The organism is Flavobacterium sp. (assembly GCF_049240005.1).
Lineage (GTDB): Bacteria > Bacteroidota > Bacteroidia > Flavobacteriales > Flavobacteriaceae > Flavobacterium.
Genome location: NZ_JBMLTK010000096.1, coordinates 1 through 45,873, shown reverse-complemented (window position 1 = coordinate 45,873; position 45,873 = coordinate 1). Strand labels below are relative to the sequence as shown.

At 39.9% G+C, this 45,873-nt stretch carries 33 protein-coding genes and 2 tRNA genes; 23 read left to right on the top strand and 12 right to left on the bottom strand.

Translation table 11 applies throughout. The features are described 5' to 3' along the window. From ACOVQQ_RS10090 to ACOVQQ_RS10080, 3 genes are all read left to right on the top strand, one after another. On the top strand, positions 1-652 hold a 652-nt coding region (locus tag ACOVQQ_RS10090; RefSeq protein WP_421818090.1), incomplete at its 5' end, for a hypothetical protein. 127 nt (positions 653-779) lie between these two features. After that, a complete protein-coding gene (locus ACOVQQ_RS10085) occupies positions 780-9,065 on the top strand; it encodes a PKD domain-containing protein (protein WP_421818089.1) in 8,286 nt (2,761 codons plus the stop codon). Beyond that, positions 9,035-10,798, top strand: a complete 1,764-nt coding sequence (locus ACOVQQ_RS10080) for a T9SS type A sorting domain-containing protein (protein WP_421818088.1) — start codon at positions 9,035-9,037, stop codon at positions 10,796-10,798. Before ACOVQQ_RS10085 ends, ACOVQQ_RS10080 begins: the two co-directional genes overlap by 31 nt. A gap of 635 nt (positions 10,799-11,433) precedes the next feature. Here the strand turns inward: ACOVQQ_RS10080 and ACOVQQ_RS10075 are convergent. Both ACOVQQ_RS10075 and gcvP read right to left on the bottom strand, forming a co-directional pair. Next, entirely contained in the window at positions 11,434-12,492 is a 1,059-nt protein-coding gene (locus tag ACOVQQ_RS10075; RefSeq protein WP_421818087.1) for a 3-oxoacyl-ACP synthase III family protein, read from the bottom strand. A gap of 130 nt (positions 12,493-12,622) precedes the next feature. After that, a complete protein-coding gene (gene gcvP / locus ACOVQQ_RS10070) occupies positions 12,623-15,469 on the bottom strand; it encodes an aminomethyl-transferring glycine dehydrogenase (RefSeq protein WP_421818086.1) in 2,847 nt (948 codons plus the stop codon). Positions 15,470-15,561: 92 nt separating this feature from the next. On the opposite strand from gcvP, the gene ACOVQQ_RS10065 reads away from it, so the two are divergent. After that, positions 15,562-16,332 (top strand): hypothetical protein, encoded by a 771-nt coding sequence (locus ACOVQQ_RS10065; protein WP_421818085.1) that lies wholly within the window; start codon positions 15,562-15,564, stop codon positions 16,330-16,332. Positions 16,333-16,456: 124 nt separating this feature from the next. Here the strand turns inward: ACOVQQ_RS10065 and ACOVQQ_RS10060 are convergent, their stop codons facing one another. From ACOVQQ_RS10060 to ACOVQQ_RS10030, 7 genes are all read right to left on the bottom strand, one after another. Next, positions 16,457-17,335: a cation diffusion facilitator family transporter gene (locus ACOVQQ_RS10060; RefSeq protein WP_421818084.1), complete on the bottom strand. Its 879-nt coding sequence runs from the start codon at positions 17,333-17,335 to the stop codon at positions 16,457-16,459. Positions 17,336-17,342: 7 nt separating this feature from the next. Beyond that, the gene (locus ACOVQQ_RS10055) at positions 17,343-19,373 is read right to left on the bottom strand and encodes a M3 family metallopeptidase (protein WP_421818092.1); all 2,031 of its coding nucleotides are present in this window, start codon (positions 19,371-19,373) and stop codon (positions 17,343-17,345) included. Positions 19,374-19,540: 167 nt separating this feature from the next. Further along, on the bottom strand, positions 19,541-20,026 hold the full coding sequence (gene purE / locus ACOVQQ_RS10050; protein ID WP_421818083.1) for a 5-(carboxyamino)imidazole ribonucleotide mutase: 486 nt from the start codon (positions 20,024-20,026) through the stop codon (positions 19,541-19,543). Further along, positions 20,023-20,832 (bottom strand): TlpA family protein disulfide reductase, encoded by an 810-nt coding sequence (locus ACOVQQ_RS10045; protein ID WP_421818082.1) that lies wholly within the window; start codon positions 20,830-20,832, stop codon positions 20,023-20,025. Before ACOVQQ_RS10045 ends, purE begins: the two co-directional genes overlap by 4 nt. Further along, on the bottom strand, positions 20,829-21,986 hold the full coding sequence (locus ACOVQQ_RS10040; protein WP_421818081.1) for a 5-(carboxyamino)imidazole ribonucleotide synthase: 1,158 nt from the start codon (positions 21,984-21,986) through the stop codon (positions 20,829-20,831). The genes ACOVQQ_RS10045 and ACOVQQ_RS10040 overlap by 4 nt, the downstream gene beginning before the upstream one ends. Positions 21,987-22,224: 238 nt before the next feature. Further along, positions 22,225-22,767 (bottom strand): Omp28-related outer membrane protein, encoded by a 543-nt coding sequence (locus tag ACOVQQ_RS10035; protein WP_421818091.1) that lies wholly within the window; start codon positions 22,765-22,767, stop codon positions 22,225-22,227. Beyond that, entirely contained in the window at positions 22,742-23,647 is a 906-nt protein-coding gene (locus ACOVQQ_RS10030; protein ID WP_421818080.1) for a TlpA family protein disulfide reductase, read from the bottom strand. The genes ACOVQQ_RS10035 and ACOVQQ_RS10030 overlap by 26 nt, the downstream gene beginning before the upstream one ends. Before the next feature lie 190 nt (positions 23,648-23,837). Between ACOVQQ_RS10030 and hpt the strand changes: the two genes are divergently transcribed. The 4 genes from hpt to obgE are packed head-to-tail and all read left to right on the top strand — an operon-like array spanning position 23,838 to position 27,338. Beyond that, a complete protein-coding gene (gene hpt, locus ACOVQQ_RS10025) occupies positions 23,838-24,395 on the top strand; it encodes a hypoxanthine phosphoribosyltransferase (RefSeq protein ID WP_421818079.1) in 558 nt (185 codons plus the stop codon). Between the two features lie 60 nt (positions 24,396-24,455). Then, a complete protein-coding gene (locus tag ACOVQQ_RS10020; protein ID WP_421818078.1) occupies positions 24,456-25,028 on the top strand; it encodes an adenylate kinase in 573 nt (190 codons plus the stop codon). Positions 25,029-25,056: 28 nt separating this feature from the next. Further along, positions 25,057-26,334: a hemolysin family protein gene (locus ACOVQQ_RS10015; RefSeq protein WP_094487309.1), complete on the top strand. Its 1,278-nt coding sequence runs from the start codon at positions 25,057-25,059 to the stop codon at positions 26,332-26,334. Between the two features lie 2 nt (positions 26,335-26,336). Beyond that, on the top strand, positions 26,337-27,338 hold the full coding sequence (gene obgE / locus ACOVQQ_RS10010) for a GTPase ObgE (protein ID WP_421818077.1): 1,002 nt from the start codon (positions 26,337-26,339) through the stop codon (positions 27,336-27,338). Positions 27,339-27,382: 44 nt separating this feature from the next. On the opposite strand, the gene ACOVQQ_RS10005 is transcribed toward obgE, so the two are convergent. Both ACOVQQ_RS10005 and ACOVQQ_RS10000 read right to left on the bottom strand, forming a co-directional pair. Next, entirely contained in the window at positions 27,383-27,769 is a 387-nt protein-coding gene (locus ACOVQQ_RS10005) for a hypothetical protein (protein ID WP_421818076.1), read from the bottom strand. A 62-nt stretch (positions 27,770-27,831) separates the two neighbouring features. Continuing rightward, positions 27,832-28,212: a hypothetical protein gene (locus ACOVQQ_RS10000; RefSeq protein ID WP_421818075.1), complete on the bottom strand. Its 381-nt coding sequence runs from the start codon at positions 28,210-28,212 to the stop codon at positions 27,832-27,834. 384 nt (positions 28,213-28,596) lie between these two features. Between ACOVQQ_RS10000 and ACOVQQ_RS09995 the strand changes: the two genes are divergently transcribed. From ACOVQQ_RS09995 to ACOVQQ_RS09985, 3 genes are all read left to right on the top strand, one after another. Then, positions 28,597-30,741 carry a S46 family peptidase gene (locus ACOVQQ_RS09995; protein ID WP_421818074.1) on the top strand — a complete coding sequence of 715 codons (2,145 nt, stop codon included), beginning with the start codon at positions 28,597-28,599 and terminating at the stop codon, positions 30,739-30,741. Positions 30,742-30,961: 220 nt separating this feature from the next. After that, positions 30,962-32,929, top strand: coding sequence for a putative porin (locus tag ACOVQQ_RS09990; RefSeq protein ID WP_421818073.1), 1,968 nt, complete (start codon positions 30,962-30,964; stop codon positions 32,927-32,929). 5 nt (positions 32,930-32,934) lie between these two features. Continuing rightward, a complete protein-coding gene (locus ACOVQQ_RS09985; protein ID WP_421818072.1) occupies positions 32,935-34,296 on the top strand; it encodes a pyridoxal-phosphate dependent enzyme in 1,362 nt (453 codons plus the stop codon). Between the two features lie 3 nt (positions 34,297-34,299). Here ACOVQQ_RS09985 and ACOVQQ_RS09980 read toward each other — a convergent pair whose 3' ends face one another. Next, on the bottom strand, positions 34,300-35,178 hold the full coding sequence (locus ACOVQQ_RS09980; RefSeq protein ID WP_421818071.1) for a glycosyltransferase family 9 protein: 879 nt from the start codon (positions 35,176-35,178) through the stop codon (positions 34,300-34,302). Between the two features lie 241 nt (positions 35,179-35,419). Here ACOVQQ_RS09980 and ACOVQQ_RS09975 point away from each other — a divergent pair, with 241 nt between their 5' ends. The 12 genes from ACOVQQ_RS09975 to ACOVQQ_RS09920 all read left to right on the top strand — a co-directional run. Then, positions 35,420-36,703 carry a DUF2851 family protein gene (locus ACOVQQ_RS09975; RefSeq protein ID WP_421818070.1) on the top strand — a complete coding sequence of 428 codons (1,284 nt, stop codon included), beginning with the start codon at positions 35,420-35,422 and terminating at the stop codon, positions 36,701-36,703. A gap of 12 nt (positions 36,704-36,715) precedes the next feature. After that, positions 36,716-36,943: a PspC family transcriptional regulator gene (locus tag ACOVQQ_RS09970; protein ID WP_094487301.1), complete on the top strand. Its 228-nt coding sequence runs from the start codon at positions 36,716-36,718 to the stop codon at positions 36,941-36,943. A gap of 5 nt (positions 36,944-36,948) precedes the next feature. Continuing rightward, on the top strand, positions 36,949-37,788 hold the full coding sequence (locus ACOVQQ_RS09965; protein ID WP_421818069.1) for a ComEA family DNA-binding protein: 840 nt from the start codon (positions 36,949-36,951) through the stop codon (positions 37,786-37,788). Positions 37,789-37,805: 17 nt separating this feature from the next. Further along, the gene (locus tag ACOVQQ_RS09960; protein WP_421818068.1) at positions 37,806-38,978 is read left to right on the top strand and encodes an acyl-CoA dehydrogenase family protein; all 1,173 of its coding nucleotides are present in this window, start codon (positions 37,806-37,808) and stop codon (positions 38,976-38,978) included. 121 nt (positions 38,979-39,099) lie between these two features. Continuing rightward, the gene (locus tag ACOVQQ_RS09955) at positions 39,100-39,726 is read left to right on the top strand and encodes a hypothetical protein (protein ID WP_421818067.1); all 627 of its coding nucleotides are present in this window, start codon (positions 39,100-39,102) and stop codon (positions 39,724-39,726) included. A 708-nt stretch (positions 39,727-40,434) separates the two neighbouring features. After that, entirely contained in the window at positions 40,435-40,629 is a 195-nt protein-coding gene (gene rpsU / locus ACOVQQ_RS09950; RefSeq protein WP_094487297.1) for a 30S ribosomal protein S21, read from the top strand. 160 nt (positions 40,630-40,789) lie between these two features. Next, a complete protein-coding gene (locus ACOVQQ_RS09945; protein ID WP_421818066.1) occupies positions 40,790-42,655 on the top strand; it encodes a histidine kinase dimerization/phosphoacceptor domain -containing protein in 1,866 nt (621 codons plus the stop codon). A 518-nt stretch (positions 42,656-43,173) separates the two neighbouring features. Next, positions 43,174-44,061, top strand: coding sequence for a tyrosine-type recombinase/integrase (locus ACOVQQ_RS09940; protein ID WP_421818065.1), 888 nt, complete (start codon positions 43,174-43,176; stop codon positions 44,059-44,061). A gap of 24 nt (positions 44,062-44,085) precedes the next feature. Beyond that, positions 44,086-44,388, top strand: a complete 303-nt coding sequence (hpf, locus tag ACOVQQ_RS09935; protein ID WP_298144198.1) for a ribosome hibernation-promoting factor, HPF/YfiA family — start codon at positions 44,086-44,088, stop codon at positions 44,386-44,388. 163 nt (positions 44,389-44,551) lie between these two features. Further along, a tRNA-Tyr gene (locus ACOVQQ_RS09930) sits at positions 44,552-44,633 on the top strand. 417 nt (positions 44,634-45,050) lie between these two features. Continuing rightward, positions 45,051-45,122, top strand: a tRNA-Thr gene (locus ACOVQQ_RS09925). Between the two features lie 48 nt (positions 45,123-45,170). After that, positions 45,171-45,873: GTP-binding protein (locus tag ACOVQQ_RS09920; protein WP_421818064.1), on the top strand; the 703-nt coding region annotated here is incomplete at its 3' end.

The window sequence follows — 45,873 nt, the reverse complement described above, 5'->3', positions numbered from 1 at the left end:
AACTAGTCGTGAAGCATGGGTAAAATTTAATAATGATAGAATCACAAGTCAAACACCATTACGAAGTGCTCTTTCGGCTCCTGTAAGTATTAGTGTAGTTTTTAAAGAGGTGCAAAGCAGTTCAAATGTTCCTATTGGAATTTTAGGGAATTATGATTTAATCATTTCAGAGTTAAATTCAATACTAATTTCACCAACAATTAATTCTGGAATACAGCTTTGTACGGCCACTCATAGGCCGAACGGAAGTCAAATCACGTATCCTATGGTTACTAGCATTAGTGATAATGAGCTAAATCCTGAGTCTGTTGTTGACTGGAATTCATATGTGACTGTAAGCAACGGGGCAAACAGCATTAATTTGTTTCCCTCAAATAACTTTTTAAATATTTATATAGTCGACAATATTGTTGGCGGGGAGACTGCTTTTTCAACGGGTCCTGCGTCAGCTGGTAGATTTCATGATGGTATTTACATTGAGAGGAATATGTTGTTAAGCGGACCTGATTTTTCGAAAAACGTCAAAAGACTTGCGCATGAAGTTTGTCATTATCTCGGATTGATTCCAATTTTTGGCTATTGCCCGTCATATTACATTTCAGATCTTGATCAGCCAAATTTGCAGAATTTGTGTTCATGTAAAAAACGATGATTGTTTATTGGACGGAGATGGAGTATGCGATACAGACCCACAAATTTATCTACCAAATGATATTTGTGTACCTTCAACTGTAAATTCTTGTTCTCCCAATGATAGTGCTGATTCAAATAACAATTTGATGGATCTTACTGTTGATTTTTCTTGCCAAAACCTTCTTACTGCTGGGCAAATTTCTAGATTACATTTTTTCTTAGATCCAGAAATTGGTGTTCGGCGTCAATTGTTAGATAACCCGTCTTGTGTAGATTGCGGTGTGTTTTACGTTCAGCAGTTTCAAGTCACGCCAATTCTCGATAATAAAATATATCAAGTCTCTACAGGAGTAATACCTTCGGTAAGTATCCAAGTACAGTCCGCTCTGGGAGCGAGTGCGAGTTATAACGCTGTACTTATTTGGTTAGAAGGGCAACAAACAATATCTCTTCTATATTCTAGTAGCTCATCTTTTGTTCAGCTTCCTGCAAATTTAAACGTTGGAAACTATAGATTACAAATTACGGCAACTAATCAATCAAATGCGGAATGTACACGTTTAATGGAATATAGCTTCCAAGTTATACCACCTATAGAGCCGTGCGTTTTAAATAGTCCACTTGACAACACTAATTGGGGTTCAGTTGAACGCGTATCATATTCGAATGGATGGACATATGATGAAAATTTGCAGCTGCTAGCGGGTGCGAATAGAACAGTCTTGGCAAATAATCAAATTTCATCTGATTTTAATGTAATACCTCTTGGTAATTCATTAAATGATGTTAATTTTTCTCAAGTAACCAATGCCCCAACTACCGGATCTGCAATAATCAGAGTAGGAGCGATTCCAAATAGTCAAGTTTCGCTTTCTCCAGGAAGAGCGAATTACGTTAAGATTAAATTTAACCCGACTGCTGCAAATTGTAGATTTAAGATTAATTTTCTTGGAGCTGTCGAAAACACGTTTACTCAGCAAGGAATCAAGACTATTCCATACTACTCCTACAATTTAAAAACTTCTACTTCCAAAAGTGCAGGATTTGGCTATTTCTCTCAGTATAAATTCAATTCTCCTTTAACTGTAAATTCCACTGTTCCTAAAATAATTGGTCTGGGTGAGTTTGGGAATGTTAATCAAGCAAATATTGGATACGATCCAAGCAATTATTATGGAGTTAATGACATGCTCAGTTGTCGTTTGAATAGTAGTGTTTCTGATTTTCAGGGAACCGGTAGTTTAAAATTTATGAACTCATGGCGAAGCACAATCATAGATTTTTCGGAGTTTATTGATTATCAGGATAATGATCCGTCAAATATCAATTTAAACACAGAAATAACACTAACTTTTTTTGCGCACTCTAATGACGCTACAAATGCAAGTGCTGCTGCTTATTTCTACTTCAATATTGAATGCATAGGCGGAGGATTACCTACTCCAGTTGATTTTGATATACCCAATATACAATTAGATTGTGGTGCTAGGAGAAAGGAAATTCTTTTCAAGAGACCTGACAATAAACTTTTTCCTACCACGATAGAGTCTACCAATATCACGTCAGAAACAGCTCCTGTAACGAAAAGCTTTTTATCGCTGAGTATTCAGCAAATCACACCTATTTCACAAACGATACCTTTACAAATTTTCGAGTTAACCGACGACAGTGAAAATCTCTTTAGAATTAATCCAGAATTTGTAACTACATCGCAGCCATTATCTGGAATTGGAAACTATATAGCTACATTTAAAACATTAAGAAAGATTATAGAAAGACCTTTTACAGTAAATTTTGTTCCTTTAGATAATTGGCAGCCTACCTGTGAGAACCCAAGTAACTTGCAGAATATTCGAATTCTAAATTGTAAAAGTTCTTTAGACTCGTCGGATAATGTTACTGTTCCATTATCATGTACAAATAGTCAAAGTCAATTTTGGCGCTATCATCCTGAATTTACTACAACTTCCGAGCCACACTGCACTGGTAAAGATTTAATATTTACAAATCCCTTTCCAATCACAACTGTTGCTACAGTATTCAGAAGACGATCTACTTTCACAAATCCATATTGTGGTACAAAAGAATATGTTACGGAACCCGACGTAATATACTACACACCAACTGCTAAAAAAATAAATTTTGAAGGCGTTACAAGTACAGATTTATGTGCCTTTGGTACCATAAATGTAAAGATTGCTAAATTAGAACTTGATTTAACAGCGATCCCAACAGATTTAATTCCGGCGTCAAACAACAATGCAGTCTTAACTTTGAAGCTCTATAAGTTGGTTGGAAACCAAAAGCTTTATATTGGGAACTCCAGCACCATATCATCCATAAGTAGTTTATTATTGGGTGAAAATATACTATTTTCAAGTCCAAATGTCTTACCAAATGGTTCTATCATTTTCGACAACTTGGGAGGCAATTCTCTACATCAGGTAGGTCTGGAGATCACAAAAAATCTATATGGTTGTAATCAGGTTGAAGATATTTTTCCGTTTACCACTATTACCGTTGATCCCTCTGCTATTGCGGGAGAAATTCAAAAAAGCGGTAATTGTCCTCCGCTTAACATAATATCTATAAATGATGGAGTTACATATCCCGGCTATAAATGGCAATACAAAAATTCCATAAACTCGCAGTATGTTGATATTCCAAATGCTCCTAATACCGCAAACTTGGACGATCCTGTTTCTTACTTCACTACCTTTCCCGTGTTCATTCGCCGAGTTAGCACCTATTTTGGCGAATGTTCACAAGATTTAGCTACTGATCCTGTCGAGATAAATAGTTTCAATCCAGTCGAGCCAAGCTTTAACTTGCCAGAAACAATATGCCAAGGACAGTCCGTTCCAATTTTGCCTCCAAAATCCTTAAACGGTATTTTTGGAACTTGGAATCCAGCTGCCATAAATCCAAATCAACTTGGTATACAAAATTTTGTTTTTACTCCAAATGAAAATCAATGCTCCACTCCAGTTAATTATTCTGTCGTAATTGACTATTTTACAAATTTAACTCTCAACGTTAGAACAACACTTTGCAGTAGCGCTTTACCTTACAGACTTCGAGATATCTCTAACGAGGGTTATCAAGGGACATGGTCGTTTAATGGAAATCCCGTAACGCATGTGCTCGAAGCGGGTGTGTATACATTTACCCCTTTATATTCACAATACCTTCCTTGTGTTCCACCAGTGAGTTTACAAATTACAGTTATTGATGTTGAGGAGCCTGTCTTTCCAGACTTTCCCAGTACTTTTTGTCAAGATGAAGTCTTTTATTTACCCGAAAGTCTAAATGGTGTAGCTGGTAGCTGGTCTGAAAATCCGGTATATACATCTTTCCCAGGTAGTCACATAATCTATTTTACTCCGGAAGCTACGCCCGATTGCGGAACCTCCACCAAGACAATCACGGTTTTAGCTCCCTATAAAATCCCAACTTTTTCCTTTCCGACAAATCTTTGTGAAGGAGCACCACCTCCTAGTTTACCATTAATTTCAAATAATAATATTTCAGGAACTTGGAATCCTCCAATAATAAATAATTCGATTTCGGGTAACTATACATTTACGCCTATATTAGGCCAATGTGGAGTGCCAATTAACGTTTCAATCACAATTGGAGCGAGTTGTGATCTTCAGCTGCAGTACAGCTCTACAGTTCGCTGCGAAGATGGAATAGGAAGAGATGAAAAAGATACTGATTTCAGTAATCTTCAATCAACAGAATGTATTGTTAGTTGCCAAGGTAGTTCTCAGTTCTATTTACTGTTTGGAAACACAAGTCAAATAGCAAACATACAATGGAATATTATTGGAGGTCAAGTAGTAAGCACCACACCAGTTGGAGTAACAGTGCAATGGAGTTCTGTATCATCAAATGGTAATATAGGAGGTGTAGTTACATTTTTGGATGGAAGTACAACAACCATAGATATTTGTGTTGAATTAATCGAAGTGCCCGAGGTTCTCGCAACGATTCAAGGGATTGTACCAGCCCCAAATCTAAGAGCATGTATTCAAACGCCAGTTAATTTTCAAAATCTTACAAGTATTGGCGGAGGAAATGGAACTGCCTACTATCTATGGGATTTTGGAGATGGAAATACATCTACGCTTTTTGAGCCACAACATGCCTATCAGGCAGAAGGTGATTATCGTGTTACTCTTCGAGTTTATAATGGTTGCGCTTGCTCATCTTCTTACAGTTTTAATATCCGAGTTAGTGGTGAACAACTAGTGATCTCCTGTGAAACAATAAGTTGTCCGGGGCAAATCGCCATTTACAGCATTCCAAATGATTATTATCATTGTAATAATATCATTTGGACAGTTCAAGGCGGAACACTATTGTCGACTTTTGATAACGGTACTAAAGCCAGAATTAAATGGGGAACAACTAGCGCTGATGGATTTGGTTATGTAACTGTGAATACAAACAGTTGCTTATGTAGAGTACCAACGACTATAAAAGTACCGTTGCTAACAAATAGTTTTCCTATCGAAGGTCCAACCACTTTATGTCCAGAGCAACAGCAGATGTTTAAATTGCCACAATGGCCTGCTACTGAGTTTACTTGGACTGTTATTGGCGCAACGGGCGATGTTTCTTTAAATTTTACACGACAGCGTAACGAAATCTTAGTAACTGCCGATCCAAATGTAACATTCACGTTACGATGCGTTTATAAAAATACACTTTTTGACTGTGGAGGTTCAACATCTTTATCAATTAATAGTAACGATGAGTACACGCTTCAAGGCAACTTAAAGGTTTGTGTAAACACGCCTCTTGATCTGGTGGTGCTTAATTCCAGTGGAAATGCTGAAAGTATTCAATGGGAAATTACAGGACCGCAACAATTTTTAGCAACAGGTTCTTCCTCTGCTATAACCAGTACATTGACAATGCCAGGAATTTACAAATGGAGGCCAAATTTCCCTGGATGTAATGTAGCAGAAGTAGATATTACTGTTATGGATAAGCCAATTACACCAGTTTTAATTAATGGAAATTTAGACTCCGTCTGTCCAAATAATAATGAAATTTATTCAGTTACTGTGCCAACTGGAAATCAAGTTGAATGGGAGGTTGTTAATGGAGAAATATTAGGAGATTCGAGAGCATCATCAATAAAAGTGGTATGGGATGAAGCTGTTTTATCTAGCCAAGGTCTCATAAAAGTACGGATTATGAAAGGCGATTGTACTGGAGAGTTTTTTGAGCAAATTATCACTCCGCTATCAATTGAAAGTGTAATAACAGGGCCGGAACTAACGTACTCAAATGCAGACACTAATTTTGAAGTTGATTTTATAGGGTACGATAGCATTACCTGGAGTATTGAAAATTCGTTACTTGGAAGTTTAATTTCTTCCCAAAATCAATCAACAGCTACAATTTCTTGGAATGTAGTTGCAGCGCCTACTACTACGGTAGTCAAAGCACTAATAAAAAAATGTGGTATTGAGAAAACCATTGAAAAAGAAATCACGATTATTCCAACGCCACAGCCAACCATTATCGCGCCGTCTAATGCTTGTGCAAATGAAACAGTTAATTTTGCCATAAGTTTACCAGAAGGTTTTACTGCTGATACGGTTGTTTGGACATTCCCAAACGGAGCAACAGCCACAGGTAACTCGGTTAATTACACATTTGAAAATAATCCGCAGCAACCTACTGTTCTTTCTACAAGCGTTCAAGTACACTGTACAAGTCCAGCTAATTTGTACCTAACTCAAATGCACGAAACAACAGTATACCCGATTCCAAACGCTACAGTTAGCACAAACTTTGTAGCCGACTGTAATCCAATTCTTGAAACAGACATACTTACCGTAACTATAGAACAAGGATTTGCGCAGACGTATGCCGTGAAATGGTTTAAAGTAACACCAACCGGTAATCAAGAGTTAAATTATACCTCAGCAACTCTATCAATAATTGATGTTGGTTTTGGTGGTTATTATGCAGAGGTTACCAATAATTACGGTTGCACCTTTAAAACGAACAAAGTAACAATTAGCCCAAATTGTAATCCCGGACCTGAGTGCGCACTTGAATTAGATTTTTCTACAACGGTATCATGCAGCACAGTTACTGCCATACCTGCTGATATTCCAAATATCCAAGAAATATATTGGAGTTTAAATAAACCTGGTGGCACGCAAGTTGAAAGCAGTATTGTACAGTTTGTGCAAACTGATTTACCCGTTGGGGCATACGGTTTAACCATGCGTGTAATAGCACAATTAAGCGATGGTTCGACTTGTAGCGATAAAATAGACAAGAGCTTTGAAATTCCTTTTAAACCCTTTATGCGCCACGAAATCACCTGTATGCCAAACGGCCAATTTCAGGTAAAGCTGTTAGACTCTTCCGTAAAATTAGAAACCGTTACTTTAAACAACATCCAGTTTAAAATAAATAACGGCGCATGGCAAACAGCAACCCTAAATGCAACAACCAACACTTACGAGTTACTGCAAACGTTGGCGCCCGGTAACTATACTATCGCCATGCGTGCCAGTACTAACGGTGTTAATTGGTGTGAAGCTGCGCCGCGAGAAATCCAATTATCCGTGCCTGCAACACCCCTTTTTACCGTAAATGGTACCGCTTGCCAAAAACAAGCAGTTGGTTTTACGGTTACCAACCCCGACCAAAACCTAACCTATACTTGGGATTTTGGGGACGATTCAAGCAGCAACATCATTAACGCATCAAGGAGTTATGAAAATGCAGTTATCTACGATGTAGTACTAACAGCTACCAACGCCCTTGGTTGCAGCAGCAGTTATATGCAACAGGTTTCGGTCGTGGCAGTGAAGCTTCAAGGTACAATTGCAGCAAATCCGGAAAATAGTTGTGAAGGTGCTAATGTATCACTTGTTTACACACCTGATCCTGGGCAAGATATGCCGTCGGCTTTTAACTGGTTTAAAGATAGTTTAAACAATCCTATAGGTACTACCACAATTAATACTTTTACTGCAAACAGCAGCGGCTATTATTTTGTACATGTTCAATCTGCTGCGGGCTGTGAAGTGTTCGACAACACAGGAGGTAATGTAAACCAAACCCCTCAACCCAGTATTCCTCAAATTGATGGCGAGCTTACCGTTTGCGCAGGGGATGATGTTGTTTTAAGTTCGCCGATCAAACCCAATATGCAATTCTTTTGGAAATGGAATGGCGAAAGTGTTTACCCCGACGACAACAACAGTATTACTATTTCGAACGCTGCTGATGGGGATGTAGTTGAATTAACAACCGTTTTAAATAATTTACAGTGCGAGAGTCCTACGCAAACTGTAACCTTGCATGTTATAGATCGCCCAGCTGAGCCTGTTGTTGAGCTAGTTGCTTTTGAATGCGAACCTTACATGGCTACCTTACAAATAGTAAATCCTGCTTCAGGCGTGCAGTACCTTTGGTCTGACGGGTCCAGTGGTTTGTCACGAATATTCGATCATCCCGGTCCCATTAGCGTTACAGCAATAAAAAATGGGTGTAGCAGTACATGGGAAGGCGACCTACCGGTAGATGGCGAGTCGCTGATGTGGATTGTTCCAACTGGGTGCTATCAATATTGCGATAAGCCAGAAGGCTATTTAATTGGTCCGTATGGCGAATACGAGTTTGCAAGTTGGCAGCAATTTGAACAACCTATCGCGGTTAATACTAGTAGTGTTGTTGCAAATTTACCCCTACCAGTAGAACCAGTTCTTGGAATACGGCTTGAAATCCAGCAACAAGGTTGCACTTATCAGTCTTCCACATTTTCAGCTATTGTAAACAACTGCAATGATTGTCCATTTAAAATCAAAACGATTACTATACTACAACAACAACAAGTTGAGAAGAACTGTAATTGGATTCTTGAGTTGATAATTACAAACGACGAAACATACATGCAATATGCAACACTCAACGAAGTTTCAGGTCTTTTTTCTTTTTTGCCTGTTTCAATTGCAATACCACCAGGTATCAGTCAACACATTATCCAAGTATTAGGCGACGAACAGTTGGCAAATTCGTCTTATAATTTTACGCTGGAAGGTATTGTCGGAGATCGTCCTTGCGCGTCAGAGTTTTCGATAGAACTTCCCAGTTGTGCAGAAAAGCGCCCGGCATCAGATACAGACATTCAAGCAACTGATAATTTTACTATCTTAGCTCTGCCTAAACCATTTACCGATGTTTTAAGTGTTTGGTACAATTTACCTAACAATACTGGTGAAAAGATTTTACAGATTACCGATTTAAGAGGCCGAATTATAGCTACATCGATTTTAAATGAAGCAAAAGGTAAAGCTGATATGAATTTAGATCACTTGGAGGCCGGGATATATTTATTAACTACTTTAATCAACAACCAACTATGGCACGTTCAAAAAATAGTAAAACACTAAGCGTTGTTATGTGTGGTCTGCTGATGAGCTGTTTGGGTTTACAAGCACAGTCGTGGCAATGGACCAAGCGCGGAGGCGGGACTAATGACGTTGACGTAAACCTTCCTTCTTTTCGCTCCGAAGAAGTATTTTCGATAGTTAGTGATTCGGAAAAAAATATATACGTGTTGAGTTCTCTCGGTCGGATTTCACCGCAAATTGAGGGTGTTTCGATAACTACCTATAATGATGTTACCTCGTCAAACGATTTGGTTTTAGCCAGCTTTAGTTGCAGTGGGGAGTTGCGTTGGACCAAAGTGTTTGGTGGCAGCGGTCGGGAACGTCTTGGCGAATTAGCGATTGACGCCTCGGGTAATGTTTATGTTGCAGGTAGTTTTAATAGTTGCGACCCGATAAATCAAAAGCCTGCACGTATTGGAACAGACTATATTTTTGATCAAACCCAATCGTCTTGCAGTCCGCATTTTATTGCTAAGTTTTCAAGTGATGGTGATTTTTTGTGGATTAGACGCCCGCAGGAAAACCGTAATGCGCAGATTAGTTTAGGTCAAAATGCTACTCAAGGTGGTTTAGAAATTGATTCTCAAGGAAATTTATATTGGTTTATGATTTGTGGGTCAGGTGTGAGCTATGCGGATGGCGCTTTTGTAAACAATTCTGATTCTTGGGCTTTTGTGGTATTCAAATATGATACTGAGGGTAATTTTTTAAGTGCTACCCCTTTAGAAGGCGTAGTGCACACTGTTGGCGGAGGTAGTTTTTACCGCAATCCGTACAACGGCTATTTTTACATTACAGGTAACGATAACGCAAATAGTTCGCCAATAATCTATGGCGGCGAGGTAATGAGCCATACTTCGTTTATTGCATGCTTTAACGAGCAGGGTCAGTTTCAGTGGATGCGTCAAGACACCGCTACCCCCCCCCCAGGTAATATGATTAACTTTTATGGTTTAGAATTTGACAGTGAAAACAATATTTATACGGGTGGAAGGTTTGTAGGCGGCAATTTGACCTCATTTTTAGGAGTTACCAATACGGGGGTTGGCGTTGGTTTTATTATGAAGCTAAATCCCACGGCCGATCAAGTTATTTGGTACAGTTTGAGCAACAGAAATACCGAAGGTTATGGCGCCTTAACCAGCACGCCAACCGAAGTGGTTTGGGGCGGTTACAGCTTTCAGAATATTACCTGGAGTGGCCTATCGCAAACAATTGGTCCTCCTGGTAATGGTACTCGCCCTACCGTTGTTACATTTAACAAGTCCACAGGTGCGGCTACGTCTATTATCCACATGCCTGCCGTGGTCGGTTCAACGGGCTTGGTTACCAAAATTGCGTTTGATGCTTCAGGCGATATGCTGGTGGGTGGGCGATTTACAGGTACACTAACTCCAACGGCTACAGTATCGGTTCCCGGTTATGGTGGTAATAGCGATTTTTTTCTGGCAAAATGGGCCACGGAAGTTTGTAGTCCGTTAGAGACAGAAAGTTTTGATCGCTCTGAATTGTTTGAAATAGGCTCTAATCCAGTTACCGATGTATTGTTGCTTCGAACTACGCAAAACCTTGGCTACGAGCTTCGAAACATTCACGGTAGTGTAGTGCAAAGCGGTAGTTTAGCAGCAGGTTCGCACCAATTAAATTGCAGTTCTTTAGCTTCTGGCATATATCTACTAAAAGCCACCAACGAGCAAGGTCAGACCTCAATTCGAAAAGTAGTTGTAGAGTAGTTGGGGGTGATGAATTCACCACTTTACGTATCGTTTTGGGGAAGCTAGAGGCTAGTCCCGATAGCCATCGGGATAGACTTTGCGACGTTTACCACTTAACGTATCGTTTTTGTATTAAGATTGGAGTATTAAGACTTTGATAAATTCACCACTTCACGTATCGGATTGCCACCCGAACCCGCGTATCGTCGGTGCCTGAGCTTGTCGAAGGCAGCTTTTCGAGGGGCGGTGCAATTTTTGGGTAACGACACGTTCTGTGGTTTCTTCAACGGCGCAATACTCCGCAAAATTCTGTGCGTTTCGGTGTGTTCTGCGAGCTAAAAAAGCTGCTTGTAGAGCTTGTCGAAAGCAACATCGTGTACTTTGTGGAACATTGTGCTGTTTTTTAGAGGTTAGTCCCGATTGCTATCAGGATAGAGACGAGTTCCGATAGCCATCGGGATAGACTTTGCGACGTTTACCACTTAACGTATCGTTTTTGTATTAAGATTGGAGTATTAAGTATTAAGACTTCGATGAATTCACCATTTGAAGTGTCGTTTTTCCACCCGAACCCGCATATCGTTGGTGCCTGAGCTTGTCGAAGGCCAATCTTTCAATCCTGTAATCTTTCAATCTTTCAATCTTGAAATCTCTCAATACCTATACAACATACAATTCACGTTCATGCCTGCTCCAACAGAGGCGAACATGATAATATCGCCTGGGACTAAAGCGTGATTTTCGATTTTTTCCTGTACCAGTAAATCAAATAAAGTAGGAATGGTTGCTACACTGCTGTTGCCCAATTTGTGGATGCTCATCGGCATGATATTCGGCGGTGGCGTTTGTCCGTGTAGCTTGTAAAAACGTTGGATAATTGCTTCATCCATCTTTTCATTTGCTTGATGAATGAGTATTTTCTTGATGTCGGTTACTTTGTACGGACTCGCATCAATACAGTCTTTCATCGCCTGCGGAACCTTACTCAAAGCAAATTCATAGATTTTTCTTCCGTACATCTTAATGTACCGAATATCGCGATGCGCCTGTTTTTCGTTCGACGGACCAAAAAATAAATAACCCGCTTCCTCTAACGCATAGGTTGCCGAAGCCATGCCTAAAATAGCCGAATCTCCTTCGTGCGCGCCAATAACCGTGGCACCAGCACCATCGGAATAAATCATCGAATCGCGATCAAACGGATCGACCACGCGCGACAAGGTTTCCGTTCCAATAACCAAACAGCGTTTTGCTAATCCAGCCTTGATAAACGCGTAAGCTTGAATAACGCCTTCTAACCAACCCGGGCAACCAAACAAGATGTCGTATGCCACACATTTCGGATTCTTGATCTGTAATTCTTGCTTTACTCGCGAAGCCAAACTTGGTAATATATCCGATTGAATAGCTCCGTAGCGCACGTCGCCAAAGTTGTGTGCCAAAATTATGTAGTCGAGTGTTTCAGGGTCGATACCCGATTTTGCTAAAGCGCGCTGAGCCGCAATAGTACCCATTTGCGAGGCAGTAACCTCTTTATCGGCATATCGGCGCTCTTCTATACCTGTAATTTCTTTGAATTTTCGAACAACTACTTCGGGAGTAGCCGGTAGTGGAGTGCCATCTTCGTTGAGAAATTGCGTGTTTGCAAAATCTTCATTGCGCAAGATGTTCTCCGGAATAAATGATCCGCTTCCTAGTATTGCTATATTCATGGTTGAAAAAAAGGGAATTCAGCTAAATTAACGCTAAAATTCCCTTTTGGTATAATTTATTTGATGATTTACAGAAATCTCAGAATTCTTAATGAATCGTTAAGAAAATGTAAATTTTTCCGCTGTTTTTTTATTCCATATACGCTTCGATCGGGGCGCACGAACAAACTAAATTTCTGTCGCCATACGCATCATCCACGCGTCGAACCGATGGCCAAAACTTGTTTTCCACCACATAAGGCAATGGGAAAGCAGCAGTTTCTCGGCTATACGGAAACGACCACGTATCGCTGGTAAGCATTGGTAAGGTATGCGGTGCGTTTTTCAACGGATTGTTTGGTTCCTCTGCACTTGCAGAAGTAATCTCCGCACGAATCGCAATCATGGCATCGCAAAAACGATCCAATTCAGCTTGATCTTCACTTTCCGTAGGTTCGATCATCAAGGTTCCAGCAACAGGAAATGATACCGTTGGCGCATGGAAACCATAGTCCATTAATCGTTTTGCAATATCAGTAACTTCGATTCCGTTTGCTTTGAAGGCACGGCAATCTAAAATCATTTCGTGAGCTGCACGTCCGCGTTCACCAGTGTATAAAATCGGATAGTGCGCTTCCAAACGAGCCTTCATGTAATTTGCATTCAAGATGGCAATTTTCGTAGCTTCGGTAAGTCCTTCCGAACCTAGCATACAAATGTATCCGTAAGAAATCAGACATACCAAAGCCGATCCCCAAGGAGCTGCACTAATGGCGGTAATTGCCTGAGAACCTCCGGTTTCAATAACCGGATTGCTCGGTAAAAACGGAACTAGATGCGCAGCTACGCAAATAGGGCCAACGCCTGGTCCGCCACCGCCGTGCGGAATCGCAAAGGTTTTATGTAAATTCAGGTGACAAACGTCGGCACCAATAGTAGCCGGATTCGTTAATCCAACTTGTGCATTCATGTTGGCGCCATCCATATAAACCTGTCCGCCGTTCTCGTGAATAATTCCGGTAATTTCGCGAATGGCACTTTCGTAAACGCCGTGTGTCGACGGGTAAGTAACCATCAAACAGCTTAATTCATCTTTATACTGCGTTGCTTTTTCGCGCAAATCGGCTACATCGATGTTTCCGTTGTCCATCGTTTTAGTAACCACAATTTTCATTCCTGCCATCGCCGCCGAAGCAGGGTTGGTTCCGTGTGCCGAAGCGGGAATCAAACATACATTTCTGTGGAAATCGCCTCGCGAGTGGTGATAAGCACGAATGACCATTAAACCGGCATATTCGCCTTGCGCACCCGAGTTGGGTTGCAAAGTAGTTCCTGCAAATCCGGTCACTACATTCAATTGCTCTTCCAAACGCTTGAGCATGGTCTGATATCCTTGCGCTTGTTCTACCGGAGCAAACGGGTGAATGTTGTTCCATTTCGCCATCGAAAGCGGCAACATTTCTGCAGCAGCATTCAATTTCATGGTACATGATCCCAAGGAAATCATCGAATGATTCAAAGCCAAATCTTTGCGCTCTAATTTTTTGATGTAACGCATTAAGGCACTTTCCGAATGGTAGCTGTTAAATACGTCGTAGGTCAAAAATTTCGATGTTCGTGCTAGCGACTGTGGTAGCGCGCTTTCAGAATCTAATGATGAAACTTCAAAAGCTTCTTTGCCAACTGCTTCTGCGAAGATGGAAATAATTTTATTGATCGATTTTATGGAAGTCGTTTCGTTTACCGAAATACCAATCGTTTGCGCATCGATGTACAAGAAATTACATTTCTTCGACTCGGCTATCGGGCGAACAACGTCTGCAGCGGCTTTTACAACAATGGTATCGAAATACGCATCGTTTGTTTGGTAAACGCCCAGTTTATTCAAGGCATTTACGATGGTTACGGCCGATTGATGTACGCGATTAGCAATAAAAGCCAATCCTTTCGGTCCGTGATAAACCGCATACATACCCGCCATTACAGCCAACAATACCTGAGCTGTACAAATGTTACTTGTGGCTTTGTCGCGTTTAATGTGTTGCTCGCGGGTTTGCAAAGCCATACGCAAGGCGCGGTTGCCGTTGGCGTCTTGGGTTACTCCAATAATTCTGCCCGGCATGCTACGCTTGTATTCTTCTTTAGTGGCAAAGTACGCCGCGTGCGGACCGCCATAGCCCAACGGAATTCCGAAACGCTGTGTAGTTCCGAAAACAACATCAGCACCCCATTCTCCTGGAGGTGTAAGCACTACTAACGATAAAATATCAGCAGCCACAGCTACTTTAATGTCTTTTTCTTTGGCTTTCTTACAAAAATCGGCGTAGTCGAAAATTTGTCCGTGTTTACCCGGATATTGTAAAATCGCGGCATAAAATTCGTCCGAAAAATCAAAAGTTTCGTGATTTCCAACCACAATTTCAACACCAATAGGCGTGGCACGTGTTTGTAAAACCGATAAAGTTTGCGGCAAAATTTCTTCGCTCACAAACAATTTACACACGTTATTTTTCTTTTGCTCGCGACTCCGAACATCGAACAACAACGCCATCGCTTCTGCACCAGCGGTTGCTTCATCTAGCAACGATGCGTTCGCAATTTCCATACCCGATAATTCTATGGCAACCGTCTGAAAATTCAAAATCGCCTCCAATCGGCCTTGTGCAATTTCTGCCTGATAAGGCGTGTAAGCCGTGTACCAACCCGGATTTTCAAAAATATTGCGCTGAATAACCGCCGGAACTACGCACTGGTGGTATCCCAAACCAAGGTACGATTCGAAAATTTTATTCTGTTTTCCCAGTTCGGTTATGTGATCTAAATACTCAAATTCGCTCATCGCTGGCGGCAAATTCAAGGGTGTTTTTAGTAGAATATCACTTGGCACAGTTTCGTAAATCAACTGATCTACACTTTCAACACCAATTGTTTCCAACATTTGCGAAACCTCTTCCTCACGAGGTCCGATATGACGTAAAGCAAATTGAGAAGTATTCATTTAGGGATTCATTTTATAGCTGCAAAAATACTATTTTACACCTGAATTTATTGCGCATTCTAACATGCTATTAAGTATTGTTATCAACTAATTTGATAATTTATAAACAGCTTGAAGCGCAGGCCAGCAACCGCATGCAAAAATCGATCAGTTCACAACTCATCAGCTTAAACAGCCTTACTGCGCTGGCTTTTGCCGCCAATTTTCTTATCACACAAATACATTTTCAGTTAAGTCCGCAAATTCTTGCGCTTAGTTGTCTCACTATCTGTGTGATACCCGCTTATCAGTTCATTAAAACGCAAACGGTAAACGTGCTAATAGCCGCTGTTTCCGGAATGGCTATTTGTCTTTTCTTGTGCACCGCAGCAAACGCTTCTTCAACTATTGCACTCTTTATGGCAATCGTGTTTTCGGTAACGTACAACCGAAACGCAAATTTCGGATGGCGAAATAATCCGTTTTCAAAAGTGGGGATTGTAGCGCTGGTCTGGACGCTTACAACTGTACTTATTCCACTTTTATTGGCGAACACAACCGTCGATTTACCGTATCTAATTTTGCGTTTCAGCTTGTTTTGCCTGCAAATTTTATTGTTCGAAATAGCCGATTTGCCCACCGATATCCGCAATACACGCAGTATTCCGCAACTGTTCGCAGCTCGATTTTTAAAATTAATCCTTGCTGTTTGCGCGCCAATACTAGCCTATCTTCTCGAAGATGGTGTATTCGCCATCCTATTAACGGCGTATCTGCTCTTCGTTATTATTCGAACAAAGCCCGGAAATCGCTGCTTTGCCGATGTTTTCGTTGAAGCCGTTCCGCTGTTTTATCTAATCTTAAAATGGATTGCGTTATTTTAATTTGGGCGTGCCGGCGCAAACGGTAGTTCTTTGATTAAAAGTCTTTTAGCGCCGTCGGGCTATACACTGCAAGTTTGTTTGCGGCTTAAACGCCACCGCAAACAAAGCTTTTCGTTTCTATCCCTCACGCGGGCAACGTTACCGAATCCGGTTCGATATGAACGAGCACTTCTGCAATCTCCGGAATCTCTCGCAGCAAATGATCTTCCAAATCATGTCCAATTTTATGACTTTCTATTACGGTGAGTTCTCCCTTAACCATCGCATGTAAATCGATGTAATATCGGGCACCGCTCTTGCGAATGTGCAGCTTTTCTGTTGCTATAATTCCTGCAACCTTTACCGATTCAACACGAATGCGTTCCGATAAGTCTTCGTGTATCTGCTCGTCCATCATTTCGCCCAACGCAGGTCGAAATATGTGCCAAGCGTTGTAAAAAATAACAAAAGAGGCGAGAAGTGCCGCCCAATCATCGGCCGACTCGTAGCCTTTTCCAAAAAAAAGCGCAATCGAAATGCCAATAAATGCCGCAACCGAAGTTAACGCATCGCTTCGATGATGCCAGGCTTCTGCCTTGAGCGCCGTATTATTCGATTTCTTGGCCCGATTCATCACAATTCGAAACAAAATTTCTTTCCAAATAATCAAAACTCCCAAGACAAGTAGCGTAAATGGTGCCGGTGTTTTGTGCGGGGTAATTATGTGTACGATACTTTTATAAACAATCAGCGATGCCGAACAAATTAAAAAAGCAACGACAATAAATGTAACCAGCGGTTCTAACCGACCGTGCCCGTACGGATGATTTTTGTCGGCAGGCTTGTGGCTGTATATAAATCCGAAATACAAGACAAACGACGCAAAAAAGTCGGCCGCCGATTCGGTTGCATCAGCCAAAAGTGCGTAACTATCGCCGTAAACGCCCGCTAAAAATTTAATTATTGCCAACACGCCGTTCGACAATAACGAAATCAATACAACACGAATTACAGCTTTACTCATTGTCGTGTTAGTTTAAAAGACCGGCACGTTCTAACAGCGCTTCAACGCGAGGTTCTCTTCCAGCAAAAGCTTTGTACAACTCCATCGGATGCACGGTGCCGCCTTTCGATAAGATTTCGTTTTTAAAGCGCTCGCCAATTGTGCGATTTAAAATGCCGTGTTCTTTAAAAATTCCAAAGGCATCGGCATCTAAAACTTCGGCCCATTTGTAGCTGTAATAACCCGACGAATAGCCGCCATTAAATATATGACTGAACGAAACACTCATACAGTTTTCGGCCACATCGGGGTAAAGAGCCGTTTTTTCAAATACCGCAAGTTCAAATGGCTTTACAGCTTCAACCGTGCCGCGGCTGTCGTGATGATACGCCATATCCAAAAATCCAAAACTCAATTGTCTAACGGTTGCCATTCCCTCTTGAAAATTGGCCGCCGCTTTGATACTATTGATGTAATGTTCCGGAATCACTTCGCCCGTTTGCCAGTGCTTAGCAAACGTTTGTAGCGCTTCGGTTTCGTAGCACCAGTTTTCAAAAATCTGACTCGGCAATTCCACAAAATCCCAATACACGGATGTTCCGGAAAGCGACGGGTAAACGGTGTCGGCTAACATACCGTGAAGCGCATGTCCGAATTCGTGAAATAGGGTGGTGGTTTCGTTGAACGTGAGCAAAGCCGGCGTATCGGCAGTTCCTTCGCTAAAATTGCAAACAATCGAAATATGTGGTCGGCTGTTTTCGTTGTTGGTTTTCCACTGCGACTTAAACGAGGTCATCCATGCGCCCTGACGTTTTCCAGCTCGTGGATGGAAATCGGTGTACAATAGCGCACAAAATTCGCCATTCTCATAAAACACCTCATACACGTTTACATCCGGATGGTATTTTTCGATTGTCTCGTTTTCTTTAAAAGTAATTCCATACAATTTTTCCGAAATCGAAAAAGCGCCTTCCAGAACTTGATTCAGCGGAAAATAGGGTTTTAAAGCCTCGTCGTCGATTGCAAAAAGACGTTGCTTGAGCTTTTCGCTATAAAAAGTTCCGTCCCATTTTTGAAGCTGCAACAACGAATCAGATTCTTGCGCAAAATTCTGTAAATCAATAAATTCCCGATGTGCTTTTTCCATGGCTTTGTCGTAAATCGTATTCAGAAACTGCTTTACTTGGTCGGGATTTTGAGCCATGCGTTCTTCTAATACAAAGGCCGCATGCGATTCGTATCCGAGTAAACGTGCTCGCTCGTGACGTAAAGCGACAATTTGCTGCACGTTTTTTTCATTGTTGAATTCGTTTTGTTGGAAGGCTTTTTTCCCGGCTGCAATAGCGATTTCTTGTCGCAATTCTCGATCTTCCACGTAACTGACAAAAGGCAGATAGCTCGGAAAATCGAGTGTAAAAACGTAGCCATCTATTCTTTTTTGTTGCGCCAAGTTTTGTGCCTGCTGTAGTGCTAGTTCCGGCAGTCCGCGCAAGCGTTCTTTATCGGTAACCACTAATTGGTACGCATTATTTTCAGCTAAGACGTTCTCGCCAAATTTGAGTTTAAAGGCCGACAATTGCTCATCGATTTCGCGTAAGCGCTCTTTTTCGCTGTCGGAAAGTAAAGCGCCATTTCGCACAAAGCTCTTATAGCGTTTTTCCAAAAGCATTTGTTCTTCCGCGGTAAGCGAATTTGCAGTCGTATTTTCAAAGACGTATTTAACCTTTTCGAAAAGTACCGGATTCAAAGCCACGTCGTTTCCAAACTTTGCAAGCTTGGGCGACACTTTTTGTGCTGTTTTTTGAATCGTTTCTGAGGTTTCGGCACTGTTGAGGTTAAAAAAGCACGCACTCAATCGCTCGAGTGCTTGTCCGCTGAATTCTAGAGCATGAATCACGTTCTCAAAAGTTGGAATTTCCAGATTGTCTATAACACGTTGTATATCAATCCATGCCGCGTCTATACAGCTGTCAAAGTACGATTCAAACAAGTTGTGATCGATTTTTGAAAAAGGAATGGACTCGTGTGGTGTATCGAATGAATGTAAAAACATAGATATTTTGTAGTATTTTAGCGACAAAATACACAACTGTGTATTTTTGTTCAAGTTTTAATTTTATATTTGTAACAGATTTTAATTTTTTTCACAACAAGTTTTGTTCTTGCTTTGTGGCCCCAAACCAAAGTAAGAACGCAAGTTTTAAGGACTGTCAGCAATGATGGTCCTTATTTTTTTAGAGCTTGCGAAGCTTTTTCAACTTCTTCGCGCAAACTCACTTTGTATTCCATTACTTTTCTTTGAATGTTTTCATTAGCCGAGCCAATAATTTGTGCTGCGAGTATACCGGCATTTTTTCCGCCGCTAAGTGCTACCGTTGCAACAGGAACTCCTCCGGGCATTTGTAGAATAGACAATACGGAGTCCCAACCGTCAATCGAATTTGAGGATTTAACCGGAACACCAATTACAGGAAGCGGACTCATAGCAGCGATCATTCCAGGCAAATGCGCTGCACCGCCTGCACCAGCAATAATTACTTTGACGCCGCGTTTGTGTGCATTTGTGCTAAAATCAAACAATTTTTCGGGCGTGCGATGCGCCGAAACAATATCGATTTCATACGTAATGCCAAATTGGTCTAAGATATCTGCGGCAGCTTGCATTACTGGTAAATCGCTTTTACTTCCCATTACAATCGCTACGTCTGTCATAGTTCTTTTTTTAAATTCTTAGTAATAAGTTTGGTAATGTTCTGAAGTTCTTTTCCTCCAATAAAAGCATCGAAATCGCTAAAAAAAACGACCTCACCTTGCTTGTCGATTAAAATATTCATCGGAAAGAACGTGACACCGAGCTGATCGATGATTGCTTGGCTGTCGGTAATGTGCGTAAAGTTAAAAGGAACTTTCTTTAAAAAATTCTGAATTCTCGCCGCTTCGTTGTAAGTAACTGCAAAAAACAAAACGTCTTTGCCTGCAAACTTCTCTTGCATTTTATGTAAATCCGGAATTTCTTTAATGCACGAACCGCATTTTGTAAACCAGAAATTCATCAAAACGACCTTTCCTTTTAAGTCGGCAATTTTATATGTATTGCCGTTTATGCCTGTAAGAACAAGCTCAGAAAGATTTTCGCCAATCAGTTTATTTTTCGACTTTTTAGCTTGCTTTAGTTTTTCTTGAAATTCGTCGTTGACTCTTTTCTGATTTTCGGTAGTGTTTTTTGCGAGTTGTATGTACACTACTGTTTTCTCTTTGTTGGTAAAGAATCGCTGTACGAATTTTTCGTTTTCAGGTAAAGTCTTAACAGAATCCAAGAATTTTTGGTCGTAGGTTTCTCCATTTTCGAGTACGTAGCGTTTTTCAATAGACGGATTGTCCTCGAGCAAATCCAGAAAATTAAAATTGTTGAGTTGAATAAAACCCGACATGTCGGCTATTTCGGATTGTGCAACACATAAAACTGGAATTACGGTAAATAGCAGTAGCAGACGAATATTCCAAGTAGCGGTTTTCATTGGATGCTTTTTACTGAGATTGTTGATTTTACCAACGCTGCATTTTCGCGTGCTTTTTCAATATCTTGATGCACAATCGTCACGTGTCCCATTTTTCGGAACGGTCTTGTTTCACGTTTGCCGTAAATATGTGGCGTTACGCCAGGAATTTTTAGAATGTCTTCGATGTTTTCGTATTCCACCTGACCTTGAAATCCGGCGGCTCCAACAAGATTGACCATCACGGCTGCCATTTTGCTTGACGTGTCGCCCAAGGGTAAATTGAGAACGGCACGCAAATGATTTTCGAACTGCGAGCAAACAGAGGCTTCTATGGAATAATGTCCAGAATTATGTGGTCTAGGTGCCACCTCATTAACCAATAGTTCACCGGTTTTTGTGAGAAATAATTCAACGGCCAGCAAGCCAACAATTTTAAAACTATCTGCCACGCGCAGCGCCAATTCTCGCGCATGCTGAGCAATTTGGTCGTTTATGCGAGCCGGACACAACACAAATTCAACTTGATTAGCCGTTGGATGAAACTCCATTTCTACCACAGGATAAGTTACAGCTTCTCCCTTAGCGTTTCGGGCAACAATGACCGCTATTTCATTCTGAAAATCAACTAAGTTTTCTGCCAGGCAAGCACCTTCTTTGAGTGTATCTAAATCTTTTATTTCGCGAACCACTTGAACACCAAATCCGTCGTATCCTGCTTCGGCACTCTTCCATACAAATGGCAAGCTTAACGTTCCTGAAACCACATCGAGCATTAAATCCTTGAGCGACTCGTAATTGGTAAACGGCGATGTAGGAATGTTGTTAGCACCATAATGTGCTTTTTGCAAACATTTATTTTGAATGATTTTTAAGGCTGCCGAAGGCGGATACACTTTTTTTCCTTCTGCTTCAAGTGCAGCTAAAGCCTCGGTATTTACGGCCTCAATTTCTACGGTAATCACATCGGCTTGCCTTCCAAAGTCGACAACAGTTTGAAAATCCATTAAGTTTCCAACCGAAAAAGAGTTGGTTGCTATTCTCCCGGGGGCTGAGGCGTCGGGATCGAGAACGGCTGTTTTAATATCGAATTTGCGGGTTTCGGTCAGTAGCATTTTACCTAATTGTCCGCCACCAAGTATTCCAAGAGTGAAATCAGAAGAGAAAAAAGACATCAGTTGTTTGTTTGTACAAAGATAGTCTATCGAAATTATAAAAGAATTAACTGATGTTAAAGTAACAAACCTTTCTTTTAGTCCGTACTTTATAGTAAATAATTATGAAGCGTTGGAATCGCGAATGATTTAATGATAAGACAGACCAATATGCCTATGCTAGCATAGTGTTTTTTCATAATTGTTTTGGTTATTGGTTAGTAGGAGGGGAGTAGTACTATGCGACTTCCCTCTTTTTTTATGGATTCTCTTGAAAATCTTGCGTTTCGTTCAAGTTGCAGTGGCGTACGTTGATTACGCGATTATCTGCACCTACAACAAATGCAACGAAGTTGACCTTCTCCGGATTCTCGATGTCGGCAGGAAGAGCAATATCAAAAGTTTTGCTAAAAGTTTCTCCAAAGCGGGTATTGCTTCCCATGGCATCTCCAAGAATGTTTGTTACACTAGCTCGCAGCACGTGATCGTGCTCAAAGTTTGGAATCGGATTTACAGCATTGTAAAATTGGGTGTAATTTCTCTGGAAATAAATCAGATCGTCTTCCAACAGATAAACCACAAGTTTCAGGCCCTCGTAGTTTTGAACGAATTTTACGTCTACTTGTAAATTGTATCCCGTGGTGGTTCTTGAAGCATTCATTTTTAGTCCAAGTCCGCAGTTAACGCTTGTTAAGTTTACTGCTTGCTGCACATTTTGCGGTTCTGGAAACGACCATACCGTCAAACGATTTAATCGGCTAACGGGTAATTCTAGATCAAAGTCTGGAGAGAGAGGTTGGATAGTTATCAGTATAAACGTTTACAGTGATGTCGTTTTGAACATTGATCGCAACGTCTATTTCGGTAGTCTCTTCTGTCATTTCATTAGCCGCGATGCTTGCGCCATTAAGTGTAACTACTTGGAAGGAATATTCAGCATTTGGATCAATAGTTAACGCATCGAATGTTATAGCACGTGTATTGAATTGGCTCGTGTTGCTTGTGAAATCTTTTGTAGCAACAACGGTGTTTCCTTGTTTCAAAGCCACTGTACCACTAGTCATCAAATTTGTGCCATAATTCTTCAATCGCGCCGTTGGAGTACCTGTAGTACTACAAAAATCGTTTGTGGTTTCCATTACTTCAACATGGTTTTGTAAACCTGTTAAAGTTCCGCAGTTATTGTTAATCGAGTTTCTGATATTAGGAGCTGTTAATGCACCTATTTCGCTAACAAGTCCGTCTGGACAGATTCGATAAACCGTAGGAAAGTACTGTATTTGATATAAGTCACCTACTTCCGCAGAATCAATTACGGGATATGAAGTTCCAGCCACCCAATTACCACGGGTATTTGTTCCAGTTCCATTGAGGTCGTCGATGGTTGTGCTAGGGTCTCCTTCGACAAACAATACAACAACCTCATTTGAGCCATTAGCTCCATATGCATTGTAAATGTTGTCTAGTGCCTTTCCATTGTGGTAATTCCAGCAGGGACCACACCAAGTGGCAGAGATGTCAAGTATTACAGTTTTACCAGCGTTGAGGTAACTTGATAAAGTGTGCGTGTTGCCGTTTAAATCAGTTACCGTAAAGTCTGGCGCAACTGAGCCATCAGCTAATTGCGCTGAAGCAGAGAAAGCGGCAAATAATAATGATAGTGTTAATGTAATTTTTTTCATGTATTGGATTGGGTGTTAATTAGTTGTTGGTTTGCAATTTTAATGATTTTTTTTATTAATTGTGACAGAAAAGATGTTAAATTAGTGGTTGTTTTGATAAAGTTTGTTGTTTTTTTTGGAATTTGTTAGTATTTTAATTTTTCAATTCCTTTGAAATACTTCAAAAGCTGCGTCAGAAAATAAATTATCTTTGCGGTTTATCTTAATTAGTGATTATCCATTGAAAATTGGCGACAGGTACTTCGAACCTTTTATCGAAGAAAATGAAATTCAATTCGCGATACAGCAACTTGCTGAACAAATTTATGCTGATTATTCCGACCAATGTCCCGTGTTTGTGGGTGTATTAAATGGCTCAGTATTGTTTCTTGCTGATCTTCTGAAACACTACCGAGGAGATTGCGAACTTTCGTTCGTAAAAGTCAATTCTTACGAAGGTTTGAACAGTACTAACCAAATAACAGAATCACTGGCTTTCGACAATAGTCTCGAAGGTCGATCTATAATATTGGTAGAGGATATCGTAGATACGGGAAACACAATTGTTTATCTCAAGGAAGCAGCGAAGAAAAGAAATATCAATCACGTTAAAATTGCTACACTTTTTCTCAAACCAGAGGTATACCAGAAATCCATTAAATTGGATTATGTTGGAATCCGAATTCCCAACAAGTTTATTGTAGGATATGGTTTGGATTACAACGGCTTAGGAAGAAATTCCAAGGAGGTTTTTGTGTTGAAGGAGTAAAAAAATACGACTAATTTTATAATTACATTCGATAAATAATTCCATCTCAAAATTATAAACATGATTAATATCGTTCTTTTTGGTAAACCTGGTGCAGGAAAAGGAACTCAGGCTGAAGTGCTTAAAGCAAAATATAACCTTACGCATTTATCTACGGGAGACATCTTCCGCTATCACATTAAAAATCAAACTGAGCTAGGTGCAACAGCTAAAACGTATATCGATAACGGTGATCTTGTGCCTGATGAGTTGACTATTCAGATGCTTGAATTTGAGGCAAACAAGAGTGAAAATACGGCCGGCTTCCTTTTCGATGGCTTTCCGCGAACAATAGCGCAAGCAGAAGCACTAGATGCTTTCTTGGCAAGTAAAAATCAAAAAGTCAACGCAACAATTGCACTTGAAGCCGACGATGAAATTCTTGTACAAAGATTGCTTGAACGCGGGAAAACGTCTGGACGTAGCGACGATCAAGACGAAGAGAAAATTCGAAATCGTTATCAGGAATACAACGAAAAAACAGCGCCACTTATTGGTTATTACCAAAACCAAAACAAGTTTTTCGCTGTAGATGGTATTGGAGCAGTAAGCGAAATCACAAGGCGGCTCAGCGCAGTTATCGAACAATTGTAGATAACGCGCATTTGAACAATCACAAATTATGGAATTTCTAATTATCTTATTTCTGATCATTTTAAATGGTGTTTTTTCAATGTCTGAAATCGCATTGATTTCTGCACGAAAAAATCGCCTAGAAAATGCTGCTAAAAAAGGTAATGCAAGTGCAAAAGCCGCGCTAGATTTAGCAAATGCGCCCAACAAATTCCTGAGTACTGTCCAAATCGGAATAACGTTAATCGGAATTTTAACAGGTATTTTCAGTGGCGATAAAATAACGGCAGATGTAGAGCACTTTTTTCAACAATTTCCTACAACACAACCCTATGCGCACACTTTTGCAGTTGGAGTGGTAGTTGTGTTGCTAACCTTTGTTTCATTAGTGCTAGGCGAGTTGGTGCCAAAGCGTATAGGCTTAAATTATCCCGAGGCAATTGCTAAAGCTACCGCTGTTCCTATGAAAGCGGTCTCGATAATTACCGCGCCTTTTATATGGCTCCTTACAATTTCAACTGAATTTCTTCTCAAAATTCTGATGATAAAACCCACAACCGATGGAAAGATAACTGAAGAAGAAATTAAAGCCATTATAAAAGAAGGTACTGAAGGTGGAGAAGTTCAAGAAATTGAACAAGATATTGTGGAACGTGTTTTTCATATCGGCGATCGGAAGGTTAATTCATTAATGACTCATCGGAAATCTGTTATATCCTTGCCAATCGATGCTGATCGCTCGCAAGTAAGGGAATTAATGCTCAAAGAACTGCATTCCATTTATCCTGTTTATAAAGAAAATTACGATGATATTGTTGGGGTGGTGAATTTGAAGAGCATATTCTCGCATTTTGGTGATGAACACTTTCATTTAAGTAATATCCTAAGTGAAGCACCATACATCATGGAGCAAACAACAGCTTATACTGCTTTGGAGAACTTCAAGAAAAGCGGTATTCACTACGCATTTGTGTCTGATGAATACGGCGATTTTCAAGGAATTATAACTTTAAACGATATTCTCGAGGCTTTGGTTGGAGACGCTTCTGAATTTTATAAAGACGATTTTCAACTCATTGCTAGAGAAGACGGGACTTGGCTCGTCGATGGGCACTACTCGTTACACGATTTTCTTACCTTTTTCGAACTCGATGAGTTGATTAACGATTACGAAGTGACAACAGTAAGCGGACTCATAATGACCGAACTTTCACGAATTCCAAAGCAAGGTGAAAAGTTGGAATGGCAAAGGTTTGTTCTCGAAGTTATCGACATGGACGGTGTAAAAATTGATAAAGTAATGGTTTACGAAACTACTAAAGACTAAAAATGACAGAAGGGAATTTTGTAGACTACGTTAAGATTTATGTTTCTTCAGGCAAAGGAGGAAAAGGATCCTCACACCTACATCGTGAAAAATTTATTGAAAAAGGAGGTCCAGACGGTGGAGATGGTGGTCGTGGCGGCCACGTTATTTTAGTGGGCAGGAAAAATTTGTGGACCTTATTTCACCTTAAATTTATGCGCCATGTAAAAGCAGGTCACGGAGGTGACGGTGGAAGTTCACGAAGTACTGGTGCCGACGGTGAAGATCAATTCATCGAAGTACCTCTTGGAACTGTCGTGAAAGATAAAGAAACCGATGAAGTTCTTTTTGAAATTACCGAAGATGGCGAAGAACGAATTCTCGCTCTAGGCGGAAAAGGCGGATTAGGTAATTGGCATTTTCGCTCATCTACAAATCAAACACCGCGCTACGCACAACCCGGTTTGGCAGGTGAAGAAAAAGACGTCATTTTGGAATTAAAAGTCTTGGCTGATGTCGGATTAGTAGGGTTTCCTAACGCAGGAAAGTCAACGTTACTATCTGTATTAACTTCGGCCAAACCTAAAATAGCAGATTATCCCTTCACTACATTAAAACCAAATCTTGGTATTGTTGCATACCGCGATTTTCAGTCGTTTGTAATTGCTGACATTCCAGGTATCATAGAAGGCGCGGCTGAAGGCAAAGGTCTTGGACACTACTTTTTGCGTCATATTGAACGAAATTCAACTTTACTTTTCTTAATACCTGTTGATTCGCCAAATATTAAGGAAGAATACGATATCTTGATTCGAGAACTGGAGGAATACAATCCTGAATTATTGAACAAGCAACGACTTGTGGCGATTTCAAAGTGTGATATGATCGACGAAGAGTTGCAGAAAGAATTAAAAGCTGAACTTGATCAACAATTCAAAAATATACCTTATGTCTTCTTCTCAGCAGTAAGTCAATATAATTTGCAATTACTAAAAGATAGACTTTGGAAAATACTTAACGAATGATAAAAACGAAAGTGAATAGCCTATCCACTTTCGTTTTTTTTGGATCAATTTTCTTTTCGTAACAGATTTATTAAATCTTTTTGCAGAGAGGTTACGTCATTAATTAAGCTTTCGCATTCGGTTGTTACGTTAGAATTAAGACTTTCGCTCGAAGATCCCTTCTTGCAAGTGAGGGAAAAGCTCACTTTTATATTACACTTTTTATTGGAGTTCTTATGTTTATCCTCGTCTAGTGCATTTTGGATAAGTTCGGGAGTGAATTTCAGTAAATCGTCGAAGTTCTTGTAATCGTAGCGAACTTTTGATTTTCCTTGCGTAATAATGAGTTGAGCGGTTTCAACTACTTCTTTGGTCTCGGTTTGAGCGAAACTACAAGTAGAAAAAACTAAAAATAGAAAAGCGCTGAGGCTTACGGAGCGTATTAGTTTCATAAAGTTCAATTTTGGTTAAAAGTAACCAACAGTAACTAATGCCTGTTGGTTACCAAATTTCATCATCTTAGTAACTTTTCAAGCTGACTTTTGATTCGAGAAACAGCATTTAAAATGTCTTTACAGTCGGCGGTAACTGTAGCTGTGATTGAAGTGCTCAATGAGCCACCCACAACAGCGGCTGATGCTTCGACTGTCGCTGTAACAGTAACTTCCATAGATGTGGTGCAAGGAGCTTCTGGGCTAACTCGTCTCATAGCAGCTTCAACCGCGGGCGCTATGCCTGCTTCGAGTTTAGGATAACTGTCAAAAACTGTCTTGGTGGTGTTTTTATTGATTGTGATTAAAACAGTACCGGTTTTAAATGTGTTCGACTCCTGTCCAAATGAAAATTCGGTAGTAAAGAGCAATGTGGCTACGAGGATTAAAATTAATTTTTTCATGGTGTATAAAATTTTGAAATTAAAGCTGTTTTTCTCATTTACAACTACAGCAATCATTGTAATGACATGATAATGAGCATTCCAAACTCTTCGTACATGGATTTTTGTTGCTTTTATTGTACAAAATTACAGAGGTAGATTTAATTGAGATTACGGTTTTTCCGTAAAATGACTTTTTTTCTAAAAAAAATATTTTACATCTAGTTATAATTCTAAAGACTTGATGTAAACGCGAGTTTTATCTTAATTTTAATGATTGTTTTCAATTCTATAATTGTTTTTTTACGCTGTGTTTTTTGGAAACAACCAATGATTATCCAACACATAAAAACACAGCAGCTTTTCTCTTATCTTCGCACACACTATACTTAACATTCGTACATTATGAAGAAAATCTTACTGGTAGTCGTCGCTATACTGAGCATTTTACCAGCTCGTGCCGACGAAGGGATGTGGTTCCTTATGTTCATCGAACGTCTGAATCACCGCGATATGCAAAAGATGGGCCTCCAATTAACAGCAGAGGAAATCTATAGCATAAACAACAACAGCTTAAAAGACGCTATTGTTCAATTTAATGGTGGTTGTACCGCCGAACTTATTTCTGGTAGCGGACTTGTTTTAACCAATCACCACTGCGGATACGATGCAATTGCAGAATTGTCTACACCTGAAAATAATTATCTGAGAGATGGTTACTGGGCAGCCGACAAAAAAGGCGAGTTGAAGCCAAAAAGCTTATTCGTGCGCTTTTTTGTGAGAATGGACGATGTTTCTAAGAGAATCTTGTCGAAACTAAACGATAATATGACTGAAGCGGAGCGCGAAAAAGCCATTAATCAAGAAATTGCATTGATTGAAAAAGAAAATAATGAAGGAGGGAAGTATGTAGTTTCAGTGCGTTCATTTTTTCAAGGAAACGAATTCTATTATTTCGTTTATCAAGATTTCACCGATGTGCGCTTAGTGGGTACTCCACCAGAATCGGTAGGGAAATTCGGCGGCGATACTGATAACTGGGAATGGCCAAGACACACCGGCGACTTTTCCATGTTTCGTGTATATGGCGATGCTAACGGAAACCCAGCAGAATACAGCCCGAATAATGTGCCTTTAAAACCAAAACAACATTTGAAAATTAATTTGAATGGCGTTAAAGAAAACGATTTTGCCATGATTTTAGGTTATCCGGGCAGAACCAATCGTTGGATGCCTGCTGGCGGAATAGAGCAAAACGTAAAATTTGCATATCCAGCATGGGTTGAAGGTGCTAAAACAGGCATGGATAATATGCAAAAGTATATGCAACAAAGCGATGAGCTGCGTTTAAAATACGCTTCAAAGTTTGCTTCAACTGCAAATTACTGGAAGAACAGACAAGGTATGATTGATGCACTTACCAAATTCCAAACCGCAAAAACTAAAGCGGAACAAGAAGCAAAATTCAACAAGTGGGCAAACAAATCAGAAAATAAGGCACGCTATGGTTCAGTGGTGGAAACACTTAACAACTATTATAAAATGACCAATGAAAAGTCGCGTCATGACATGTACTTAACGCAACTTTTCCGTACCACTTCTTACGGAACTATCGGCAGAGGTTTAGGGAAAATGCTCGAAAATTATGCTAAAGCCGACGAGAAGAAGCGTCAAGAAATGAAGCCTCAGATTGAAGATGCGGTGGAAGGATTATTCTCAGAACAACACATTCCGGCTGAAAAAGATATCATGGCAGCACAATTAAAGTTATATGCAACAAAAGCTGTTGGTTATCCTATTGCACCTGTGGTTGAGAAAATTGGAAAAGCAAATAATAATGACTTTACCAAATTTGTTAACGCTACGTTCGATTTAAGTATACTTACTTCTAAAGAGCGAATCGCAGCTTTCCTTGAATTTCCAAGCGAACAACTTATTGTAAACGATCCATTAAACCAGTTTTCAAACGAACTTCTGGCACATTTCTCTAAAAGATCAGAAGAACTTGCCAAAGCTCAGAACGATTACGGAGCAGCTTACCGAAAACTCGTAGAAGGTTTGCGTGCTTCGAAATTGGCACCTATTCGCTACCCAGATGCAAATTCTACCTTGCGTCTAACTTATGGAAAAGTACGTGCTCTGCCGGCAGACAAGCGCAACGACGCCAAGGTCAACAACTTTACAACTTTTGATGGAATGATCAAAAAGTACAAAAAGAACGATCCAGAATTCGACTTACCACAACGTATGTTAGATTTTGCCAAATCAAAAGATTTTGGTCGCTACCAAGATAAATCAGGTTTCATGCCGGTTAATTTCCTCACAGATAACGACATAACTGGAGGAAACTCAGGAAGCCCAGTTTTAAATGGAAAAGGTGAACTTATTGGTTTAGCTTTCGACGGAAATATCGAAGCAATGGCTGGCGACGTTATTTTTGATAAAAATTTGCAGCGCACCATCAATGTAGATATTCGCTACGTATTATGGTTAATCGATAAATATGCAAATGCAAAACATATCGTTGATGAAATGACCATCGTCAAGTAAGTTTTATTAAATAAATCCAAAAGACCGTCGGAACCCGACGGTTTTTTTTTAATGTAATTTCTTTCAAAAGGAGCAATGCCGACTAATTTCAATAGTGGAACCCTAAAGAAACAATGGCATAGTAAAGCCGCAGATTTGGTGTTTCTATACCAAAGATTTAAAGGATGTTTTTGAATGTCCATAAACGAATAAGCGTATCTTTGCGCGCAGTTTTTTAGATATGACAGTACGTATTTTGTTAACGGCTTTTGCTATTTGTACGTTCGCATCCGCGCAAGCGCAACGAAATACAAAGAGTTTAGATAAGTTGTCTCCAGGAACGCAAACCAACACGAGACTCGATTCTAAATCCAATACCAAAGCCAACACTTTAAAAGCAAATACTGCTGATATCACCATGTATCAGGTAATCAGTCCCAAAAATGATACGACCTACATCGATACATCGTTAACCATCCGGAAAGACTACATTTTTAATTATCTCCGAAGAGATAACTTCGGTCTTTTGCCGTTTGCCAACGAAGGACAAACATATAACACACTCGATTTTTCACTTACCAGACAAAACGCCATGCCTGGAATTGGCTTTGCGGGCAAGCACTTTTTTTACAAAGAAGTGGAAGATATAAACTACTATTCAGTTGCAACGCCGCTCACCGAATTGTACTACAAAACCGTAATGGAACAAGGCCACAGCTTAGATGCCTTCATTACATTAAACACTAGTAAAAGACATAACTTTTCCATTGCTTATAAAGGAGTTAGGTCGCAAGGTAAGTACGTGAACCAGCTTACAAGTAGCGGTAATTTTCGATTTACAGCTTCTTACATAACCAAAAATAAACGTTACAGTTTGCGCGCTCACCTGACTGCGCAAGATTTATTGAATTACGAAAATGGCGGTATTGAGAATATCGAAGATTTTGAATCAGGAGATGCAGCTTTTACAGATCGACGTCGTTTGAGCGTTTATCTTCCCGATGCCGAATCGATACTTCGGGGCAATCGCTATTATTTCAGTCAACAGCTCGTTATTGCTGGTAAATCAGATAAAACCAACTTGCAAATTTCGCACGAGTTTACCTACGAGCACAAATTTTCGGAGTACAACCAGCAAACGGTTAACGAACGCTTTGGAGCGGCCTACGTTCCCTCTAATATAAAAGATAAGGTGCGCTTTAACACCATGAAGAATCAAGTTGGTGTAAGTTTTGGAAACAAGAAAATAGGGCGTATTCAGCCTTATGCTGCTTTTCAGAACTTCAATTATTTTTATAGGTCGATCATCGTTAATGACAACGATCTTATTCCCGCGTCCTTGAAACTAGAAGTTGCTTCGATAGGAGGGAATTATGCCTTACATCGCGATAAAATTATTTTTACAGCCGATTATTTCGAAGGTGTTACAGAAAAAACATCGCAACTGAAAGCAAATATTACGTATCGTCCAAACGATCGATTCACGTTTTCAGGAAGCCTTGAAAATTTGTCGCAAATACCCGATTTTCAATATAATTTGTTTCAAAGTAGTTTTATAGATTACAATTGGTCGAACAATTTTGTCAATCAAAAAATTAATCGAATTTCCGCTCTTGCAGAAACGCCTTGGATTAACGCTTCGTTTCAGTACAACCTAATCGACGATTATTTGTATTTCGGCGGTCAGGAAACTACAATTACTAGTGGTCAAAACGTTACGCGAGTATTGACGGTAAATCCAGAGCAGTACGGTAAATCAATTTCACATTTTTCCATCAAATTAGCCAAAGAATTTACATTCGGAAAGTTTGCACTCGACAATACAGCGTTGTTTCAACAAGTTGTTCAGGACGACGACATTCTAAACGTTCCCGATGTAGTTGCTCGTCAGAGTTTTTACTTCAGCGAATATTTGTTTAAACGTGCATTATTCCTTCAAACAGGTTTCACAGTAAATTATTTTACTTCGTACTTTGCAAATAATTACAATCCGGTCATTGGCGGTTTTTACGTTCAGAACGAGCGTAAAATAGGGAATTTCCCTTTGATCGATTTTTTTGTAAACGCTCGTGTACGTCAAACACGTATTTATCTAAAGGCAGAACATTTCAATTCGCCGCTAACAGGATTTAACTATTACAGTGCACCCGATTATCCGTATCGCGATTTTACCGTACGCTTTGGTTTGGTGTGGAACTTTTTTCAATAGAAATTATGAAATACGCAGAAAATATTCTTGGTACCATAGGCAATACGCCACTAGTTAAAATTAACAAACTAACAACCGAAGTTGATGCTTTGGTTTTAGCAAAAGTTGAAACATTCAACCCTGGGAATTCTGTCAAGGACCGTATGGCTTTGAAGATGGTCGAGGATGCTGAAGCTGATGGACGATTAAAACCAGGTGGCACCATCATTGAAGGTACTTCTGGAAATACAGGCATGGGTTTGGCTCTTGCAGCAATCGTTAAAGGTTACAAGCTTATTTGTGTGATTACCGACAAGCAGTCTAAAGAGAAAATGGATATTCTGCGTGCCGTGGGCGCAAAAGTAGTTGTTTGTCCGACTGATGTTGAACCAACCGACCCTCGTTCATACTATTCAGTTTCAAAACGCCTAGGCGAAGAAACTCCTAATTCATGGTATGTAAATCAGTACGATAATCCTTCGAATGCAGTAGCACATTACGAACAAACCGGCCCGGAAATTTGGGAACAAACAGAAGGAAAGGTCACGCATTTCGTAGTTGGTGTCGGTACTGGAGGAACTATTTCTGGAGTAGCGAAGTATTTGAAAGAGAAGAATCCGAATGTGAAAATTTGGGGTGTTGATACCTATGGCTCCGTTTTTAAGAAATATCACGAAACGGGTACTTTCGACGAAAACGAGATCTATCCGTACATCACTGAAGGTATTGGAGAAGACATTCTTCCAAAAAATGTTGATTTTTCTTTAATTGATGGTTTTACAAAAGTTACCGATAAAGATGCCGCTATTTACCAACGACGCTTAGCGCTAGAAGAAGGTATTTTTGTCGGAAACTCGGCAGGTTCAGCGATTAAAGGCGTTTTACAGCTAAAAGAACATTTTAAACCTGATGATGTTGTGGTTGTTTTGTTCCACGATTCGGGAAGTCGATACGTAGGTAAAATGTTTAACGACGACTGGATGCGAGAGCGCGGATTTTTAGATGAAGAAGTTACCACGGCTCTAGACTTAATCAAAGATCATATCGATAAGCCATTAGTAGTAGCTAAAACCGAAGAATTGGTTTCTCATGCATTGGAACGTATGCGCAAATTTAAAATTTCGCAAATTCCGGTTGTAGATACCAGCGGTTTTGTTGGAGCTATCGATGAGGCTACCCTGTTTCAAAACTACATTTTAGATAAAAATCTAGCAGATAAACCAATCCGCGAGGTAATGTCGGCAGCGTATCCTATTGTTTCTGCGCATGCAACAATTGAAGAAGTAAGCCGATTAATAAACAAACAGAATCAGGCAGTTTTGGTAGCTTTAGATGGTGGACAGTATCACATCATTACCAAATACGACATCATCAATTCAGTGAAGTAACACTTAATTTCTAAATGTATTTTCAATTTGGGCCATCATTTGGTCCACAGATTTATCATTTGTATTGATATAATCAGATTTTCCTCCGTAAGGTGTATACTTTTCAGGTAACGTTACTTTAAAGAGTCCCAAAGTAGGAACACCAGACGAAACCGCTAAGTGCATCATGCCACTATCGGCACCAATGAAAAGGGCGGCGTGATTCAAGATGGCGGCAATTTCGCGAACGTCTTTGCTGTAGAAGTGTTTTAGTTTGTGGTTAAATTGAGAGATATTTTCAACGGGAAGTATTTCTATAATTTCATATTCCGCGGAAAAGCGATTTGAAAGTGCTTCATAAAATGTATTCCACCAACTAGAATCATAGATTTTCTGACCAGTTGCGTAGGTAAATAAGCAGATTAGTGGCTTGTTGCTTTCCTGTAAGCTCTTATAGGTTTTTAAACCCTTTTCTTGCTCGGCTGTTGATAAGCGGAATTGTAGTGGTGAAATTTCTCGCGTCGGAATTTTAAAATAACTCCAATAGGCATAAACCGGGTATTTAGCCATATGCCGATAATCTGAAAATTGCGTTATCGCTTTCAGTTCCGCTGTTCCAAAAACTTTATATTTACTTTTTGCAAGTTTTGTGGCAATTGTGCCCGATTTTGAACCAGGATCCACATTTATAATCAAGTCGTACTTTGAAGTTACTATTTTAGTCCATGCCTTTAGATATCCTAAAAAATCCTTGGCAGGTTTTCTACTTAACTTAATAGATGTTCCAAAATTCGAATAATTTTCAAAGACAATATCCACTAACACGCCCTTAGCAAATACGTCTATTTTCGCATTGGGAAAATCTCTTTCCAACTCTTGTACAAGCGGCGTTACTAAAAGCATATTACCCAACCGGTGGTTTGGTCTGCAGATTAATATTTTACGGATGGTATTCTGGTCCAAGTTTATCTTTTTTGCAAAGGTCTAAATCAAGATTTTACATTCTGTTAAGTCAATCACAATTCACAATTCCTTAATACCTTAAATTTTTTTAATTTTTTTGAAATTTACGGAAAAACCGTAATTGTAATTTAATCAGATAGTTAATTTAGCGTCATCCAAGCCATTTAAATTTTTACACGCCATGAAAGAGGATTTTCTCCACTACGTCTGGAAGTTTCAGAAATTCAACCACCAAAATCTCTTTACGACTAGTGGAGAACCGCTTTCGATTGTCAATCAAGGCTTTTACCTAAAAACGAGCGGTCCAGACTTCTTTAACGCTAAAATTCGAATCGGACAACAACTCTGGGTGGGTAATGTCGAAATCCATCTAAAATCTTCAGATTGGTACTTACACCGACACGAGCAAGACGCCAAATACAAAAATGTAATTCTACACGTTGTTTGGCATTACGACTACGACATTTTCCTTGAAAACAACGCAACAATACCCGTGCTCGAATTACAAGGACGAGTATCCGCAACTTTAGTGCATTCGTACCAAAATTTACTGCAAAGTAAAACATGGATTTATTGTGAAAAGCTAATAAGTTCTGTGCCAGTCGAACTAGTTCATACATTTCTCGAACGGCTTTTCATCGAACGTGCCGAACGAAAAGCCATGAGTATTACCGAACTCTTTCGAAGCCAAAATGGCGATTGGGAAGCAACCTTATTTGTAGCCCTAGCAAAAGCATTTGGTTTAAATTCTAATGCTATAGCTTTCGAGCAAATGGCGCAACGAGTGGGTTTTAAAGCCGTAATCAAAGAATCTGCGAATTTAATTGGTTTGGAAGCTCTTTTTTTAGGAAGCTGCCAACTACTCGAAGCCGAGCACCAAGATTACTATGTACAACAACTACAAGCCGAGTTTGGATTTTTGAAGATTAAATATCAAATATCTACTGAATTGTTACATCCAGTTGAGTTTTTTAAACTTCGACCAGAAAATTTTCCAACAATTCGATTGGTGCAGTTGGCTGCCTTTTACCACCAATCCCCCTATAAATTCGAAAAGCTATTACAAGCTACAAATCAAAAGCAGCTGTCTCAAATTTTTCAAGGCGGTGTCTCAGCGTATTGGCAAACGCACTACATTCCCGATAAAGCAACGCGAGCTTCACCCAAGCACTTATCGCAAAGTTTTGTTGATCTGCTTGTTATCAATACAATAATTCCGTTTTTGTTTGCCTATTATAATGAGAACGGGCAAACACGCTCCGATTTTCTAATCGATCTTGCTGTAGAGATAAAACCAGAAAATAATACAATAATCAAACGTTTCAGCGATCTCGATCTCAAAGCTAAATCCGCATTCGAATCGCAGGCTTTACTCGAACTAAAACAGCAATATTGCGAGAAGGGACGTTGTATGAATTGTTCGATTGGTGTGCATTTGTTGAGTAAATCCGAAAAATCTGCTTAATTTCGTTCCGCTATGCGCTTTGATTTACGTCTAAAATACTACTTTGAAAAACACGGATTTAACGCCGCCAGTCGTTTAGCCGATAGCTTGGGTATGCGCGCCAGCAGTGTTCGCTTGTTTTTTATTTACATTTCTTTCGTTACAGCCGGACTCTGGTTCGGGGTGTATCTCACGCTAGCTTTTTGGCTAAAGTTGAAAGATTTAATCCGCGCCAAAAGATCTTCTGTTTTCGATTTATAAGCCTCATGAAAAGTATATTCCTCATTCCCAAGCTGCATCGACGCGGCCTTGGAGCACTATTTTTACTTCTTATTTTACTTCAATTGTGCTTGCACTTTTATTCACCAACTCCAAGTATTCCTGTGGCAGACGATAAAGAATTGGCGCTATTGGAAACTGCGTATGAAAAGAAACTAGCTGCAAAAAAGTATAAAAAGTTCGAAGTAAAACCTTTTAATCCCAATTTTATAAGTGATTACAAAGCCTATCAGCTAAAAATTCCAACAGCGGCATTCGATCGCTTACAAGCGTATCGCAAAAAAGGTCTTTATGTAAACTCTGCGGCCGATTTCCAAAAAGTTACGGGTGTTTCCAACGAATTACTCAAAAAACTGTCTCCGCTTTTTGTATTTCCCGCTTGGACGAAAAAGAAGACGCAAACGGCTTTTCGACCAACATATCATGTAAAACGAGCAGTCGATCTCAATTCCGCAACGGAAGCGCAATTGGTTGATATTCCGGGGGTTGGTGTCAGACGTGCCCAACAAATTCTCGATCAACGAAAAAAACTCGGCGGTTTCTGCACGGTCAATCAATTAAAGCTTTTGTACGGTGTTGATGAACTTATGTTCGAACAATTAAAACTTTACCTAACAATTACCTCCAAGCCAAAAGTTAATAAGCTAAATATCAATCGCGCAAGTGTAAAAGAGCTGTCGGCTTTTCCGTATTTTAACTATGCATTGGCTCGTGAAATTGTTAAAATCAGGAGTCGAAAAGGAACTTTAATTATTGAAGATTTGGCAAATGTTGAAGGAATTACGCAAGAAAAGTTAACAATATTAGTTTTATATTTGGAATTTTAAAAGCCATCCGTTAACATATGAATTCAACTTACTTTTCGGAAGAACATGAATTGTTCAGAAAAAGTTTTCAAGATTTTTTAAAAGCAGAAGTCGTTCCTCACATCGAAAAGTGGGAAAAAACAGGAACTATTGAGCGTTTCATTTGGAAAAAATTCGGCGACATGGGCTTCCTTGGGATTACATACCCAGAAGCGTATGGCGGTCTAAATTTAGATCTTTTCTACATGGTAATTCTGCTTGAAGAATTACAAAAAATTAAATCTTCTGGGTTTGCAGCAGCCGTTTGGGCGCACGTGTACTTAGCTATGACGCACTTAAATGCCGAAGGCAGCGAAGAAATCAAACAAAATTACTTAGTTCCAAGTATAGCCGGTGATAAACTCGGTGCCTTATGCATATCTGAGCCTTTCGGAGGTAGCGATGTTGCTGGAATGCGCACGACAGCCGTTCTTCAAGGCGACAAATACCTTATCAATGGCTCCAAAACCTTTATCACAAACGGTGTTTATGCAGATTACTACATCGTAGCTGCGAAAACCGATCCAGCAGCCGGAAATAAAGGGATCAGTATCTTTTTAATGGATGCCAATGCAAAAGGCGTTTCCAAATCAAAGTTGGATAAGCTCGGCTGGCGCGCATCCGATACAGCAGAAATTTCCTTCGATCAGGTTGAAGTTCCCGTAACCAATTTAATGGGCGAGGCGGGAAAAGGCTTTCCGTACATCATGCAACATTTTGCGCTAGAACGTCTTATTATGGCCATTAACGCACACGCACGAGCCGATTACGCGATCGATTATACCATCGAATACATGTCGCAACGCGAAGCTTTCGGAACAAAAATCAGTAAGTTTCAAGCACTACGCCATAAATTAGTAGATCACGCTTCCGATGTCGAACACTGTAAAGTATTCAATTACGTAGCTGTAGATCGCTTGCAAAAAGGCGAATATGTGGTTAAGGAAGCAACCATGGCTAAATTAAAATCAACTAAAGTAGCCGACGAAACCATTTACAGTTGCTTGCAATTCTTAGGCGGTTACGGCTACATGGAAGAGTATCCGTTAGCACGATTGCTGCGCGACAGCCGGTTAGGTCCAATTGGTGGAGGAACGTCTGAAATTCTTCGCGAAATTCTATCGAAAATGATAATCGACAAGCAAACCTATAAACCTGCGGTCAAGCATTAATACAATCTTAGTTCTAGGAAGCGCCTCAACGGCGCTTTTTTTATTTTCTTTAATATTAAGTTAAAGCAATTCTATTCTTACAAGTAAGATTATAGCTTCGCCTTAAACTAAAACAATGAATATGAAAAAATTAGTACTTGTCGGAATTGGTTTATTTGGTATGATTTGTAGTTCATTTGCGCAGGAAAAAGAAAGCGAAAAAAGCAAGTGGTCTTATACATTGCAACCCAGACTTGGTTTTGCAAAATATGAGCAGAGCGGCTTGGTTACCTTAAATGGTACATTTAATGCATTCGATGTATTTCTTACACGAAAAATCGCAAAAAATCTCGACCTAACCAGTGGGGTGATGTTCTCAACCTTTGATGCAAACTACACTTTGGCTGGAGAATCAGCGCGTTTGCAAAATGATTACGTGCAAATTCCATTATTGTTAGGTGGTAAAATTAGTTTTGATGAAAAGAGCGATCAAAATTTAATTTCAATGCGCGTTTCTGCTGGTCCTGTGGCAAGCTTTTTAGCACGTCAAGAAAATCAAACCATAGCAGGTAAAGTTAAAGATGAAAATTTAGGTTGGAATTTCGGAATCTTAACGCAACTGACCGTCGATTTTCGCGTATCCGACCGTTCTGCGGTGTACTTCGGTCTTCAAGGTCAGTCCGACTTTACGCGAATTGAAGACAATGGCAGTGAAAACAAAATCCAGCAATCTTCTAGTATTTTATTCGGCTATCGCGGAACATTTTAGTGCGCTTTGGGTGTGCCGGCGGGTCGTTCCTCCGGCGCCGTCAGGCCTTTCACTGCAATAAAAAACGGCTGCCGCAACTGCCGCCATCGCAGCACAAGAGCTTCCTTCGGTCGCTTTGTGCTGCGGGCGCCAGTACAGCGGCAGCTGTTTTTTATTTTCGTTGCAGTCCTTCACACAAAGAATATCGTAACTTTCGAGAAGCGATATAAAAGTTGTTTTCAATTTTGCGGAACTTCTTTTAACGTGAGTTCGATGTAAAAATTAAAGTTAGAAACCATTTAAATAGTTGATTACAAGGCGTATTTTTATTGGGATACCGAGGTATCTCAAAAAAATACAACGCAGTAAGCGACTGTTTAAATGGTTAGCTTTAAAAATAGCTTAGCAAAGATCTCCGGAAACTATTTAAACACTTTAATTCAAGCGTTCTAACAAAGATTTTTATGTCGAACTCACGTTATTTTAATCATTGCCAACAAGCACGGGCACTCATTTTGGTTACTTTCCCCGCGCGACTGATTGCAGCGGAAAGCCTTTTTTGTGGTGGCGTTTAAGCCACAAAAAACCCCGATAGCTATCGGGGGAAAAGCAGGACGGCAAAACCACATGTATTTCCAGCGAATAGTTTTGCCGGTGCGCCAAAAAAAGTTTTGAAAACCAGAAAAATAGTTTACTTTTGCAGCCTTAAAGAAAGGGGGTGTCTATATTATGTTGATTATACCAATTAAAGACGGAGAGAATATCGATAGAGCGCTTAAGCGTTATAAAAGAAAATTCGACAAAACCGGAACTGTACGCCAATTGCGTGCTAGACAGGCTTTTATTAAACCGTCTGTGACTCACCGAATGAAGATTCAAAAAGCACATTACATTCAACGATTGAAAGACAGCCTAGAAAGCTAATTTCAGCGTTTGACAACCATAAACCGTTAATCAGCCTTTGTTGATTAACGGTTTTTTTATGACCTAATGTTTACCTTACGCTTTTTCTTGCTTTATTTGCTTGTTGCTCGAACCACCTCGCGCGTCGAGCCTCAGTTTCCAAAGTTTAAAGCGTTTATTCTTGAAGTTTAACCTACAGTTGCTTTTGGTGTTGTGGTTGCCCTTATGTGCAGTGGCGCAAGAAGGCAAAACGCCGTATACCGCAAAATTAAAGGAATACCGCTACAGCAAATATCTCGATTCTACAAAATTCTACTTCAAAAAAGCATTGCCTTGGGCACTCAAACGACGCGACACTTTAGCCGCTTTTTATACCTATAAATATATGGGCGACGGTTACGAGCACCATCAAAAGCTCGATTCGACCTTGTATATGTACGACTTATGCAATACATATTTACCCAAAAACAATTACCGCTTAAAAGCTTTTTTGCTGAATGATCGCGCGTATACCTATCAACTTTTAGGCGATTACAACAAAGCAACTAAGCTTACACTCGAAGCCTTGATTTATGCCGAGAAATCGAAAAACGACATTCAGATTGCCAGTATTAATTTGTCTGTTGCCGATAATCTGGCGCTTCTAAAACTGAACAAGCAAGCCGAAGAATACTACTTGCGTGCCATAGCCGCTTCAAAACGAACCGATTATTTGCCTGCAAAAGAATATACCTATCGTGTTTACGGAAATTACCTACTCAAAAGCAATAAAATCGACGGTGCGTTTACCTATTTGCAAATGGCGTCGAAATTTGCAAAGCAAACCAAAGATTCGATTTCTATGGCCTTTGCTTGGTCGAGTTTGGCCGATTGCTTTTGGAAAAGGCGCGAAACCGACAGTTGTTTTTATTACGCTAAAAAAGCAGAAGGCATTTGGTTGCGCAGAGCCGAATACATCGATTACTCACATGTATGCAACAATCAGGGACGCTATTACTTAAATTTAAAAAAGTATGCACAGGCACTCGATTACTTTAAAAAGGCAGAATTGTACTTGCGGAACGATTTGTATTTGAATGAAGAAGTATACTCAAATTTAGCAACAGCTTATCAGAAATTGGGTAAATTCGAGCAATCAATTTTTTATTTCTCGAAAGCCAACGCTGTTTTAAAAGCGATTAAAAATAAAGAGCGCGAATCGCAAGTTGCGGCCTTGAACATAAAATATCAGGCCGATAAAAAAGAAGCTTTAGTGCGCGACGAAAAACAAAAGAACAAACTGGCGGCTATGGAGTTGCGAGAGAAAACCTTGCAGTTCGATATAGGTTTAGTGATTTTACTGTCGTTGATCGTCATTACGATTGTAGTTGTTTTGTCGTATCGAAGAATTCAGCGCAACAACAAATTGCTGTTGGAGTCGAATTTGCAACTCGAGCGCTTGGTGCTGCAAAAGCAAACTTTGTTGCAAGAAGTGCATCATCGGGTAAAAAATAATTTGTCGACTTTGAAGAGTATGTTATTCTTGCAAGCACGCGCCAGCAAAGACGAGGAAGTGAAGGCTGTATTAACCGAATCGCAACACCGGATTCAGTCTATGGCATTGATTCATGAGAATTTGTACCAAGATTTAGAAAACGATCAGGTGTATTTTCATCATTTCACCCGTCAATTATTTGATTCGTTGGTGCAAACATTTCAAACATCGAATACGGTTGTTCAAATAGAAATCGATGATAACGATGTTACGCTCGATGTATCCACAGCAATATTTTTAGGTTTGATTTTAAATGAATTAGCAACCAATTCTTTTAAGTATGCGTTTAAAGATCGATCGGAAGGCGTGATTCGCGTCGGGATTTCTTCAAATAACGCGCACTATCAAGTTACTTATGCCGATAATGGAGTGGGTTTGAAATCGGGCATTGAAGATCATGATAATGGCTTCGGCTTTCGACTTATTCGCATTTTAGTAGAACAGATGAACGCCGATTTTTCGTACAAAGACGAGAACGGTTGGGCAATATTTACGCTTGATTTTAAAATTTAGGATTGCAGTAAACGAATACGTAAATCCGTACACTTGTAAGGCTTTCCTTATAAAATAATACAGCTATACTTTTATCGATGTCGAACGTATACATTTTTGTGTTGTTCGTACCAAAGTTATAGCGTGATGCTACTTTTTTTTACACTTTTGAACAAAGTCGTTAGGAAGGGGCATTCAACCGACTGATTTTTTTGAGACTTGTTTTTAGTAGTTTTCTTTAGTTAATGATTAGTTGTGAAAAAAACTAAAATACATGTAGTAGTAGTTTTTAAGAAGAGACGGTTTTCGAACCGTCTTTTTTTATCTTAAGGTTTCTTGTTCGCCTTTGTTTGAGGCAAAAGTGTCATTTAGCAAATTACAAGGTGAGTTCAAAGATGCAATGCAGTAAAAAGTCGAATCAATTTAATTGCTCAATCTGTTTTATTGAAGTTTCGTCTTTTTTGGAGCAGCTGCTTTAGAGGAAACGATTAGTTGTAAAAGCTGATTAATCTGTACTTTTGAGAATGTAAACGCGCGCTATGGAAGAATTGCTTCACAAATTTAAAGATTATTTGTTGTTAGAGAAGAATTATTCTGTGCTAACAGCAAAAGCCTATCTTGACGACTTGGAACAAATAGCGGAGTTTTTGGTTTCGACATATCAGTTAGATAGTTGGAACGATTTGCATTATCCGTTAATTCGTTCCTTTATCGTTGGTGAAGTTGATCGCGGAATAAGCAACCGCAGTATCAACAGAAAGATTTCCACTTTGCGCACTTTTATTCGATTTCTAATGAAAGTCGGACAGCTGGAAACGAATCCGCTGGCTAAGCATCAGCCGCTAAAAGTTGCTAAGAGGTTGCAACTGCCGTTTTCTGAAACCGAAGTATACGACGTTTTTGAATTGTTCGGAACTCCGAAGACGTACGATGAGCAGTTAAAGCGTCTGTTGGTGGAGCTTTTCTACGCCACGGGCATGCGTCGTGCTGAACTCATTAATTTAAAACTGCAAGATGTTGATTTACAAGCGTCAACTTTGCGAATTGTCGGAAAAAGAAACAAAGAGCGTATCGTGCCATTACTAGCAGTTGTTAAAGAACGCATTCGCGAGTATTTGCTCTGCCGTCCTGAAAATGCGGATACTAAGTTATTGGTGAACGAAAATGGCGTTAAATTGAGCGAATCTTTTGTGTATCGAACAATAAATACGTACTTTAGTAATGTCTCCGCGAAAACAAAGAAGAGCCCGCATATTATTCGACACTCGTTTGCGACCCATCTTTTAAACAACGGAGCGGATCTAAATTCTGTCAAGGAATTACTCGGTCATTCGAGTTTAGCGTCAACACAAGTATATACACACAGCAGTTTAGCTGAGTTGCAAAAAGTTTTTGCTAAAGCGCATCCGAGAAGTTCTGAGGCGTAAAAGTCTAATAAAAACAATTTAATTATGAAGGTAAATGTTCACGCAGTCAACTTCACTGTTGACGCAAAACTCGTCGCTTTTATTCAAGCAAGATTAGATAAATTAGAGAAATATTACGATCGTGTGGTGGCATCCGACGTGTATTTGAAAGTTGATAATACCAGCGAGAAAGAGAATAAGATCTTGGAATTGAAAATTCATGTTCCTGGTGACGATATTATGGTGAAGAAACAGTGCAGAACATTTGAAGAAGCCATTGAAGTTGCGGCGGAATCGGCCGAGCGTTTACTTGTAAAAAGAAAGGAAAAAATTAGAGCACATTCCTGATTTAAACTTTTTTAAAAATTCTTTTGTTTAAATAATTTAAACCTCTACATTTGCAGTCCGTTAGAAATAGCGGACTTTTTTTATGGCTTAAACTCAAAAAATGGGTTTGTTGTCGTGAACAAAGGTTAAGAAGTTCCTTAATTTATTGGAAAAATCAACAATAGGGGAGATACTCAAGTGGCCAACGAGGGCAGACTGTAAATCTGCTGACTATGTCTTCACAGGTTCGAATCCTGTTCTCCCCACAAACTTTTGTTGAAGAAAAATGTCTGAGAGCTTCTGCTCTAAAGGATTTTTCGAAACAAAAGTTTGAGCACCGGTTCGCCGGTGCAGGATCAGCGACGCAAGGAGCTAATCCTACATAATTTCTTTTGTTGAAGAAAAATGTCTGAGAGCTTCTGCTCTCAAGGATTTTTCGAAACAAAAGTTTGAGCACCGGTTCGCCGGTGCAGGATCAGCGACGCAAGGAGCTAATCCTACATAATTTCTTTTGTTGAAGAAAAATGTCTGAGAGCTTCTGCTCTCAAGGATTTTTCGAAACAAAAGTTTGAGCACCGGTTCGCCGGTGCAGGATTGCAAACGAAAGAATGCAATCGAGCAGTTAAAAGCTGCGGCGGTTTACTACCTAAATCGTCAATAACATAAATAACTAAATTTACCTTGCCGGTGTAGCTCAGGGGTAGAGTGCTTCCTTGGTAAGGAAGAGGTCACGGGTTCAAATCCCGTCATTGGCTCAATTGATTTTTGAACACTAATTTAAACTAAGATTAAAACTAAGTAAAATGGCAAAAGAGAATTTTAATCGCTCCAAACCGCACTTAAACATCGGTACTATTGGTCACGTTGACCACGGTAAAACTACTTTGACAGCTGCAATCACTAAAGTATTAGCTGAGGCAGGTTTCTCTAAAACAGCTGCGAAATCTTTCGACCAGATCGATAACGCTCCTGAAGAGAAAGAAAGAGGTATTACTATCAACACGTCTCACGTAGAGTACGAAACTGCTAACCGTCACTACGCACACGTTGACTGTCCAGGTCACGCGGATTACGTAAAGAACATGGTTACTGGTGCTGCTCAGATGGACGGAGCTATCCTTGTAGTAGCTGCAACAGACGGACCAATGCCACAAACACGTGAGCACATCCTTCTTGGACGTCAGGTAGGTATTCCACGTATCGTTGTATTCATGAACAAAGTGGATATGGTTGACGATGCTGAGCTTTTAGAGCTTGTTGAAATGGAAATCCGTGACTTGTTGTCTTTCTACGAGTATGATGGAGATAACGGGCCAGTTATCCAAGGCTCTGCTCTTGGTGGATTGAACGGAGATGCAAACTGGGTTCCTAAAATCCTCGAATTGATGGAAGCTGTTGACAACTGGATCGAAGAGCCAGTACGTGACAACGCTAAACCATTCTTGATGCCGGTTGAGGACGTATTTACAATTACAGGTCGTGGAACTGTTGCTACAGGTCGTATCG

What these genes read in the sequence shown, in the direction of transcription:
- ACOVQQ_RS09940 (WP_421818065.1), top strand. Translation starts at nt 43,174, where the DNA reads ATGGAAGAATTGCTTCACAAATTTAAAGATTATTTGTTGTTAGAGAAG.
- hpf (WP_298144198.1), top strand. Translation starts at nt 44,086, where the DNA reads ATGAAGGTAAATGTTCACGCAGTCAACTTCACTGTTGACGCAAAACTC.
- obgE (WP_421818077.1), top strand. Translation starts at nt 26,337, where the DNA reads ATGACAGAAGGGAATTTTGTAGACTACGTTAAGATTTATGTTTCTTCA.
- ACOVQQ_RS09995 (WP_421818074.1), top strand. Translation starts at nt 28,597, where the DNA reads ATGAAGAAAATCTTACTGGTAGTCGTCGCTATACTGAGCATTTTACCA.
- ACOVQQ_RS10005 (WP_421818076.1), bottom strand. Translation starts at nt 27,769, where the DNA reads ATGAAACTAATACGCTCCGTAAGCCTCAGCGCTTTTCTATTTTTAGTT.
- ACOVQQ_RS09985 (WP_421818072.1), top strand. Translation starts at nt 32,935, where the DNA reads ATGAAATACGCAGAAAATATTCTTGGTACCATAGGCAATACGCCACTA.
- ACOVQQ_RS10030 (WP_421818080.1), bottom strand. Translation starts at nt 23,647, where the DNA reads ATGAAAAAAATTACATTAACACTATCATTATTATTTGCCGCTTTCTCT.
- ACOVQQ_RS10040 (WP_421818081.1), bottom strand. Translation starts at nt 21,986, where the DNA reads ATGTCTTTTTTCTCTTCTGATTTCACTCTTGGAATACTTGGTGGCGGA.
- ACOVQQ_RS09980 (WP_421818071.1), bottom strand. Translation starts at nt 35,178, where the DNA reads ATGCTTTTAGTAACGCCGCTTGTACAAGAGTTGGAAAGAGATTTTCCC.
- ACOVQQ_RS09960 (WP_421818068.1), top strand. Translation starts at nt 37,806, where the DNA reads ATGAATTCAACTTACTTTTCGGAAGAACATGAATTGTTCAGAAAAAGT.
- ACOVQQ_RS09955 (WP_421818067.1), top strand. Translation starts at nt 39,100, where the DNA reads ATGAAAAAATTAGTACTTGTCGGAATTGGTTTATTTGGTATGATTTGT.
- purE (WP_421818083.1), bottom strand. Translation starts at nt 20,026, where the DNA reads ATGACAGACGTAGCGATTGTAATGGGAAGTAAAAGCGATTTACCAGTA.
- ACOVQQ_RS09970 (WP_094487301.1), top strand. Translation starts at nt 36,716, where the DNA reads ATGCGCTTTGATTTACGTCTAAAATACTACTTTGAAAAACACGGATTT.
- ACOVQQ_RS10000 (WP_421818075.1), bottom strand. Translation starts at nt 28,212, where the DNA reads ATGAAAAAATTAATTTTAATCCTCGTAGCCACATTGCTCTTTACTACC.
- rpsU (WP_094487297.1), top strand. Translation starts at nt 40,435, where the DNA reads ATGTTGATTATACCAATTAAAGACGGAGAGAATATCGATAGAGCGCTT.
- ACOVQQ_RS10015 (WP_094487309.1), top strand. Translation starts at nt 25,057, where the DNA reads ATGGAATTTCTAATTATCTTATTTCTGATCATTTTAAATGGTGTTTTT.
- ACOVQQ_RS10075 (WP_421818087.1), bottom strand. Translation starts at nt 12,492, where the DNA reads ATGAATATAGCAATACTAGGAAGCGGATCATTTATTCCGGAGAACATC.
- ACOVQQ_RS09990 (WP_421818073.1), top strand. Translation starts at nt 30,962, where the DNA reads ATGACAGTACGTATTTTGTTAACGGCTTTTGCTATTTGTACGTTCGCA.
- ACOVQQ_RS10080 (WP_421818088.1), top strand. Translation starts at nt 9,035, where the DNA reads ATGGCACGTTCAAAAAATAGTAAAACACTAAGCGTTGTTATGTGTGGT.
- ACOVQQ_RS09975 (WP_421818070.1), top strand. Translation starts at nt 35,420, where the DNA reads ATGAAAGAGGATTTTCTCCACTACGTCTGGAAGTTTCAGAAATTCAAC.
- gcvP (WP_421818086.1), bottom strand. Translation starts at nt 15,469, where the DNA reads ATGAATACTTCTCAATTTGCTTTACGTCATATCGGACCTCGTGAGGAA.
- ACOVQQ_RS09965 (WP_421818069.1), top strand. Translation starts at nt 36,949, where the DNA reads ATGAAAAGTATATTCCTCATTCCCAAGCTGCATCGACGCGGCCTTGGA.
- ACOVQQ_RS10045 (WP_421818082.1), bottom strand. Translation starts at nt 20,832, where the DNA reads ATGAAAACCGCTACTTGGAATATTCGTCTGCTACTGCTATTTACCGTA.
- ACOVQQ_RS10020 (WP_421818078.1), top strand. Translation starts at nt 24,456, where the DNA reads ATGATTAATATCGTTCTTTTTGGTAAACCTGGTGCAGGAAAAGGAACT.
- ACOVQQ_RS10085 (WP_421818089.1), top strand. Translation starts at nt 780, where the DNA reads ATGGATCTTACTGTTGATTTTTCTTGCCAAAACCTTCTTACTGCTGGG.
- ACOVQQ_RS10060 (WP_421818084.1), bottom strand. Translation starts at nt 17,335, where the DNA reads ATGAGTAAAGCTGTAATTCGTGTTGTATTGATTTCGTTATTGTCGAAC.